Here is a 55999-nt window from a genome sequence, read left to right as displayed (position 1 = left end):
TTCGACAACCGATCATTCAACGAGTGCTGCATGCACAAGCGCCTTCAATTCGGCGCGCGATGGATAGGAGCTGGACGGCGAAAGCTGAGTGAAGAATACGGTCGTCAGATCATTGACTGGATCGAACCAGAAATACGTCGATGCCATACCACCCCAGCCGAAGTCACCAACCGAACCAGGGCATTTGGCAAGTGCCGGGTTTAGAACCACCGCTCCTCCGATACCGAAACCTGTCCCGTCCATGGGTTGTTCCGCGAAGCTTTGCGGCCCCATTGATGCAATGTCGCCTGGTAAGTGATTGCGAAACATAAACTCCATCGTCTTTGGCCCCAGGATTCTGGCGCCATTTCCTGTTCCTTTGCTCCGCAACATTTCGGCGAATTTACTGAAGTCGTCGATCGTACTGATCAGCCCGCCGCCTCCGGAAAAAGTAGTCGCCGCCTCGAATGGAGATTGCCCGGAATTATCCACCAATCGGAGTGTTTCGCCGCCTGATTTTGCGGCGTTCAGCGCCATCGCGTCACCTTCCAATGGGGTGTAGAGTGAGGCAAACCTGTCCCCTGCCCCATTAGGCACTGAGAACGCGGTTTCATTCATACCCAAAGGCTCGAAGAGTTGTTCCGTCAGAAATACGTCGAGCGATTTGCCTGATACCACTTCGATCACGCGTCCAATTACATCTATCCCGACCGAGTATTCCCAGCGCGCACCAGGTTGAAAGGCCAGTGGGAGTTGCGCCAACAGCTTTACCCTTTCTGACAGTGGGCCCTGTTGTGGGGAAAAGATCAGATCAAGTTCGTCCATGGCCTTGGGCAGCAGGCCGGGATTGAACGGGTAACTCATCCCGCTGGTATGGGTTAAAAGCTGATGCAGGCTTTGTGACGGCGCATCCTCAGTCTGATCAAGGCTAGTTGCGTCCGGAATCAGCGCCCTAGTGGACGTAAATTCAGGCAGAAACTCGGAAACTGGAGCGTCGAGATGAAACAATCCCTGTTCAACCAGGGTCATGAGGGCAACTGAGGTCACCGGTTTTGTCATCGAATATATCCGAACCAAACTATCACGTTGGAAGGGAAGGTCGTTCTCGATGCAACGCCGCCCACAAGTATGAAAGAACGCCTCTTTCCCGTGCTGGTGGATTAGAAGCGCGCTACCCGCATATTTGCGCTGGTCCACATACCTGTTCATCCATTTGCGAATATTGGCCAGTGAGGTCGGATCAAATCCCATGAGGCAACTCCGTTTGGGTCAAACCGCTTACGCCTCGCTGCGTAAAGCAGACAAGCCATGTTGGGCAAAGATTGGGACATAGGCACCAAATGCCTGTGCCCGCTTCGGATCAGATGCATTTCCGTCAAGTGCGCGCTTGTAAACACCTTGCAGAATTCCAGCCATTCGAAAGAAATTGAAAGCTAGGTAAAACCCAAAGTTCTCGATCGCTGGAATGCCGCGACGTGCGCAATAGTTTGCGACAAAGGCGCGATCTGTTGGTAAGCCAAGGTTTTCTCGGTCTACGCCCGCCAATCCGCGCCCCTCTTTTCCCGGGGGCAGCTGCCATTGCATGATAACTGCCGCGAGATCCGCATATGGGTGGCCGATGGTCGACAATTCCCAATCCAGAACCCCGATGCAGCCAGTGCCATTCGTTTCAAACATCAGATTGTCGATGCGATAATCCCCGTGCACCAACGTCCTTTGGTTGTCATCCTCTGGAACTTGATGCTCGAGAGCGGCAATCAAATGGTTCATGTCTGGGATAGTTTCGGTCTCAGAAGCACGATATTGCTTGGTCCAGCGGGCAATTTGCCGTTCGAAATAGTTGCCAGGTGGCCCGTAGTCCGAAAGACCAACTGCATCGATATCGACCATGTGTAACTCAGCCAGAACGCGGTTCATTTCATCAATCACGCCCGTGCGCGTGGTGTTGTCTTCACCCTTCATGACCGGATCTACAAACGTACGCCCTTGCAGATATTCCATTACGTAAAAAGCCGACCCTATCACCCGGTCATCTTCGCATAGCAGGTGAACTTTCGGCACAGGCACATTGCTGCCAGCAAGCGCGCTCATGACGCGAAACTCGCGATCCACTGCATGGGCTGATTTCAGCAATACTCCGGGCGGCTTGCGCCTTAAAACATAAGCCTCATTCGGTGTGCTGAGCAAATATGTCGGGTTGGATTGACCTACGGTGAACTTTGTCGCCTTCAATGGGCCGTGAAACCCATCAAGATGTGAGTTAAGATAGGTTTCAACTGCGTTGATATCTAATGTACTATCGGTTTCTTTCATCTACCAAACCTGCGGTCGATCTGGGGCTAAAGAGCATCAGCAAAGATGTTACCGCCTGTCTGGACGTTGATCCCGCCGGATACCGGCAACACCGCACCCGTGATGTAGCTGCCACCGCGGCCACACAGGAACAACATACAGCCCGCGATATCTTCGTCACGACCCACGCGACCCAACGGTACCGCCTTGCCGACGCGTTCGCGCTTACTTTCATCTTCGGTTGCAAAGGCGGTCATGCGCGATACGAACGGCCCAGGCGCCAGAGCATTCACTGTGACACGATACGGCGCAAGTTCCTTGGCCATGATTTTTGACAGGTGAATCACCGCCGCTTTTGACGCGGAATAGCTGTAGGCCCCGTCACCCATCGGGACCTCGCCCATGACCGATCCAATATTAACGACCCGTGCTGGATCATCGTCGCTGGCTGATTTCATTAAAAGCGGCAGTAGTTTTTGGGTCAGATCGAATATACCTGCGACATTGACGGACATCACTTTATCCCACGCCGAGTGGGGAAACTGACCCATCGGTGCGCCCCAGGTAACACCAGCATTATTCATTAATATTTCTAGAGATTGCGTTCGTTTGTTGACCTCACCAACTAATGCATCAATACCCACTTCGCTGCCGATATCGCCTGCGAAACCTTCTGCAGATCCGGCGGTACCTAACGCGTTCAACTCTGCCGCAACCTGTTCACATGCATCACCCTTGCGCGAGGCAATCAGAACATGAGCACCGGCGCGAATAAGCGCCTCGGCTGCCATCCGGCCAATACCCGTGGCTCCACCTGTGACCAGCGCAGTTTTTCCGTTGAGTGAAAACAATGTCTCGGGCGTCATGAAATCTCCTTTCAGGTGATCTGCTCTTTGCGCCTATCGTTTGAAAACCAGAGCGGCGGTCATCTTGACAATACGTTCGTGTAATCCAACGATTTCAATACAAACGAAGCAAGGGGCAAGTGGGGCATATGCAGACATTACTCAGCGTCAAACCGGGCGGGCCAGAAACATTGGAGTTGACCACCCTGCCCGATCCCGTGCCAAAGGCTGGTGAGATATTGGTGCGAATTCACGCGGGCGGAGTGAACTTTCCAGATACGCTGATGATCCGGGACCTTTACCAAATGAAGCCTCCTCGTCCATTTGCCCCAGGTGGCGAGATTGCAGGTGAGATCACCAGCGTCGGCAAGGATGTCGTTGATTTCTTGCCCGGTGATCGTGTTCTGGCGCTGACAGGACATGGAGGGTTCGCCACGCACCTGACGCTCAAACCAGCGACGGCGATCAAAATCCCGGATGACATGCCATATGAAGACGCTGCGTGTTTTATTTTCACGTACGGTACGTCTTACCATGCGCTCAAAGATCGAGCGCAGCTGCTATCGGGGGAAACCGTACTTGTGCTTGGCGCATCGGGTGGCGTTGGCTCCGCCGCGATAGAGCTTGCCAAAGCCATGGGCACGCATGTGATCGCGGCAGTTTCGTCCGAAGAAAAAGCACAGTTTTGCAAAAAAGTCGGTGCAGATAAAACACTGATTTATCCACGTGATCTGGACCGAGCGGCGCAAAAGGCGCTGTCTGCTGAAATCAAATCGCTGGCCGGTGGCGAAGGTGTGGATGTGGTCTATGACGCAGTTGGCGGGGACTACGCCGAACCTGCCTTGCGCAGTTTGGCGTGGGGAGGCCGATATCTGGTCGTCGGTTTTCCAGCAGGCATTCCCAGCATTCCGTTGAACCTGACGCTACTCAAAGGATGTCAAATCGTCGGCGTGTTTTGGGGCGCGTCAGTGTTTCGGGATCCGAAAGTGCATTCTCAGAATGTGGGTGAGCTGTTCAAAATGTATCGAAGCGGTGCCATCTGCCCTCGTATCAGCGCCCGGTTTCCACTTGAACGCGCGGCGGAAGCGATCACCAAGATGGATCAACGCAAAACTCTCGGTAAAGTTGTGGTCACAATGGGAACTAAATGAGCTGATATTCATTCAGAACTTTAGATTCTTACCAATATGCGACACAACCACTCGCGCCAAAGGGGCGATGGTCGCTGGACGCCTCAAATTTTCGGGTTTATGAAAAAGAAGAAGATGGGGACAGTTTGAATATGCAAAAAATATTGGTTCTGAATGGTCCGAACCTGAATCTGCTGGGGACGCGGCAGCCCGAGGTTTATGGATCAACGACCTTGAAGATGATCGAGGACCTGTGCGTCGCTCATGGTCAGGCACTGAATCAGACGATCACGCATATTCAAACCAACCACGAAGGCGCATTGATTGATGCGATTCACGCAGCACGCGGCGAACAGGATGGAATCGTCTTGAACGCGGGTGGATACACCCATACGTCGGTCGCGCTGATGGATGCGATTTCTTCCGCCGAAGTTCCGGTTGTAGAGGTTCATCTGTCAAATATTCACGCACGCGAAGTGTTTCGACACAAATCATACGTTGCCCCAGTTGCCATTGGTCAGATTTGTGGATTCGGCGCACATAGCTATGTGCTTGCGCTGAATGCCCTTGCGGCCCATTTGGCTGAGGGGGGCACCGGATGAACCTCAACGATTATCTGAACTTTCTGAGCTATACCAAGACATTGGAAGAGCTGTGGGATGCCCACTGCCGCCAGATGGCAAAGTTTGGATTTGATCGGTTGCTGTATGGTTACACCCAGTATCGCACGGCGACCTCATTGGGCGACCCCGAGGATTTCGTCATCCTGTCCAACCACTGCAAAGATTACCTTGATGGGTTCCTCCGCTCGGGATTGTATTTTCACGCTCCGATGTTGAAATGGGCCTTGGATCATGAGGGTGCGGCAAGCTGGAGCATGATCAATGACATGATGTCCAGCGGTGTTATGACACCAGAAGAACTCAGGGTTTATGAGTTTAACAAATCTCTGGGTCTTACATCGGGTTATACGGTCAGCTTCAACTCGGTTTCGATGCGAACCAAAGGCGCGATCTCACTTGCGGCCCGAATGCATGATCAGGATGAAGTGGACGAGATCTGGCAGGAACACGGCGAGGATATTTTGCTGATGAACAATGTTGCTCATCTCAAAATTCTGACCTTACCGTACAACGCTCCGAATCGCGCTCTGACTAAGCGTCAACGAGAGGCGCTTCAATGGGTGGGGGATGGAAAGACCACTCAGGACATCGCGTTGCTTATGGGTTTGACGGCCGCGACGGTGGAAAAGCACCTAAGGCTGGCGCGCGAGGCGCTTTCGGTTGAAACCACAGCGCAGGCAGTGCTTAAGGCGACTTTGCATAACCAGATGTTTGTAATGGAAGCCTGACCCTGATTTAACGCTACATTGCGTCAAATTGACCTTGGGTAAGGAATACATGACTTTCCGAATCTCCCCCATAAATTGCAAATTGGTATTGTTCCGTGAGTGGTGGCTTTAGCCAGGGAACGTTTTGATTGGATCTTTGTAATACCAAAGCTCTCTGATCGCTCTGACATCGAGGCGTCTATTCGTCCGCGTCGCTTTGTCGGAATTTTTGAGGGGCCCTTCCATCCCCATCATGCAGGGCCCCTCAATCTCCTCTTTTCCTTGATGTTGTTTACTGCGCATTGAAAAGCTGCCTAGCACAAAAAAACCCGGCTGCATCGCAACCGGGTCTTTTATGGATTGCAGCCCCTCAGTGGGGCTGCATTTTATCTTTAGCCTTGAGCTGCCTTCGCAACTTCGGCTGCGAAGTCTTCTTTTTCGACAACGATGCCTTCGCCTACTTCCATGCGGACAAATCCGGTGATGGTTGCACCCGCTTCTTTAGCCGCAGCTTCGACGGTCAGGTCGGGATTCACAACGAAGTCCTGGTTCAGCAGAGTCGACTCGGCAACGAATTTTTTCATACGACCGACGATCATCTTTTCAATCACCTGCTCCGGCTTGCCGGATTCGCGGGCGATGTCCATCTGGACCTGCTTCTCTTTCTCGACAACTTCCGGGTCCATGTCCGCCTCGGACAGGGCTGCTGGGTTTACAGCTGCAATGTGCATTGCAACCTGCTTACCGAAGGCTTCATCGCCGCCGGACAGGGCAACCAGAACACCGATTTTGCCCATGCCGGTTGTTGCAGCATTGTGGACATAAGACACAACAGTGTCGCCCGACAGTTTGGACATGCGGCGCACCGACATGTTTTCACCAATGGTGGCGATCTTGTCGGTCAGGGTGTCTGCGACAGACTTGCCGCCCAGATCGGCAGCCAGCAGCGCGTCGACGTCATCGACGCCTTCGGCTGCATAGGTGATCTTGCCGACCATCTCCTGAAATTCGCTGTTTTTCGCAACGAAGTCGGTTTCCGAGTTCACTTCGACAGCAACTCCGTTGCCGCCGTTGACGTGAACAGCAACCAGACCTTCGGCTGCGGTACGGCCCGATTTCTTGGCCGCTTTGGCCAGGCCTTTGGTGCGCAGCCAGTCAACGGCTTCGTCCATGTTGCCACCGGTTTCGGTCAGCGCTTTTTTTGCGTCCATCATGCCTGCGCCGGTCGAGTCGCGCAGTTCTTTTACCATTGCTGCTGTGATTGCCATCTTTTGGCTCTCCTCAATTCAAACGGAATTGGGGCAGGTCTACCCTGCCCCATATGTCATTTACGTGACGGGCAGCTTACGCTTCGGCTTTGGCTTCCGGCGCGGCTTCTTCTGCGGGTGCTTCTTCGGCAACGGCTTCTTCAACCGGAGCTTCTTCGAATGCACCCAGATCAACACCTGCAGCACCCATCTGAGCGGTCATACCGTCCAGAGCGGCGCGTGCGGCCAGGTCGCAGTACAGAGCAATCGCGCGCGCTGCGTCGTCGTTGCCGGGGATGATGTAGTCAACACCGTCGGGCGAGCAGTTGGTGTCGACAACAGCCACAACCGGGATACCCAGTTTGTTGGCTTCGGCGATCGCCAGTGCTTCTTTCTTGACGTCGATGACGAACAGCAGATCAGGAACGCCGCCCATCTCGCGGATACCGCCCAGCGATGCCTGCAGTTTGCCCTGGTCACGTTCCATGCCCAGACGCTCTTTCTTGGTCAGGCCTTCGGCACCCGCTTCCATCGCTTCGTCGATCTGGTTCAGACGGTTGATCGACTGGGAAACAGTTTTCCAGTTGGTCAGTGTGCCGCCCAGCCAGCGGTGGTTCATGTAGTACTGAGCCGACTTTTCAGCGGCTTCCGCGATCGGGCCAGCGGCCTGACGCTTGGTACCTACGAACAGAACGCGGCCACCTTTTGCGACGGTGTCACGAACTGCCTGCAGAGCCTGATCCAGCATCGGAACAGTCTGGGTCAGGTCCATGATGTGGATACCATTGCGCGAGCCGTAGATGAACGGGCCCATGCGGGGATTCCAACGCTGTGTCTGGTGACCAAAGTGAACGCCAGCTTCCAACAGCTGACGCATGGAGAACTCGGGAAGAGCCATGCTATTTTCCTTTTCCGGTTTACGCCTCGGCGGGGGTGAAAGAAGCGGATGCTCCAACCGGCGGGCCAGATAAGGATGTCTCCCTCAAATGACCCAAACCCCGCCTGCGGGTTTGAATGGCGCGCGTATATGACAGGATTTGAGACAGTGCAAGGGCCAAATGCCCTTATTTTTCAAGCCGCGCCAAGCTGTGAGCGTGCCGCACGGCCTGTTCGCAATGCGCTGCCAGAGCTTTACGGTTTTCAAAATCGCTGACCTTGGCGGGCTCATGATATATTAATTCCACCCACCCTTGGCTTCGCGCTCCCAACGTCTTGAGCAGATGCGGCCCGAAATCCATTTCGCCCCACCAGCCGTAAAAACGCTCGGGCTGCCCTTTGGGCGCATGAAAAATTACCGAGACGGGTTGGACATACATGAATTCGCGCAACTCATCCGTGAAGAACGCAGCGAAAAGCGTTGTTTTGAATGGCAAAACTCGCAAACCATCTGTCGAAGTGCCCTCTGGGAAGAACAATAGCTTATGCCCGGCCTTAAGGCGCGCTTCGAATATGCGGGTCTGTTCGCGAGCTTTTTGGCGATTTCGCTCAATGAATACCGTACCGGTAGCTTGTGCCAACCATCCGATCCCCGGCCACTTCGCCACCTCGGCTTTCGAGACAAAGTAGACGCGTTTGCGGGCATTCAGCGCAAAAATGTCCAGCCACGACGTGTGATTTGCGACCACGGCGCCACGGTCCCTCATCAACTCACCAGAGCTATGAAATCCTATCCCGAGGATCCTGAACGCGTTGCGGCAGACAAATTGACTGATGAAAGGTGTAACTGGTCGCTGAACGCGACAAAATGGACGTTCGATCAAGCGTATCGACAGCAGAACGATCAGGCCCCCAAAAACTAGCACCGCCAGAGGGACGCCGCGCAAAAACACCAATATCCAGCCAAGAACACCAAGTTCGATCGGATCAGGTTCGTCTTCGCTCTGCCATGAGGGATCGCTCACCTCGTTACGCTCCACTGTAAATGCGTCGCTGACGCGCGTTCATGCGGGTGGTGTCGAGTATCAGGCACACATCGGTTGTATTGAAGGCATGATCGATAAAAGCCCCCTCACCGACGAAACCGCCTAGACGGAGGTAAGCCTTGATCAGGGATGGCACCTGAACCATGGCAGCACGACGATCCAGGGCATCGGCCGGCAGTAGGTCCATGGGCTGAAACACGCCCGGCTGTGCCCGGACCCTTAGGTCTGGTGGGGCTAGATGGTTGTGATGCAGCATCGATAGCGGCTGTGCCAGCTTCTGGACATTGGTGCCATGAAAGCTTGCGACACCGAACAGAACTTCGATTTCGCGCTCCGTGACGTAGGCCGCCAGCCCATTCCACAGGTGATACATCGCGGTGCCACCGCGGTAATCCGGATGCACGCACGAGCGCCCAAGTTCCAACAATTTGCGACCGCTTTGCTTTAAAACGGTGAGGTCATATTCATCCTCGGAATAGAACTGCCCCAATTCGGCCGCTCGCTCACCGGGAAGCAATCGATAGACGCCGATAACCGCGCGCGTTGAATCATCGATGGCCAGCATATGATCGAAATGCGGGTCGAACCGGTCTTTCTCGAGCCCGAACTCGTGGTCCACCATCTCACCACCGCCGCCGAGTTCACGCACAAAGACGTCGTAACGCAGACGCTGGGCTGCGCGTTGTTCAGCCTCGGTTTCAGCAAGTTTTACGGTGAATGAGGGGCCTTTATTCGGCATCAATATTTGGTCCGTTATTTGTGATTGCGCGCTGATAGCGCGATTGCATTACGAAAGGCAACAAGCCCGCGTTTCGCCTGAGTTGTTAACCTTTCCTAAACCAGTTTCACGGATCAAAGACCGGCATCAGGGCTATGCGTGTCCCGTCGATTACCACTTTCCCCTGCTCGCGAAAGTTTACGGTGATCTTGCCCCCGATATTGGACTGCACCTGTCCAACGCCCCAATCGGGGAAATCGGGGTGGCGGACATACATGCCCGGTGCAAGAATGGCATTCAGATCTGTCATATTGGGCTCCGGGTCCTGAGGCAGATGCAGCAGGAGGTACGCATGGGCGCTTCAGACGTCAACCTGGCCGAATTGATCGGCTCTCGGATCTGCCATGATCTGATCAGCCCAATTGGGGCAATCACCAACGGGCTTGAACTGTTGGAGATGGTTGGCGCGGTCCAGGGTCCCGAGATGGAGCTGATTTCCGGCAGCGTCGGAAGCGCGGGCGCGCGCATCCGGTTCTTTCGCGTGGCCTTTGGGGCAGCCAGTGATCAACCGCTGGGAAGAACCGAGGTAATTGAACTGCTAAAGGATCTTGAAAAGGCGAGCCGGGTTCGGATCACATGGAACCTGACTGAACCCGTGCCGCGCAATCAGGTAAAACTCGCCTTCCTCTCCGTGATGTGCTGCGAAAGCGCGATGCCGTTTGGTGGTGAGGTGGAGATCGAAACTCGGGGTGATGCGTGGACTGTGACAGGAACAGCCGACAAACTGAACCTCGACCCCGATTTGTGGAAAGGGGTTTCAACCGGCTGTTTTGCCAGCAAAGTCAGTCCGGCACATGTTCAATTTGCACTGTTGCCCGAAACCGCTGCTGCGATAGGGCGTCGGGTTGCGGTAGAAACGACCACAACCCTGGTGAAACTGCGATTCTAAGCCCTCGTCGTTCCGTTTCCACGAACCAGATATTTAAAGCTGGTCAACTGAGCCGCCCCGACAGGTCCGCGCGCATGCATCTTACCCGTGGCGATGCCGATCTCGGCGCCCATTCCGAACTCGCCACCGTCGGCAAACTGGGTTGAGGCGTTGTGCATCAGAATCGCGCTATCGAGGCGTTCAAAGAAATGCGCTGCAGCAGCAGTGTTCTCGGTCATGATGCAATCTGTATGGCTGGAACCATACGTATTGATATGATCGATCGCAGCATCGATGTCAGCAACAGGCTTGGCTGCGATGATGCTATCCAAAAACTCCTTGCCCCAATCCTCATCAGTTGCGGCAATAGTGCGATCATTGGCCAAGATGCCTTGTGCATGAACCTCGACACCCGCCGCTTGAAGCGCCGCAATGACGTCACGCCCAAGCGTTTCCGCCACGTCCTGATGCACCAACAAACACTCCGCAGCACCACAGATGCCAGTGCGCCGCGTCTTGGCATTCAATACCACATCCAGCGTCTTCTGAGGGTCTGCAGCCTTATCGACATAGATATGAACAATGCCTTCAAGATGGGCAAAGACCGGCACGCGCGCCTCGCGCTGCACAAGACCGACCAAACCTTTGCCGCCGCGCGGGACAATGACGTCAACGTAATCTGTCATCGTTAGCAGCTCTTGCACTGCGGCACGATCACGGGTCGGTATCAGTTGGATTGCATCTTCGGGCAGGTTGGCGGCCTTCAGTCCTTCGACCAAACAGGCATGAATAGCGGTTGACGAATGAAAACTCTCGGACCCGCCGCGCAAGATTACTGCATTGCCCGACTTCAGGCATAGCGCACCCGCATCCGCCGTCACATTGGGGCGGCTTTCATAGATCACTCCGATCACACCCAAAGGCGTGCGTACACGCTGAATGTTCAGACCCGAGGCCATGTCCCATTCGGCCAGAACCTCACCCACCGGATCGGCCTGTTCAGCCACGGTTCGCAAGCCGTCAACCATACCTTGAACGCGCGCCTCATCCAGCATCAGGCGGTCCATCATCGCGGGGCTTAGGCCCTTCTCACGACCAAACTCCAAATCTTTCTTGTTGGCCTCAATGATGTCATTGCGATTGTTCCAAACGGCATCTGCAGCCGCGATCAACGCCGCGTGCTTTTGTTCGGCGCTGGCAAATGTCAGTTCGCGCGAAGCCAATTTCGCGCGTTTGCCGAGGTCTTCCATCAGGCTGGGAATACTGTCGAAGTCTTTCATCTCGTAAGCCTTTCAGGTGGTTCTCTCTATTCTATCAAAGCGCCAGATCATCTCGATGGATTAACACTGCGCGGCCCGGATAGCCTAGTGTGGTTTCGATTTCAGAGGACTTGCGCCCCTTGATCGCGTCGGCCTCTTGCGCGGTATAGCGGCTGAGGCCTTGCGCCAGTGGTCGCGCTGCTGGGTCTAGGATCGTAACTGGGTCACCGCGTCCAAATTCGCCGGTCACTTCAACAATTCCAACAGGAAGAAGGCTTTTACCGTTTGTCAGAGCTGTAACCGCACCATCATCGATCATGATCTCACCACGCGGTTTCATGGCCGAAATCCAGCGTTTCCGGGCAGCATGCGGATCAAGTGTTGCTGTAAACCAAGTGCAATTTGCGCCGTTTTCCAGCGCTTTCAGCGGGTTCAATGTTGACCCTTCAGTTATTGCCATGGTGCAGCCGGCAGCCGTTGCCATCTTGGCGGCGAGAAGCTTGGTTTTCATTCCGCCTTTAGACAGACCCGATCCCGCATCACCGGCCATGGCCTCGATCTCGGGCGTGATCTGGTTGATCACATCGTATCGAGTTGCGGTGGTGTCTTCGATCGGGTTGCCAGTATAGAACCCGTCAACGTCTGACAGCAATATCAATTGATCTGCGCCGACCGTCACGGCGATCTGTGCGGCCAACCGGTCATTGTCGCCATACCGAATTTCATCGGTCGCCACTGTGTCATTTTCGTTAACGATAGGCACAACACCTAACCCAAGTAATGTCTCAAGCGTCGCACGAGAGTTCAGGTATCGCCGCCGATCTGCACTGTCCTCTAGCGTCACCAAAACCTGCGCGGTCTTGATGTCATGTGGCGTTAATACTTCCTCATACGCGCGCGCCAATCGAATTTGACCGACAGCAGCCGCGGCCTGAGATTGCTCTAATGGCAGCGTCTGCATTGGCAATCCGAGAACGCCACGCCCAAGCGCGATCGAGCCCGAAGATACCAGGATGACATCTGTCCCCTGCCCTTTTAGCCACGCCACATCCTGTGCGAGCGATTGCAACCACTCCAATCGCAACTGGCCGGTATTCCGATCCACCAGCAAGGCGGACCCAATCTTGACCACCATGCGGTTTGCGGCGGTCAGGGTTGCCAAGGCTCTGCCTCCTCGGTGGGTTTTTGCCGCAGGCGGTTTTCATCAATCTGTGTCCGCAAAGCACGCAGCACTTCTGTTACACCCAGATGTGCAACACCAGACATCGTCATAACCGGGCCACCCACGGATTGCTCGAGCTCTTCTTTGGTAAGCTCAAGTTCTTCCTCATCCAGAGCGTCAACCTTGTTCAGAACGGTGATACGCGGCTTGTTCGCAAGCTCGCCGCCATAGGCCTCAAGTTCGTGAATGATGGTGCGGTAATCTTCGGCGACGGTTTCGGACGTGCCATCGACCAGATGCAGCAGAACGGCGCAACGTTCGACATGGCCGAGGAAGCGATCCCCAATCCCACGCCCTTCGTGCGCGCCTTCGATCAGGCCGGGGATGTCTGCGACGACGAATTCCACGTTATCTACGCCGACAACGCCCAGATTTGGGTGCAGCGTAGTAAAGGGATAGTCAGCGATTTTGGGCCGAGCGTTTGATGTTGCGGCCAGAAAGGTTGACTTGCCCGCATTGGGCATCCCAAGCAGACCCACATCCGCAATCAGCTTCAGCCGCAACCAAATCGTGCGATCAATCCCCGCCTGCCCCGGATTGGCACGGCGTGGAGCCTGATTGGTGGCTGATTTGAAATGCAGGTTACCGAACCCGCCGTTGCCACCTTTGGCTAACAGGACCCGCTGACCAATTTCCGTCAGGTCGCAGATCACGGTCTCTTCGTCTTCATCGAGAATCTCGGTTCCGACAGGCACACGCAGGATGATGTCATCACCATCCTTGCCAGTACGCTGCTGACCGCGCCCAGGTTGACCGTTCTTGGCAAAGAAGTGCTGCTGGTAACGGAAGTCGATCAGGGTGTTTAGTCCGTCTACGACCTCGGCCCATACCGAACCGCCCTTACCGCCGTCCCCGCCATCGGGTCCGCCGTATTCGATGTACTTTTCGCGTCGGAAGCTGACGCAGCCGCCACCTCCGGCCCCGGACCGGATGTAGACCTTTGCAAGATCGAGAAATTTCATAGCTGTCCCCTACTGCAAAGGCCCCATCGGCCACAAGTCAGAGTTTCTTTGTATACGTCCAGGTGGGCACATTCGCATCGCGCGCCACTGAATAAGTTTCCGCATCGCCAAGATACTGAAACCCGCAATGAGTCAGCACCCGCGCTGAGGCCGGGTTGTCCTGAAACACGCTGGCAAACATTGTTGCATTTTCCAGCGGATTGGCTTTGACCAGCGTTTCAACAGCCAAAGATGCAATGCCTGTGTTCCAATAAACTGGCGCGACCCAATAGCCGATTTCGGATTGATTGCGATCCAGCTTTTCAAGCGAAATCAAGCCAATCAGCTCGGGCCCGCCATCCTTGGTCGCATCCATCGCCCAAACGTCCTCGTCCCGCTCGTCCGACATGGCGCGCGTTACGAACGCCTCGACAGCTCCGGGCGGCAGCGGATGGGCGATCCGCGTGGTCATGCGCGCGACACGTTCATCGCCGGCGTAATGCTCAATTAGTCCCATATCCGACCGGCGCAGGGGGCGCAGGTCGAACCGCTCGGTTTCAATGACCGGCTGATTTATAATTGCCTCAAGTTTCATGAGTGCGTTCCTCCTCCGAACAACACAAAAAGTACGGACGCAACTGTCAAACTGGCTAACGTCCACATCAGATATTTTTCGGCAGGCCGACCTTCAACCGCATGGGCGATCCGATCTCCTGCAAATGTCCAAATCGGGTGCAACACGATCTGGCAGATCAACAAACAGAGAGCGATCGTGAGAGTCGCCTCAAAACTCGGTGTCCCTGCGGCCACAAATCCAGTGAAGCCTGCAATAATCATCGCCCAGGCCTTGGGATTAAGCGGGTGTACAATTAACCCCGCCAGAAATCCGGGCACTTGCTTATCCGTTTGACCGCGAGAAAGCCGCAGATTGGCGATTTTCCACGCAAGCCAGCAAATATAGGCAGCCGAAGCATATTTGAGCGCCTCAAACACCAGCGGCGCCTGATCGGCCACCTGCATCAGTCCGAAACCAACCGGCCAGATGATCAACTGCTTGCCCAGAATGACCCCGCCTACAAACGGCAGCGCCGACCGAAACCCATAGCGCGCACCTGTTCCCAGCAGGACCATGTTGGCTGGTCCCGGTGTGCCAACCTGCGAGGCGGCAAAAATCAGGAAACTGGTGGTTGCGACTGTCATCGGCTCTGGTGATCACGACTGCGTTAAAACGAAAAAGGGACCGGCACTTTGTGCCGGTCCCCCATGAATTTTTCTTAAACCTTCTGGGTTTCGGCTTACTCTGCGGCCTCCGCCACTGGCAGGACCGAAATAAAGGTGCGGTTTTTAAGTCCCTTATGGAACTTCACGGCGCCATCGACAGTTGCAAAGATTGTGTGATCTTTGCCCATGCCTACGCCTTCACCTGGCCAGAACTTGGTACCGCGCTGACGTACGATGATGTTGCCTGCGATGGCTGCCTGGCCACCATACAGTTTCACGCCAAGGCGGCGACCTGCTGAGTCGCGACCGTTACGGGAGGAACCGCCAGCTTTTTTATGTGCCATTCTCTCTCTCCTTAGCCTTGAGCCAGCTCTTTGGCTTGCTCAACCCATTCGGGTTTCACTTTGATGGTGTCGATAGCAGCAATCTGCTCATCCGACAAGGCGGCCAGAGCGGCAAAGCTCTCGATACCGGCCTCAACCAGCTTTTTGGCAGCGGCAGGGCCGACACCGTTCAGCTTGGTCAGATCGTCAGCAGCAGCGGCGGGTGCCTCTGCCTTGGCTTCAGCTTTCTTGGCGGGCTTTGCAGCAGGTGCCGCTTCGCCAGCCGGAGCTGAACCGGTTGCAGCTTTGATGCCCGACTTGTCAGCGCCCGACGACAGGATGTCGGTGATTTTGACCAGTGTCAGCTTCTGACGGTGGCCAACGGTACGCTTTGAGCTGTGCTTACGACGGCGCTTGACGAATTTGATGACCTTGTCACCTTTGATCTGTTCGATCACTTCGGCCTGTACGCCTGCGCCTTCAACGAAAGGCGCACCAACAACAGGAGCGTCACCGCCCAGCATCAGAACATCGTTGAATTGAACTTTTTCACCTGCGTCGGCAGCCAGTTTTTCAACACGGAGCACATCGCCCGCCTGAACCTTGTACTGCTTGCCGCCAGTCTTGAGGACCGCAAACATGCGTCTTTCCTTTGTCTAACCGCGTTCTGTGGTCCCCGGATGGGTGTTTCTGGCTTTCGCCACCTCGAACAGCGCGCCCTTTTCGGGCAGTGTGGATGACCCTTAGCGCGTTGCTATCGGGTCAAAGAATAACGATACCCGGCGCGGAAAACCGGCCGGGATGCGCGCTTATCCAAGCATTGCCTGCCAAAGTCAACCCAAAACCGGGATCAAAGTTCTGAGGCGCTCATTGCCTGCGCAACGGCCTGGCCAAGCTGGTATGAGATGCTGTTGAGCATCTCGTCAAAACTCTTGAACAAAGCCGCGTTTAGGGCGCGTCCGGCATCCGTGCGCGAAAAGGCAATGTTCTCGCGCAATTGCGTTTCACTCAAAGGCCGATAGGCTAAAAGAAGAAATGAGTACATCCATTCCGTCGTTTCTGCCTTGGTTTGCTCATGTTGGGACAGCAGTTCATCCAACACGGTTGCCTCATCCAATGACCCGTTCTGCCCCGAGGCGAGCCCACGGTAGAAACTGAAGTCTGCACTTATGGTTCCCCGGACATTCTGTTCGATTAAGTCGTTAACCTGCACGTACTCGTCCACCAGACGAAAAAACATGTCTTCACGATCAGTCTCAAAATAGGCCGTTCGCGCCATCTGATCGATCGTATCATCCGCCAGAGCCTTCCGTGCTGAATTTTCAAGAGAAACAATGCTCTGCCCAAGATCGCTTTCAAAAAAGATCGAAGACTGTTCCAATTGTGCATTGGTCATTATGCGCCCAACCGATTGCGACAGGCGTTCGTACATGGATGAAGGATCATACAATTCAGCAACCTGAGCCTGAAAATACGACCCTCCCGCTCCGCCTAGCATCGACTCGTCAATCGAGAGCCCTTGGGCCAAGCCCTCTTCGCTTAGTATTTCCAGGAAATCCGACAAATGCATGGCCTGCATCAATCGTTCAGCCTGCTGATTGGCTGCCAAGGGCACTGCCCATACGACCAACAAGATCGCAGCGGCGAGAACGCGCATCAAATATCCTGAGCCGGACGAAGCTCGGCCATGCGGGCCGCCAAGACCTCGAATCGCATTGCCATGATCTCGTATTGGATCGCGTTCAACAGCTCATACACCTCTTGCATCAAAGGCTGTTCCAGGGCCTCGACATAAGCATCGACATCATCATCTGAGAATTCTTGATAGGTGTAGGCCGCGCCGGCCAAAGCGGACAGTTGCAGCGACCGACGCATATCGCCTTCGTTGCGGCGCATCATTTCACGCAGCTCATCCCCATTGAGTTGCAAGTCGATAATGCCAGACGCACTGGCCGCCATCAAAAACCGAACCTGAATCTCCTGCAGTGCACGTAAGGAAGTGCCGCTTGCATCTACCGCTCGGTTCATTCGTTTCAGGCTTTCGACGCGGGAAGATCCATTTTTGATGAGCTCGGACACAATTTCCTGCCCAGCAAGCTGCTTGGCATCGTCATCTTCATCCGAATGAGCTGCGTTTTCGGCAACGACTAGTCTTTGCCCCAGCGCGGATGCATAAAATGTCACAGCATGGTCCAACGCCTCGTCGCTGAGCGTCTGCTCGAGGATTGAAACAGCGGTATCGTACATGAGTTCTGTATCGAATACTTCTTCAGTCAGGCGCGTCCAATCTGAACCGAAACCGTCGGGGTCAATTCCCAGCATTTGCGGGGCCGAAGCAGACGCATGCGCGATACTTTCCAACGCAACGTCAAACCCAGTTGTGGTCAGAAATGCCTCAATCTGGTCTCGGCTGGCGGCATGCGACTGCATCGTCATGGCACCTAGCGAAAGAAGCAGAATTATAACACTGATGGTAAACTGGCGTAGATGGTAGGTCATACCCATCAGCCTAGGAGTTTTCTTGTCTCTGGCAATGGAAAATCCCAGGATCACTAAATTCCGGAATTTTCCACTTGCGCCCCTGCCCGTTCACCACTAAATCCCCCCTTCACAGACCCCCGCGGAGAGGTGCCGGAGTGGTCGAACGGGGCGGTCTCGAAAACCGTTGTGGGTGCAAGCCCACCCAGGGTTCGAATCCCTGTCTCTCCGCCACTTTACTAAGACTAGTACATGCCATTGAAAGCGGCGCGAAGCGTCACTCGCTATTGGTGTACTATCCGTTAGACAACAGCCGGGTCAGTATCCAGATATCTCAAAATAGTTTTAGAGTTTAAGCAAACATGTATGCTTAAGTTCGGGCGCCTCTTCCAAAAGCTCTCATGCGGTTCTAACCGGATGAGGTGGGAGGCTTCTGCTCCACCGGCATCGAGTGTGCCAAAGTGCAGTTATCATCGAATGCAAGGAAACAAGGAAAGGAGCCAGCCAATAACATTACAGACCGTAGGCCTGGATTTGGCCAAGGATGTTTTTATGTGCATGGCATTTCGGAGAGCGGCCGCATCATCTTCAACAAGGCCATCAAACGCGCGAAACTGCTTAGCTTCTTTGAGATGCTTCCACTGTGCAGGGTTGGCATGGAAGCCTGCGGCTCGTCCTATCACTGAGGCCGTCAGCTGCGCAAATTGGGGCACGAGGTGCGGCTTATGCCCGCCGGATACGTCAAACCCTACGTGAAACGCGGCAAGAGCGACGTTGTTGATGCCGAGGCGATCTGAGAAGCAGTCCGTCGACCAACCATGCGCTTTGTCGAGATCAAGACGGAAGAGCAGCAAGCCATTCTCTCAATCCACCGGACTCGAGATCTGGCCGTTCGGCAGTGCACGCAATTGGACAACAAGATCCGCAGCTTGTTGCGTGAGTTTGGACATATCCTGCTAATCGGAAATGAAGCGGTCACCGCATTTGCAAAGCGTCACTTGGCAGGAGATCACCCGGACATGTCAGAGATCGCCAACGGCATGCTCGGCATACAGTGCTATCAGTTCCTCGGCCTGAACGAACGCATCCACGGCTATTCTAAGATGATCGGACACATGCCCTGATAAATGCAGACGCGCGCTGTGATGGCGAAACGTTCGCCAGAGAAGGTCGATCTGTGGACAGCGAAGATCATCGCAGACAATCCGTTCCGACTGGCAACAACTGCCATGGCCAACAAGGCCGCGCGGGCCATCTGGACGATGCTCACGAAGAAACAGAAATACCGGCAGCCTGCGTTCTAACCGCGCCGATTGCCCACGAGATGCAAGACGTTGAGGTGATGATGCGGAACTAAGCCAACCAAGAGCAAGGACACTCCGGGAACGGCAGCGACACTAAGAGGTCGATAAGGTGACATCCAACAGCCAGCTGAGATGCTGTGGTGGTATTCTGCTTTCTAGACATTCGCCGCCAGTGCAGAACACCCCCCACAGTGAATTCAACCAGCGAATAATTTCCCGAACCGGAAACACCCGCAAGTACCGAGATATTATTGCTTAGATACTGATGTCTACGCCTTCAAAGGTGTTCTGGCGCACCGCACGGATGTACTTCATCTTAAATCGCCTCGTCCATTCCAGCTGCTTGAATCAGAATCCAGTCAACGCCGCGCAGAAAGTCGTCGATTGTGAGCGGATTGTTTTCTCCGCTGGAGGCAGAGAGCACAAAGCCATGCGCATAGTCGATCAGAAGGTGAACAAGGACATCTCCGCCATCGCTGTTCTTCAGTTGGTCTGTGCAGGCCTTCAATTCCGCCGCAACACGGACAAGGTCCTCGCTCATGAGTGTCACGTCATTGAGGATCGCACGCAGAAGATTGGCGTTCTTCAACGCATACCGGTAGTGGGCCGCCAGTATGCTACGCGCCCGTTTGACCGGAGGACCGTCCTCAATGCCACCCAGGACTCCCTCGAATGCAAGCTCAACCAGATCGCTCAAAAGCTGCTTCTTGCTACCTGCGTGATACGTGACTGCCATCGGGGTCCTGCCTCCTTGGAGATCCTGAACGCCCACACAGATATCGACTTGGCAGAGTTGGACTATTTCGAACACGCACTGGCGAAGCTTTTTGGCTATCCGTGCCGCATCTCACGCACAGGTTATTCCGGCGAACGCGGTTACGAGATTTTTGCAGATGGGGCAGTGATTACGGATATCTGGGACAAGCTCGCGCAACAGGGAGTCATGCCCTGTTCCTTTACCGCTTTGGACAAGGTGCGTATCGAAGCCGGGCTGCTGTTTTACGGCTATGACATGACCGAAGAACACACCCCATGGGAAATTGGCTTAGGCTTTACCGTAAGCACAACCAAGGCCGACTATCGCGGAAAGGCGGCCGTCTTGGCGGCAAAGGGGGCCGAAAAAATAAACAATGTTTGCCTGGAAATCGACCACACCAACATGGTTGATGGCGGTGAAACGCTTTTGTGGGATGGCAAAACCGTCGGCGTGATCAACAGCCCCTGCTACTCACACCAGCTGGAGAAATCCCTAGCCCTTGCGCATGTTGTTCCAGAACTGGTCGTTGGAAAGACGCTCTCCATCGCAGGCGAGGGCCTGAACACAAAAGCAAAGATCGCAAACTACCCCATCTACGATCCAACGAAGCTACGAACGCACGAATAAGGAGATCGTTGCGGGTTTCTGTAAAACTGTGGGCGGCCCAAAGCGGACTTCAACGTTCCAAATATGATGCCGCGGTGCAGTCGGCCAAAGCCGTATTTGGTGTGACGCGTAGCATTTCAGCACCTCGATTGATGTTAACCCAACTAAAAAAGGCCCTAAGCCATTCTGACGGTGCAGCTGCGCAGCATATGAAGTGCGAACCTTGGATTTTCAAACACCCAGCGTCAAAGATGTTCATATCTTCACGTCGTTAGCCTTCTCGGCAACGATCTCGAGTATTCTGTTTCGCTGAATCTTTCCCGACGGCCCTTTTGGAAGCTCCGGCAAGATATGAACTTCGTCGGGGGACTTAAAACGACCCAATTGAGCTTCACAAAGTTTCGAAAGGCCCAGCGACGTCACCTGGGACCCTTCACGAATTTTGACCGCTGCCTCGACGGTTTCGCCATAGCTTTTGCAGGGACGCGCAAATGCAGCGGCTTCAACAACATCGGGATGCGAATAAAGTGCTTCGTCAATCTCACGGGGCGCAATGTTTTCGCCGCCTTTTATTATCAGCTCCTTCAATCGGCCGGTGACAAAAACATAACCGTCCTTGTCCATGCGGGCGAGATCACCGGTTCGCAACCATCCGTCAGACGTAAACGTGCCCGTGGTAGCGTCTTGGTTGTTGAGGTACTCCAGCATTACATTTGGTCCGCGGATAACCAGTTCGCCTTCTGCTCCGTGTGGAACAGGTCGCAGGTCGGCATCAACTATTGCCGCTTCGTTCCCGTATGGGATGCCGGGAGAGCCGATCTTGCGAACGGCTGGAGGCAATGGGTTGGACAGAATTTGCGCTGCTGTTTCCGTGAGACCCATAGTTTCCACGATGGGGATTTCGAACCGGTCTTCAAAGGCCCGCTGCACGTCCGGTGCCAACGCTGACGACGCAGAACGACCGAAACGCACGCGTTGGCGAGTAGGCGTATCTGGTTTTGTATCCGAATGCAGCAAGTGAGAAATGATGGTTGGTACAACCGAAAACCAAGTCGCTTCAGCCTTACCCAAATTGTCCCAGAACCGGCTGGCCGAAAATCGTTCGCACATAGCCAAAGACCCGCCTGAGACAAGCGTTCCCATAACTGTAACGCACAGCCCGTTGATATGATAAATCGGTAAAACGCCAAACCCGCGATCGGCCTCGGATAACTCATGAGCGACCATAGTCGTCCAGCCGCCTGCCAGCAGGCTGGAATGTGTGTGAACCACGCCCTTTGGACGCCCCGTCGTTCCCGAGGTGTACATTAACAGCGCATGGCTATCGGCTGAGATACTGTGCAGGTTGCAGCCAGTATCGACAGCATCAGCAGCTTGTAACGAGATGATCCTGGAAGGATCGGCTGTCCGCTCAAACAATGCTGTTTGATCTGGATGCACGAAACCATAGCTCGCACCACTGTGCTCCAAGGCATAGGCTACAGCGCTATCGCCAGCGACAAGGTTAATCATTGTAGCCCGGAACCCACCGTAGAGAACGCCGAAAAGAACCTCCAATGCTTCACGGCAATTGGGATAGAGGATCGCAACACTCTCGCCTTTTGCCACACCCAATTCGGTTAACATGACCGCGATGCGGTGGGCCGTTTCGCGCAACTCACTCCAACTCAGCTCCGGTGCTCCATCCGGGAAAACAAAACCGGTTCCTCCCTGGCTTGCCCTGTAGTCTAACCAGTCACGAACAGTTCCCTTGGGCGGATCCATCATTGTCCGGCCTCCGACCAGTAGTCACCGAAGATCTCTTCCAGTTCGGGTTCACGCGGGGATGATTCCCGAACAATCTTGGTAGTCTGGACGAAATGCCGCCAATGCAGGTTGGTATCGATGGAGTTACCGCCCCAGCTACCGCAGCCCATCGAAAGGGAAAAAGGCATTCCATTGGTGAAACTGCCGCCGGTGGCAAAGGTATGCGGCTGATTTACGATGACCCGACAGGTTGGCAAATCTTGACCCAGCCCAATCGCACGCTTGTCGTCGCCAGTATGTATGCCAACCGAATGCCCGGCCCCCTGATGTGCCAAAATGCGAGACGCTATGGCTTTGGCCGCCTCAAAATCTGCCGCACGATAGAGAGCCAGGACCCGACTGAGCTTTTCGCCTGACAAAGGATGATCCGGGCCGATTCCGTCAGTCTCCACCGCCAGATATCTAGTTCCCTCAGGTACTTTGCCCGCCATCCCCAAGGCTTCGAGCATTTTTTCGGAGTCCTGGGCTATGACTGAACGGTTGAGATGGCCATCAGGCCAAAGTCGCGCCACGATATCACTTGCCTCAGAGGACGGCACCAAAGCGCCGCCCTCGGCAGCCATTGCGGTTACGAACGCGTCATAGACTGCGTCCACTACGACCAGCGCGTTCTCAGAAGAACAAGACGTCGCGTTGTCGAAACATTTTGATGCCGTGATTTTAGCTGCCGCTGTCTGCAAATCAGCGGTCTCGTCCACAATTACAATCACATTGCCAGCGCCAACCGCAACGGCTGGCGTGCCACAGGATTGCGCACGTTGGACATTGTTCTGGCTGCCAGTGCAAATCACGCGATCAACAGTTTCCATCAACCGTTGTGTCTTGGCCTTGGATCCGGGCGCGGGGATCATCTGAACCAAATTGCGGTCCAGCCCCAGCTTGTCGAATTCGGAATGGATGTAATCAACCAACATTTCGCAGGACGCCACGCCTTTGGGCGACGGAGCCACCACGATAGAATTACCGCCTTTGAGCGCATTGATGATGTTGTTCGCGGGCGTTGCGGCAGGGTTGGTCGAGGGTACAACCGCGCCGATCACGCCGATTGGGCGCGCAATTTCGGTAATACCTGTTTTCGGGTCGTCACTGATGATGCCGTGGGTTTTCACGTCGGCAATGTCGCGCAGCAGGCCGAGTGTCTTCCGGTGGTTCTTGGTGATTTTGTCCGGCACGTTGCCCAGACCGGTGGTTTCAACCGCAGTTTCCGCCAGTGTCCGATTGCGCGTTGGTTCCATGATGGCCCATCCCGCTGCCAGTGCCGCTTTGTCGTAAAGCAACTGACTTCCACCAGCTTCGAAATCCCTCTGCGCCTTGCGCGCCTGAGCAACGATACGATCTACTTCGGCTATTTCCGGCGAAATCCCGTCCTGAGCGTTCATTTTGGTCCTCGATATGTTGTTCGGGGCGGAACAGCTCCGCCCCGCTGCGTCCGTCCGGATTAGAGGCCGGCCAGCAACTCGTTCAGTGTCTGCTGACGCTGCGCCCACATCTCGATCACTTCGTCACGTGTCATGATGTGCATAGGTGAACCGCCGGCCTCCATCTTTTTGGCAACGCGGGAATTGGCGAACATCTCGGGCACTGTTGCCGAGAGTTTCTCGATAACCTCGGGTGGAGTGCCTTTGGGCACCATCACGCCTCGGAAATTGACCGACGAGTTGTCGACGTCCAACCCCTGTTCCATCATTGTCGGCACGTCGGGCAGGAATGCGTTACGCTCAAGATCGGCGACACCCAGTATTTTGACGTTGCCCGCTTCTTGCGCTCGGAACGCATCTGACAGGTTGTTGATACCTCCCATGACTTCACCTGCGATCACGGCTTTCATGGCTGCGGCCCCGCCGCCTTTGGTCGGGATGTAGGCCATCTTGGTTCCAGCGGCCTTGTCGATCTGCAAAGCTGCAATGTGGTGACCCACAAATAGGCCCGCGCCGGAAACGGTCAGTTTGCCGGGGTTTTCCTTGGCAAAGGTGACAACATCCTCCATCGAGTTGAACTCACTGTCGGCCCCAACGACGAATACAGCCGGATCAGCGCCCCAATTCGCGATGGGTTCAAAGCTGTCGGTCGAATATTCCACCCCACCTTTGATCGACTGAGCGATAAAATGTGGAACGTTATAGGCCGCGAGTGTGTAGCCATCCGGGTCAGCCTGCGTGGCAAACCAATTCCAACCCACACGACCACCTGCCCCGGGTTTGTTGATAATCGCAATGGGCATTCCCAGCGCGTCTTCATTACCGGATGTCATGGTGACAATGCGCGCCTGAAAGTCGGTCGCGCCTCCCGCGCCGTAGCTGACCATCATCATGATCGGCCGTTCGGGGTAATCCTCTGCCACTGCGGCTCCTGTTAGGCTCATGAAGGCCAATGCGGCCCCTGCTATCATTCGTTTCATTTGCGTTTCCTCCCTAATTTAGTTCTCCGCGCCCTGCGCGGTTAGAACAGAATTTCCTTTGGTGTGTAGACGTTCAGAAGCATGGCGAAGAGCCCGTACATCACCGCCAAAAAGACTGCCGTGATGACGCCGCGCTTAACCCAGGATTTGGTTTTGGAATGCGGGGCTGGATCATAAATCGACAGCAGAACGAAAAATGCGATGGCCGTCGCTGTGTAGAAGCCCAGCGACTTGGCCGCCCAGAACACGTAGATCAGTGTAATGATCAAACCCGGCAGCATGTTCAGGAACATCGTGCGTGTTACGCCATTTCCGACCTTGGACAAGCCCATTACCGCTTTGCCAAATGTCCATCCGGCCAGCACCACGAAAACTGATGCGATTAGACGCGGGAACAGGAATGCCTCAGCCGGTTGCTGGGTATAGCTGACCCAGGTCACCCATAGACCCACGGCAAAGACCAGACCCGACCCGAATACGTGTTGCGAGCGGTTCATGCCTGCGCCTCCTCTTTCGTGGTGTAGCGACGGTGGAGCAGTTCCATCCAGACCGAGTAAGCGATTGAGGCCAGCACCACTGTAATCAACAACAGGTTCAGTCCACCGGTCAGGAAATACGAGGCCTTGCCGACAGTTGCGTCAGCGATCATCCCGCCTTGAATGAAGTTGGCTTCGGCGATTGGCCCAAGGATTAACCCCAACACCAGTGGTGCGGCTGAAAAACCAAAGCGCTCCAGGAAGAACATGCCGATACCAAGACAGGCCATGACATAAACATCGCCCATCGAACCCTGCACCGAATAGGCCCCGAAGACCGACAGTGCCAGAACGATAGCTGCCATAACCGACTGCGGGACTTGGGCTACACGCGCTGCGAGACCGGCGACATAGAGGCCAAAGATGCACATCAGAACCTGTCCAATCAGCATCGAGTTGATGAATGTCCATGCCACATCTGGATGGTTGTCGAAGAGGTCGGAACCTGGGAAAATCCCATGGATCAGCAATCCGCCCAGCAGAACGGCAGCCGTTGGGCTACCTGGGATCGACAGGGTCAGCAGCGGCACCAGAGACGGACCCACCATCGCGTTATTGGCAGACTCTGCGGCGATTACGCCTTCGGAATGTCCTGTGCCGAACTTGTCTTTTTCAGACGAGAACTTTTTGGTCTGGTCATAAGCGACGAGCCCGGCGATCTGCCCTCCGACGCCGGGGATCAGGCCGATGATCGAACCGGTCAGCGTTCCGATGCTCAACGCGCGTGTGCGGCTAAAGAGTTCGCGGAAGGCTTCGAGGATAGAATGCCGTTGCACCTCAATGACTTCGGCACCGGTGTGGTGGCGACCCTTTGCGAACATTGTCAGCACCTGCGGTATCGCAAACAGGCCAATCAGCGCGGCGATGATATTGATCCCGCCGCCCAAAGCAGGGTGAAAGATGAAGCGCTGCGCGCCCATGATGTCATCAAACCCGATTGTGGCCAGCCACAACCCGATACAGCCGGACAACAGACCCTTGACCACCGAGGCGGAATCCAGCGTCCCGATCACAGTCACCCCCAGAATGGCAAGCCAGAACAGGTGCGACGGGCCAAAGGCAAGCGCCCATTGCGCCAGAACCGGGGTCAGGAAGATCAGCAGCAGCACACCAAAGATGCCCCCGACGGCCGAGGCCAGAAAGGACAGCTGCAAGGCGCGTGCCCCTTGACCCTGTTTCGCCATTGTGTGGCCATCCAGAGTGGTCGCAATATTGGCAGGTGCGCCGGGAATCTTCAGCAGGATCGCACTGACCGCCCCTCCGGCAACGGTCGACGTATAGGCAGCTCCCAGCAGGATCAGCCCCTGCGCCGCCTCAAGCTGGAAGGTGAACGGGATCAGCAGGGCAACCGCCATTGTCGGAGACAGACCCGGCGTCGCACCCAGAATCAAGCCGCCAATCGTGCCGCCCAAAAGCAGCATAAACGACAGCGGCGTGAATACGTCTCCGAAGTAATAAATGAAGTCCATTCAGGGCCTCCCAACCCATCGGTTCATGTTTTTACTTTTGTTGACAAATCAGGGTAGGCGATGAAAATAGTATTGCAAATGTTTTCATAAATTCGACCAAACGGGAGAATATTATGTCTAATTTACAAAATGGTAAGGTAGATATTGTAGCGGTCGCAAAGGCCGCAAAAGTGTCACCGTCAACAGTGTCCCGCACGTTCAATCACCCGAATTTGGTCAGCCCTGCGACTCGGAAAAAGATCAATCGGGCGGTGCAAAGGTTGGGGTATATCCGAAACCGTGCCGCGCAGACGATGCATGGCAAACGTTCCGGCACCATCGGCCTGGTGGTCCCTACGATCAACCACGCCATTTTTTCCGAAGTCATTCAGGCCTTCTCGGACTCAATCGACAAAGGCGGCTTCAGCCTTTTGCTGGCGTCGCATGGATATGACCTCGATCGGGAATACGCGATGGTCCGCAAGTTTCTTGAACATCGTGTCGACGGAGTAGCGCTGGTTGGATTGGAACATTCCGACGCTACCGCCCGACTGATCGAACAGCAGAAAATACCCGCGCTCGCTATTTGGAATTTTTCACAAGATTCCATCCTTCCGTGTGTCGGGGCCGACAATCGGCTGGCCGGGCGTCTTGCGACTGAACATCTACTGGCCTTGGGGCACCGTGACATTGGGCTGATCTTTCCTCAAATCAATGGTAATGACCGTGCACAACATCGGATATCTGCCGTGCATGCTGCGCTTAACGAAATGGGTATTTCCGTTCCGAGTGAGCATGAGTCCGAAGCCCCGTATAGTGTGTCGCAAGCCAAGCAAGCAGCCCTGACCCTCTTGACAAAGCACTCTCGTCCTACGGCGCTGCTTTGCGGAAATGACGTCATTGCACAGGGCGCTTTGTTTGCGGCCCAGAGCCTGGGGGTGAAGGTTCCAGACGATCTCTCGATCATCGGCATCGGAGACTTCAAAGGATCAGCGGATGTTGAGCCGGGCCTCACAACCATTCGTATCCCGGCAGAAAATATCGGCAAACTCGCTGGCGAGAGGTTCACCGACTACATTACGTCAGAACATCCAGAACCTTTTAAAATCTGTTGCGAACTCGAGTGTGTCGTTAGAGGAACGACAAGCCCGGTGTCAGTATATTAACCTACTTGGACAGATTATTTCGCCAACTGAAATTGTTAGGCTCAGGAGCCATTGAAATCCGTTTGGCTGCGTGATTCACGGGTCGAAAAACGAGCGGTGAACAAATCTGATCTATTCTGGTTGAGCGACGCGCAGATGGAGCGGCTTGCACCTTTCTTTCCGAAGTCCCATGGCAAGCCCCGGGTTGACGATAAGCGTGTGCTGAGCGGGATTATATTCATCAATCGCAATAGGTTAAGATGGAGTGACGCACCCAAAGAATACGGGCCGTACAAGACATTGTACAATCGTTGGAAGCGATGGAGCGATAAGGGTATCTTTGCTGAAATGTTGATTGGTTTGGCCGCAGATCACGGTGAAAAGAATACAGTCATGATCGATGCAACCTACCTCAAAGCCCATCGCGCGGCGTCGAGCCTTGCGGTGAAAAAGGGGGACGTAGCCGTCTGGTCGGGTGGACAAAGGGCGGGATGAACACCTAGCTTCACGCGATCTGTGACAGCACTGGATGACCGTCGAACTTCTTCATAACCGCCGGTCAGGTCAGTTCATTACATCGGCGCTCGAACTCTCGTTTCCAGAATACCAAAGGTCGATTGGCTGCTGGGTGATCGAGGCTATGACGCTGATTGGTTTAGGGAAGCATTGAAAGACAAAGGGATACGCGCCTGTACCCCCGGTCGAAAGCAACGCGAGACGGCAGTTCGATACGACAAGCGACGATACAAACGACGTAACCGGATCGAGATCTTGTTCGGCAGGCTGAAGGACTGGCGTCGAGTTGCAACAGGATGCGACAGATGCCCGAAGGTCTTCCTGTCCGCAATCGCGCTCGCCGCACTCGTTATCTAATGGCCGTGAGTCCTGAGCCTAGTTGGCCGCTTGAGTTTCCACCACAAACTTCCGAAACATGTTTTTATCTGATCAATCGACTAAATACGGCATGATGTTGCCACCGCATACCATGCCTATCAGCACAGTGTAGCTCAAACCCGGAATGTGCTGCAGATTCACGGGTTTTCCCCTTGGCGCTAGGGTAAATTCATCCCATGTCGGCGACACATTATTTGAAGGAGACCCCCTATGTCGCGTCTATTGTTAATTGTTGCCATCGCCGTCATTGGCGGAGGGGCATACTATTTCGCCACAAAACCTGAACCAACACCGGCCGAACAGCTTCAATCGGCTGCCGAGGACGCATCCGACGCTGTTGGCGAGGCAGCCACAGCCATTCAAGAGGCTGCGAGCGATGCGGTTGAAGCGGCGACCGAGCAAGCGTCTGAGGCCGCATCTTCGGTTGCAGATCAGGCAAGTGAAGCGGCGTCATCTGTCGCAGAACAAGCCAGCGATGCAGCTTCCGACGCCGGAGAGCAAGTTGCTGCGCTCACGGCGCAGGGGCAAGAGCTGTTTAATTCCTGGGTTCAAGAGGGAATGCTGACTGCACAGAATTTTGACTATGACGCCATGGTCACATCGATCCAGGACAGCACTCTAACTGAGGATATTAAATCCAAAGCTCTTACGATTCTCGACGATATTAAAGCATCGCCCGAGCTGATCGTCGCCAAGATACAAGACCTGCGCAACTTGCTGACGCAGTAGCGCGGCACTTTGAACCAGCCCGGTTGGGGCTGGTTCAGCTAAGCTTGGGCACTTTGATTTCCCTAGTGTTGCGATCGTGCAAAGTAATACAACAAACCCACGAATGCTTGGTTCTGCAACACTGGGAAATACAATTTTAGATGTTTGTCAAAGTGTTACGTTGAAGTAGTTTCCACATTGTGTTGAACTTCCTTTCCAAAAGGATTGCAAAATGACCGCTCTGCCCGACTCCATGATTGCCATTGTTCAAACACATGACGGCTATTCGGGTACTGCCACCGGACCCACTTTGGAAAAGGCATCGGATTGGTTGGCCGAAGCTGATCTGCCCTTGCCCGTTCCCGGGCCGGGTCAGGTGTTGATCAGATTGCGAACTGCCTCGGTTAACCCATCTGATATCCATTTTATCAAAGGCGAATACGGTCAGCCTCGGGTCAAAGGTGCTGCTGCGGGTTTCGAAGGATGTGGAGACGTTGTAGCCACAGGAGCCGGCGCCGAGGCCCTGCAGGATCAGCGGGTGGCGTTTGTTGCAGCAGGCTCAGGTGCATGGGCCGAATATGTCGTTACACAAGCTCAGATGTGCATCCCTTTGCGGCCCGATATCTCAGACGAAGACGGTGCTGCGCAGATTGTTAACCCTCTGACAGCTATGGCGATGGTGGATATCGCGAAGAATGCAGGTGAGGCCTTTGTAGTTTCCGCAGCAACCAGCCAACTCGGAAAATTGATGTGCAGCCTTGGGCGGGACCTTGGGTTGAAACCAATCGCGTTGGTGCGACGAGCTGAGACGATTGACCCGCTAAAGGCCCTCGGCGCTGCAGAGGTGGTGGTGACTGGTGGCGCTGATGCAGCCACGCAGTTCGCGACTATCAGCAAAACCCTAAAACCTCGTGTGTTCCTTGATGCCGTTGCGGACCAACTGTCCGAGCAAGTGTTTTGTGCCATGCCCAATGGCGCGCGCTGGGTGTGTTACGGCAAGCTCAGCTCTGAATTGCCAAAGCTGACCCAGATGGGACAGTTGATCTTTATGAGCAAACGGATCGAAGGGTTTTGGCTGACCCGCTGGATGATGGACACTCCCCCGGCTGATCAAATGCGCGTTGTTGGCGAAGTACAGGCGCGATTTGCGGACGGACGCTGGCACACAGATGTTTCCGCAAGGCTTTCGTTGCGTGAAGTGCTGCCAAATCTGGCAGACGCTCTAAAAAAGAGTGACGGCAAGGTAATTATCACGCCATAGTAGAACAAAGCGCCGGACATAACCGGCTGAGGGAGGGTGAGATTGGATAACGCACAGCTGCTGATCAGCGGGCTGGCGAATGGCTGCGTTTACGGCCTGATCGCTCTGGGCTTTGTTCTGATTTACAAAGCGACCGAGGCGGTGAATTTCGCGCAGGGCGATTTCATGATGCTGGGTGCGTTTGTCACTATCGGCCTTACGAATACTGAATATATGGGTCTGCCCTTCTGGCTAGCGCTGCCAATCTCATTGATGATTATGGGGGCGTTGGGATATTTGATTGATCGGCTGATCATCCGTCGCCTGTTTGGTGAAAGTCAGACCGCGGTCGTGATCCTGACCATCGCTTTGGGCTTTGTGATCCGGTTTGCCGCCGGTCTGATCTGGGGGCACGAGCCACAAACGCTGCAGAATCCTCTGGCCGGGAAGGAAATCCGGTTTGGTGGACTGGTTCTAGGCATGGAAGATGTAGCCGTTATCGTCGTCACTATCCTACTCACCTGGGGCCTTTATGTGTTTTTCAGCAAGACCAAGTTGGGGCTTGCCATGCAGGGTGCGTCTCAGAACCAGTTGGCAGCCTATTATATGGGTATCCCGGTCAAGCGCGTTCAGGGGTTTATCTGGGCCTTGGCAGGTGTCGTTGCCGGAATCGCCGGAATATTGTTCGCCGCCAAAGGCTCGGTTGATCCCACGACCGGATTGCTGGGAATCAAAGCCTTTGCGGCCGCAGTTATCGGAGGGTTCGGCAGCCTTCCGGGTGCATTGGCCGGAGGGCTGATTGTCGGAGTGATCGAACCCTTTGCCAGCCGCTATGTCGCCGCCGGATACAGCCAGATCGCACCATATGCGCTCTTGCTGGCGGTACTGATCTTTCGACCGCACGGGCTGTTCAGCCAGGTGCGGGTCAAGAAGGTCTGAGCACCATGCGGATCGTGTTCAAAACCGACTATATGCAAGACATCCGCCCCTGGAAGGATGGCTATCAACTCAGCCTCTATCTTATCCTTTTGGCGATCGTTACCGCTGCGCCCTGGTGGCTGGATGATTTCTATCTGGGTGAGCTGACCAATGTGCTGATCTGGGCAATAGCCGGGCTCGGCCTGATGATCCTGACAGGTCATACTGGACAAGCCAGCCTCGGCCACGCCGCCTTTCTGGCCGTCGGATGCTATGCAAATGTTGTGCTCATAGAAGCGGGCGTACCTTTTCTACTGGCTTTCCCTGTGGCGGGCCTGTTGACCGGTATCGTTGGTGCAACGGTTGCCATCCCTGCCCTGCGCCTGCACGGCATCTATCTTGCGATTTTTACTTTGGCCCTGTCTGTGCTCATGGACGACATCATCGTTCTGGCCGAACCCATCACCGGAGGTGTCGCGGGTAAATATCTGGGTGGTGTCGAGATCTTTGGACATCTGGTCGATCGTTGGGCTACCCCGGCCCCGTTCTTCTGGCTGGTGCTGGCCGTCGCCGTTGTCGTGACACTGGGCTATATCAACCTATTGCGCGCGCCCTTGGGCCGCAGCTTCATCGCCGTACGAGATTCTGAGGTCTCAGCGCAGGCGATGGGCGTGGATATCGCGCGCACCAAGACGATCTCATTTGCCCTCTCCTGTGCAGTCACTGGGTTGGCAGGCGCACTGATGGGAATGTTTGCGGGAGCGTTCAACAACGAGACTTTCAGCGTCGTTATTTCGATCCAATTGCTGATGATGATCGTGATCGGCGGATTGGGTTCTATCCATGGCGCGTTTCTGGGTGCAATCGTGATCGGTTTCCTGCCGCAGTTCCTGTCGATCTCGAAGGAATATGCAGCGGCCATATTTGGCGGAAACACCGTTGCCATTCCGGGTTTGGAGTTTGGCATCTTCGGCATGATCCTGATCGCCTTCATCCTGTTCGAACCAATGGGCCTCTATGGCCGATGGTTGAAAATCCGCACTTGGTTCGAGCTGTTCCCCTTCTACCGCAAGGACATGTTCAAACGGCAAAAATCGTATCTCAAGACGGAGCGTCTGAGATGAGCTTGCTGGAGTTTGAAAGCGTCACCCTGAAATTCGGCGGTCTGACCGCAGTCGATAATCTGTCATTTGGTGTTCAGGAGGGCGAGGTTTTTGCCATCGTTGGTCCGAACGGGGCTGGCAAATCTACAGTCTTCAATCTGATCTCACGATTTTACGATCCTTATGCGGGGGCGATCCGGTTCGATGGGCACGACTTGCTGCGCGTGAAACCTTCGGCCGTAGCGGCCTATGGTGTGGCACGTACATTCCAGAACATTGAACTGTTCGAACACGCGACCGTTCTACAGAACCTTCTGGTCGGGCGCCACCGGCACCGCAAAACCAATCTGTTCTCGGAAATTCTGTTTACGCCCGCTGCGCGCAAGCAAGAGATTGAAAACCGTGAAATGGTAGAAGAGATCATCGACTTCCTCGACCTTCAGGCTTTCCGCGACAAGATGATCTCGGGCCTACCCTACGGTGTACGCAAGGTGGTCGAGGTCGCACGCGCGCTGGCCACCGATCCAAAACTCCTGCTACTGGACGAACCCGCCTCGGGCCTGTCGGTTGAAGAGACCTCCGATATGCGCTGGTGGATCGATGATATCCGACGGCAGATGGGGATCACCGTGCTGATGGTGGAACATGACATGGGACTGGTCTCGGGCGTTTCCGACCGGGTGCTGGCGATGGCTGACGGAGCGAAACTTGCGCTAGGAACCCCTGCTGAGGTTCAATCGCATCCAGCCGTGGTCGAGGCTTATCTGGGGAAAGCCTCATGAATGAGCCAATTCTCAGAATCCGCAATATCGAAAGCTTCTATGGCCCGATCATGGCCATTCGCGGTGTATCGCTGGACGTGCATCCAGGGCAGATCGTCTCGATCCTTGGCGCGAATGGTGCAGGCAAGACGACACTAATGAAAACCGTCTCGGGCGTGATGGACCCCGAAAAAGGCAGGATCACATTTGACGGCCAGCAAATACAAGGCTCCGAACCTCACAAGGTTGTTCAAAAAGGCATCGTACATGTGCCTGAAGGACGTGAGGTTTTTCCGCTTCTGACCGTCGATGAGAACCTGAGCCTTGGCGCGTATACCCTGTCAGACAAAGGTCAGATCGATCACGATCGCGATCTGGTCTTTTCCTACTTTCCCGTTCTGAAAGAACGCCGGGGTCAAGAGGCCGGCACCTTGTCTGGCGGGCAACAGCAGATGCTGGCAATCGGGCGCGGTTTGATGGCCAACCCCCGTATCATGCTGCTGGACGAGCCCTCGCTGGGCCTGTCACCGTTGTTGGTGCAAGAGATTTTTGGCATCCTCAAGCGCCTCAATGACGAGCAGAAAATGACGATGATGCTGGTTGAACAGAACGCCAATGCCGCCTTGGAACTTGCCCATCATGGCTATGTTATGGAGATCGGGCGGATCGTCATGGATGGTGCCGCCGATGTATTGCTGCAATCCGAAGACATCCAGAACTTCTATTTGGGCGTTCAGGAAGAAGGCGCGCGGGAGAACCGCCGTTGGAAACGCAAGAAGACGTGGAGGTGAGCCGGATGGACGCGAACCCCCTGCCCCCTCAGATCACGATCAACGGCGTGCAGTTCAACGCGACGCCCGGGCAGCGCCCGCTGTGGGTCGATGGTTGCGTGACGATTTGCGAGCTGTTCCAAAAACGTTGTGCCGAGTCGGGATCACGCACAGCGCATCGTGAAAAGGATTTCGGCATCTGGAAATCCTATTCATGGGCCGACTACTGGCAGCACGCCAGATGGATCGGGCTGGCCCTGCGCAAGTTGGGCCTGCAACGTGGCGAAGTTGTGTCAATCCTGTCCGAAGACCGTAAGGAATGGGCATGGTTCGATATGGGCATCCAATGCGTCGGAGGGATCGCCTCTGGCGTCTACACCACGGATTCAGCTGCTCAGCTGAAATATCTGATCAACGACAGTGGCAGCCGGTTTCTGATCGTTGAAGACGAAGAGCAGTTGGACAAGTTCCTCGAGGTAGAAGAGCAACTTCCAGATTTGCTCAAGGTCATTATCCTTGAAGACGAAGGCCTGCACGATCTCGACCATCCGCGTTGCATGATGATTGGGGACTTGTACTCTCTGGGGCGGCAGGCTGAGGCCGAAGAACCTGGCGCATTCGAGGCTGAGATCGCTGCGGCCTCGCCACAAGACACTGCCTTGCTCATCTATACATCGGGCACCACCGGCAATCCTAAGGGCGCCATGCTAAGCCATGAAAACATCATGGCGGCGATCGAAGCTGGCGCCCATTCCCTGCCGTCTCAGTCGACCGACGAACAACTGTGTTTTCTGCCGCTCTGTCATATCCTCGAGCGCGATGTGTCGATCTATTACCCACTGGCGATGAAAAGCACAGTGAATTTCGCCGAAAGCCCCGAAACGGTATTCGCCAACCTGCAAGAAGTCTCTCCCGCCACCTTTACCGCCGTTCCACGAGTGTGGGAGAAAATCTACTCGCAGGTCATGTTCATGGCAAAAGAAGCCACGCCGACCGGGCGTTTCGCCTTTGTGCAGGCGCTCAAGGCGGGCACGGCGCGGGCTGATTACATCCTTACGGGCAAGCCCGTGCCCTCGCCGGTCGCAATGCGGTTCTGGTTCTGGGATCGGCTAGTACTGCGCAACCTGCGCCGGATGCTGGGCCTAGACCGGCTTCGTCGGGGTGGTTCTGGTGCAGCGCCGATCTCTCCTGATCTGCTTAGATGGTATTGGGCCATCGGCGTACCAATTGTCGAAGGGTTCGGGATGACCGAGACTGCCGGCATAGCGGCGTTGAACACGCTTGGGGTCAACAAGATCGGCACCATTGGAATGCCAGTGCCCGGCAACGACATGCGTATTTCGGATGAAGGGGAAATTCAGGTTAAAGGTCTGAACATTTTTCAGGGCTACTGGCGCAACAATGCCAAAACGGCTGAAAGCTTCACTTGCGACGGCTGGCTGCGCACCGGGGATATGGGGCATATCGACGAGGATGGCTTTGTCACCATCACAGGTCGCCTCAAGGACATCATCATCACTGCGGGCGGCAAGAACATCACGCCCGCCGAGATCGAGAGTGGATTGAAGTTCAGCCAGTACATCTCGGACGCGGTAATCATCGGGGACAGGCGTAAGTATTTAACTGCGCTAATCATGATCGATCAGGAGAATGTCGAGAAATTCGCGCAAGAGCGTAAGATCCCCTTCTCGAATTTTGCATCCCTCTGTGCGGCATCGGAAGTCACCGAACTAATTGGTGCAGAGATCAAAGCCGTAAACAAAGAGTTTGCACGGGTCGAACAGATCAAGGATTTTCGTTTGATCGATGTGTTGCTGACCGCAGAGGATGATGAGCTGACTGCGACGATGAAACTCAAGCGTGGTCTTGTGGAAAAGAAACACGCACATCTCATTGAAGATATGTACAATTAGTTAAGGGACGACCCAACAGGGAGGAGAAATATGAAACAACTGATTAAAGGGTTTGCTGCAGCCACGGCATTAACTGCATGCGCCACAATAGGCTGGGCGCAAACCCAAGGTGTGAGCGATGATGAGATCGTCATCGGCTCTGTTAACGACCTCAGTGGCATCTTCGCTGCCGTGGGAGTACCGGCCACGAAGGGCGCGAATGTGGTCTTTGATCGGGTCAACGCTGAGGGCGGCGTTCACGGGCGTCAGATTCGCTTTGTGGTCGAGGATAATGGCTACCAGATGCCACGCGCGATGCAGGGTTATAACAAGCTTCTGAACCGCGATAAGGTGTTTGCCATGCTGCAATCGCTGGGTACGCCGATGAACGTCGCCGGGTTCAAGCTGCTGGACCCGAAAGGTATTCCCAACGTCGCTCCTCTGACCGCCGCGCGGCAGATGCTGCAAGAGCCGATGAAGAACAAGTTCACGTCGTTCTCGACCTATTACGACCAGGCGCGGATTGGAGTGAAATATCTAAACGGTGAATTCGGATCGCAAACCGTCTGCACAATGTATCTACCCACCGATTTCGGCGAGGAAATCCTGGAAGGCAGCAAAGCTGGGGCTGAAGAAGCTGGCATCACTTTCGGCGCAGAGACCACCCATAAGCCGGACGAGACGGACTTCGTGGGGTCCTTGAGCAAGCTCAAGGAAGAAGGTTGCGATATCGTCACCATGGCCCTCGGCGTACGTCAGGCAATCACCGTTGTTGGAACGGCCAAGAAAATGGGTCTGACCGACATGAAGTTCCTCGGCACCTCGGCCAGCTTCTTGACCGTGGTGGCACAGGTACCCGGAGGCGTCACGGATGGTTTCTATGCAGCCGCGTCCTGGTTGGACCTCTGGGCGCGCGCGGAAGAACCTGCCCCGGCAGCGTTTATCGCAGAATACAAAGAGGCAACAGGCGAGGATCCGGTCGGTTTCTCAATGCTTGGCTATTCAGCAGCCGAGATGATGGTCAAAGCGCTTGAGGCCGCAGGGCCTGATCTGACCCACGAAAGTTTCATCGCCGCAATGGAATCGCTGGATTACATGGATGAGCTGGTCGGCAACCAGATCACCTATGGGCCGGATGACCATCAGGGTGCTGATACTGTCTTTGTCAGCGTCGTCGAAAATGGTGCGTGGAAACTGGTTTACGAAGAATAAACCCACCAAAAAAAAGGGCTCGCAGTTGCGAGCCCTTTCCAATTCGGTATCCGTAGCGATTAACGCTTCGAGAACTGGAACGAACGACGCGCTTTGCGCTTACCGTATTTCTTACGTTCCACAACGCGGCTGTCGCGGGTCAGGAAGCCAGCAGCTTTCAGAGCGCCACGCAGGTTCGGATCGTACAGTTGCAGCGCTTTCGAGATGCCGTGCTTGACCGCACCGGCCTGCCCCGTCAGGCCACCGCCTTTGACGGTTGCAACAACATCGAACTCACCTTCAACACCAGCAACCTGGAACGGCTGGCGCAGGATCAGCTGCAGAACGGGACGCGCAAAATACTTGTCCTGATCCTTGCCGTTCACGGTGACCTTGCCGGAACCCGGCTTGATCCAAACGCGGGCAACGGCGTCTTTACGCTTGCCGGTGGCATAGGAGCGGCCCAGTTCGTCACGTACGGGTTCACGCACGATGACTTCTTCGGCCACGGTTTCAACGCCTGCGACGGCGCTCAGCTCTTCGAGAGTATTGATCTGATCAGCCATCGGTCATTAGCTCCGGGTGTTTTTCTTGTTCATGGATGCAACATCCAGAACTTCGGGCGCTTGCGCCTCATGAGGATGCTCGGCACCGGCGTAAACGCGCAGATTGGTCATCTGCTGGCGTGCCAGACGGTTGCCCGGCAGCATGCGCTTGACCGCTTGGGTCACGACGCGCTCGGGGTGTGCACCTTCGAGGATCTGCTGCTTGGTGCGCGACTTGATGCCGCCCGGGTGGCCAGTGTGCCAGTAGAAGTTCTCTTCGCGCTTCTTGCCGGTCATCTGGATTTTGTCAGCGTTGATCACGATGACGTTGTCGCCCATGTCCATGTTCGGGGTGAACGACGCTTTGTGCTTGCCACGCAGGCGCATGGCGACGATCGAGGCAAGACGGCCCAGAACAACGCCTTCTGCGTCGATCAGGATCCATTTCTTGTCGATGTCTGCAGGTGTTGCAGAAAAGGTTTTCATGGCAGGATAGTCCTGTTTGATGTGAAAGACCGCCCCGTGGCGGAGCGGCCCGAATTCGATGGATGGGGTTTAGACCTACTCGTGATGCAGGTCAATACACGCAAGGTAGAATAAATTATGCGATAACAGATGTTTACAAAATAGGTATTATTTTACCCCAATGATTTATCCGCCAACCTATCTAAATCTATTAGGCGCGCAACTGTAACCCACTCATTAAAACCAACCTGTCCCCGGAGGCTACCATGCAAGAACTAAACAATGTAATTGCCGCTTATGGTGCGGCCTGGCAGGAAACGAACCCGAATAGACGACTGGAACTGCTTGATCAATGTTTTGCTGGCAATGGCCGCTATGTCGATCCTACCGCTGCGGTAACTGGAAGAGATAAGTTATCCGCACATATCGGAGAAGTCCTGAAAGATACGCAAGGCCGCGTTGAACTGACAAGCGCCCCCACCTCGCATCATGACGTCGTCCACTTCACTTGGCATATGGTTTCACCCGATGGTTCGATCATGGTTGCGGGGCATGATTTCATCCGCCTCGATGCCGACGGCAAGATCGGGCATCTGGCCGGTTTTTTTGGCGACCCTGCCCCGTTGAACTAAGGCTTAGACGCTTATTTGTTCGGGTGGGTTATCCAACAACGCGCGCAGACGCAGCATTGCATCTTCAAATTTAGCTAACGAGACATGCCCGTTCACTGCAATTCGGACAGCATTCGGTGCCCTGCCGTCCCTAAGCGCGAATTCGTCGGCGGATCGCAATTGAATACCTTCACGTTCAGCTGCGCGACTGAATGCAGCAGAGCGCCAACCCGAAGGCAGATGTAGCCACACAAAGGGAATCTCTGAATCCCAATTGAGGTCAAAGCCGCCCAAGGCGTTTACTGCGACCCGCACATATTCTCCCATCTTGGAGCGAACATCTCGTGCCAGTTGCCTCGCCTCTGGGTGCCCCAACAATAGCCGCGTCAATTCGGCTAAGGGTTGGGCCAACCCAAAGTACCCGTACTCGGCAGATCGGCGCAAATCTACGCTTCGCTCCCGTGGGGCAATCGCGAATCCAACGCGCAGTGCCGGCGTCAGCGTTTTGGAAATTGAAGAGACATGCCAGCCCCGCTCAGGTGCCAACGCACGATAGCTAGGCGCGCGTGCCTCACCCATGCGATAGCAATCATCTTCGATGATTTGCAATTCATACTTACGCGCGATCTCAACAACTTCTTTGCGTCGCTCCAGCGGAGAATGCCCGCCCGTGGGGTTCTGCACCTCGGGTGAGACGCAAATCGCCTGCGCCTTGGTTTGCCTGAGGATGTGATCCAGCGCTTCGGGGCTTATTCCCCATTTGTCCATTTTTACCCCGACAATCTCGGCGCGCATCAATTCACCGGCACGCCGGAAACCGGCATACGATAGATCCTCGACCAGTACGACGGGTCTGGGATCCCTCAGAACGGTTTGAAAAACAACACAAATACCACTTTGTCCGCCATGCGTCAGTACAATGTCATCAGCATTCAATGAGCCAAGTGGAAGATCCGATAACCAGTCAGCCACAACTTGGCGCACCGGTAGATAAGCATCGCGGGTCGGATAGTTCATGAACATCCGCGGATCGCCTTTCGCAACCTTTTCAAGGCATTCGCGGATTAAGGTCACCTGCCCTACATCTGGCAGGCGTGGGCTGAACAGGCTAACGTTGGACTCATATTTATCGTCCCTCAGGTGCAACTGCCGCGACCAGACATCATCCAAAATGGGCGATCGCGGTGGGGCGACAAATGTACCACGCCCGACCTCGGCTTGTAGCAAACCTTCATCGGTCAGGATCGTATAGGCACGCGCGACAGTGCCTGGTGTGATCTTTAATCGATACGCCAGTTCCCGCACCGGAGGCAGCTTCTTTCCAACCTCCAGTGTCTTGTTATCTATCGCTTTTCGGATCGTGTCGGCAACCAGAGTGTATTTCGGACCTTTGGATTTCGGTAACGCCTCTGGCCAAATTGTATCCATTACAATTCTTCCTTTGATTTCGATACAATGTTGAATGTATCAACGCACTGTACCGAACATCTTAGCTTTGTGTCAATACAATTAGAAAGGATACCCAAGATGACACGCGCAATGCACAACCCCGCCCTCTTGCTGCTGAACGACAGCCCTCGGCTGCCGCTGATCGCCGCGCTGGCCGTGCGGTTTGCGGCGATTGTCACACAGTGGGAGCAACGCCGCCGAAGCCGCGTCAATTTAGGCAAGCTGGATGACAGGCTGCTTCGCGATGTAGGACTGACCCGCCATCGCGCTGATGAAGAAGTAAGCCGCTACTTCTGGATGAAATAATTATCCCCAGTCCCATCTAAGGGACCTCTTCCTGGCCGGGGTTTGTCCCCGGCCCTTTTTTATCCAAACGCGGCGGCGGCTGAACCTTCTGGAGGAATGGAATACGTCATACTCGCCCGTGCGACCGGTTTGTCCGAGCCGTCCGAGTACATCAGCACATCCCCTACTGCCAATGTTCGACCTAATTTCAGCAACTTGCATTCGGCAATTAAGTCGGTGCCACCTTCCGGCTTGCGAAGGAAATCCAGCGAACTGTTTGTAGTTACCGCCAGCGATTGCCGACCCTTTCGCGCCAAAACCATCGCATAAACGCTAACATCTGCCAGCCCGAACATGGACGGCCCGGATACGGTGCCGCCAGGGCGCAGATGTCGGTCCTCGACCCTTAGTCGCATCGTGATTGACGTCTCGGTCAGTTCTTCCACAACAAAATCGCTGTGGACCTGTGGAAATACTTCTTCCAGATACTCTGTCAAATCTTGTTTGCTCAGTGCTAACGACATGCTTCCCCTCATGGCTCTGCCCGCCTAGAGTTGGCCCGAACGCCAGCGGGAGGGCAAGATGGCAATTCTGGAACGTAACGACACAGGAGCTATTGCGCGGCTCAAGATGAATGCGCCTGAGCGTTTGAATGCACTGAGTGACGAAATGCTCGCCGCGTTGCAGGCCGAGCTCGATGCACTGCGTGATGATAATTCGATTCGTGTCGTTATTCTTTCAGGGGCGGGAAAAGCGTTTTGTGCCGGGCACGATCTGAAACAGATGACGCAAGGACGACAGGCCAGCGACCGAGGGCTTTCCTACTTTCAGGATCTGTTCGACCGCTGCGCAAAGATGATGCTGTCTATCCAGTCCCTGCCCCAGCCTGTTATTGCCCAGACGCACGGAATCGCTACGGCGGCAGGCTGTCAGTTGGTAGCAACCTGTGACATGGCAATTGCGGCCGAGGGTACACGGTTTGGCGTAAATGGCGTTAATATCGGCCTGTTTTGCTCGACCCCGATGGTGGCACTCAGCCGGAATATTCCGCGTAAACAGGCGTTTGAGATGCTGACGACCGGTGATTTTATTTCAGCCGAGCGCGCAGCCGAGCTTGGTCTGGTCAACCGGGTTGTCCCTGAAAACCTGCTGGCGGAAGAAACTGATACGCTTGCTGAGAAGTTGGCGGCAAAGCTTAGCAGTGCGGTGAAAATCGGTAAAACAGCTTTTTATCAACAAGTTAACATGCCCGTTGACCAGGCCTACGCGTATACTGCCGAAGTAATGGCACAGAATATGATGGACCGGAATACCGAGGAAGGCATAAGCGCATTTATAGAGAAACGTCCGCCCAATTGGCATCAGTGACGCTGTTATTTCATACATTTTTCAGCACTGTTCGCATTTTTTCACTTTTCAAAAGGGCGACACTGTGGCAATGCTGGGACAAGGCCAAGGCCTGAATATGCTTTTGGGTCGCCGTGGGCGGAAGGTCCCTCCAGCTGGTTTCTCTCACCGGCGCAGACATTCCCGCAGCGGCGACCCCAAAAACTTCTCCGTTTAAAGTTGCTGATATCTGCGCATTGCGTATGACGTTGCAGTGCCCTATTTGGCAGCGCATGACAGATAAGTTGCACATCGTGGGCGGCGGCATGGCCGGGTCCGAGGCCGCCTGGCAGGCGGCGGAAATGGGCGTGGATGTTGTGATCCACGAAATGCGACCCAAAGTAGGCACCTTTGCGCACCAGACCGGCAATCTGGCCGAGATGGTATGTTCGAACTCTTTCCGCTCGGATGATGATGAACAGAACGCTGTCGGATTGCTGCATTGGGAAATGCGCGCAGCAAACGGGTTGATTATGACCACGGCTGATAGCCACCGCCTACCAGCAGGTGGTGCCCTGGCGGTTGACCGTGATCCTTTTGCTGAATCTGTGACCGCCAAGTTGAAGGCACATTCACACGTATCAGTCACTGACGAGGAGGTCATCAGCCTGCCCAGTGAGGGCCACTGGATATTCGCCACAGGCCCGCTGACCTCACCCGGTTTGAGTGAGGCCATACGGTCAGAGACAGGTGCCGAAGCACTAGCCTTTTTCGACGCCATAGCGCCTATCGTCTACGCTGACAGCATTGATATGAGCAAAGCATGGATGCAGTCGCGTTATGACAAGGGCGAGACCGAAGAAGAACGGACGGCCTATCTCAATTGTCCGATGGATCGTGAACAGTACGAAGCCTTCATTGATGCGCTGCTGGCGGCTGACAAGACCGAGTTCCACGAGGGCGAAACCGCTGGTTATTTCGACGGCTGCCTGCCGATCGAAGTAATGGCCGAGCGCGGCCGTGAAACCTTGCGTCACGGTCCGATGAAACCCGTTGGTCTGACCAATCCGCACCAACCGGATGTAAAGCCACACGCTGTTGTTCAATTGCGGCGTGACAATGCATTGGGCACCTTATTCAACATCGTTGGTTTTCAGACCAAGATGAAATACGGCGCACAAACGGATGTTTTTCGTAAAATCCCAGGGCTGGAAAACGCCAGCTTTGCGCGGTTGGGTGGCATTCATCGTAATACCTTCATCAATTCCCCGACATTGCTAGATGCGCAGATGCGGCTGAAATCCCGGCCCAATATTCGATTTGCGGGCCAGATCACCGGGGTTGAAGGCTATGTTGAAAGTGCCGCGATGGGCTTGCTGGCTGGTCGTCTTGGTGCCGCCGAGATTTTGGGCAAGACCTTGCCCGAAGTGCCTCATGACAGCGCGATGGGCGCGTTGATCCACCATATTACCGGCGGTGCTGAGGCCAAAACGTTCCAGCCCATGAACGTGAATTTCGGATTGTTCCGCCCTGTCGATGGTCTGAAAGGTGGTCGTCGGGGCCGTAAAGATCGCTACAAGGCGTATACAGACCGGGCAAAAGCTGTCTGGAGAGACTGGTTAAACCAGTGTTGACTGGACGGCACGCCTACCCTGCGCCTAACATGTGAGGTATGAGCGACAAGTTTTTGAAAAACACATACAATCTGAACTCTGCCCAGGAAACGCAGGAACACTATCAGAATTGGGCGGCTTCGTATGATGATGAAGTCGATGAGCATGGCTACGTCACCCCGGATCGTGTTGCCGCAGCATTGTGGTCATTTATCTCAGATGCCGAGGTGCCGGTTCTGGACTATGGCTGTGGCACAGGGCTTTCAGGTGTTGCGCTGAGCAAGGCCGGTTTCCACGTGATCGACGGCATGGACCCATCGCCGAATATGCTGAAAGGGGCAGCGGCCAAGGGTGTCTATCGCAATCTGATAGGCTTTGACGTCACCAACCCCGAACCGATTGAGGCGGGTGCTTACTCTGCCATCACATCTATAGGGGTTATTGGAGCCGGCGCGGCTCCGCCTGAAACCTTTGATCTTCTTATGAATGCGTTACCACGCGGTGGGTATCTGGCCTTTTCTTTCAATGACCATACCTTGGCCGATCACGCCTATACCGCGCGTCTCAACGATTGGCTGGACATGGGGCACGCACGGTTGTTATTTCGTGAATATGGCCCTCACCTCCCCGGAATGGACATGAAATCTAACGTCTACGTTGTTGAAAAAGCGTGAGATTCATAACGCGCTTTGCGCCTTCTCCGACAGGTCTATTGCATCTGGGCCATGCATATTCTGCACTTCTGGCCCATGATCAAGCGCAGGCTGCAGGTGGAGAATTCCACTTGCGGATCGAAGATGTAGATCAGTCGCGTTCTCGCCTTCATTGGGAAAACCAAATCTATGACGATCTGCACTGGCTTGGCCTGACATGGCCTCAGCCGGTGATGCGCCAATCAGATCGAATTCAAAAATATCGACGCGCGCTCGAAACCTTGATCGATCTGAAGTTGGTCTACCCTTGCCAATGTAAGCGTGCCGATATCGAGGCCGCGGCTGGGGCCCCACAGGAAGGAGCGCCCCAGTTTGGACCAGATGGGCGCATCTATCCGGGTACATGCCGTCAGCGGCTCCTGCAGGATTCGGCCTCCGAGGATGTTCTTCGCCTCAATATGGAAAAAGCACTAGAGGCGTCAGAGCTTCGCACTTTTCGTGAAACCGGAGCGAAACATGCGGGAACACACTCACTTTGTGCCGATACGCTTCTCAACGCAGTCGGCGATATCATCCTCGTTCGGCGCAATATGGGCAGTTCTTATCATTTGTCCGTAGTCGTTGACGACGCAGATCAGGACATAACGCATGTGGTCCGAGGTGAAGATCTGTTCGACGCTACGCAGATACACGTCTTGCTACAGGGCTTGCTTGGGCTGCCAACGCCGGTATATCACCACCACCGTCTAATCCGAGATGAAGCGGGCAAACGGCTTGCAAAACGCGATGATGCGCGCGCGATTTCTCTATATCGCGATCAAGGTATTACACCGGCCGAAATCAGAACGATGGTCGGGCTTTAATTTTAGAATCAACCCGATCGCCAAACGCTTCATTCCATCGGTGACATAAGCTCGACTTCGGTGCCATCGCGAACCGCTGTATAGAAGCAACTCCGCCGATTTGTGTGACAGGCCGGACCGGTTTGTTTCACTACGATCAGAAGGCAATCCCGGTCACAATCGACGCGAAAATCCACCAACTCCTGCGCATGGCCCGAACTTTCGCCTTTGACCCAGAACGCCTGTCGCGATCGCGACCAATAGGTGACACGCCCAGTATCCAGCGTACGCTCGATGGACTGGGCGTTCATCCATGCCATCATAAGAACCTCACCGGTTTCTTCATCCTGCGCAATCGCAGGGATCAAACCAGCCTCGTTGAATTTCAGTGTCGACGGGTTGAACAAGACTGTGTCAGCCATCGCAAAAACCTTTTGCATCCCAGAATCTCGCCATTATGTATGGGGAATAGAAAACGAGGGAAAGCCATGAGCGGCGAAACCGATCTAATCAAGCTCTATTCCGGACGCATTCTGGCGCTGGCGGCGGATATTCCGCATCTGGACCGCTTGGAAAATCCCGATGCAACAGTGAAAAAACGTGCACCTTTATGCGGCTCGACAGTAACTGTTGACGTCAATGTCGAGGATGGGCGGATTACCAACTTCGGGCAGGATGTTAAGGCTTGTGCTTTGGGCCAGGCTTCGGCTTCGGTTGTCGGCAGCGCGGTGATCGGTGCGACACGGGCTCAGGTAGAAACCGCGCGCGATCAGCTTTCGGCAATGTTGAAGAAAGACGGCCCGGCCCCCGACGCTCCATTTGACGGGCTCGAGGTTTTAATGCCCGCACGGGACTATAAGAATCGACATGCTTCGATCCTGTTGGCACTGGACGCAACCGCGGAAGCGATGGAGCAGGTAGAACAAGCCAACTGCGCCTGATCGTGGCTTTTCCAATCAAAGCCGTATAGTGTGCCCCTAATTGATTTGGGGGTTAACGTGAACAACTTGCTGGAACATTTCGTGACGCTTTGGGTTGTAATCGACCCGATCGGCACGATCCCCGTCTTTATCGCCGTCACTGCCGGTATAGCCGCTGGGGCCCGTCGCAAGACCGCCCTATTGGCGGCATTGGTGAGCGCGGGAATACTAATGTTCTTTCTCATCTTCGGACAACTTGTGATCGAGGCATTGGACATCGGCCTGAACTCGTTTCAGGTTGCCGGTGGGATAATCCTGTTTCTCTTCGCGTTGACCATGATCTTTGGCGAAAGCAAGCAAGAGGTTGAACAACGTCAGGCCGAAGAGGACCTGGACGATAAAATGCATAAGACCAATCCAGCCATTTTCCCGCTGGCCGTACCATCCCTCGCCTCCCCTGGCGCGATGCTCGCTATCGTTGTTTTAACCGACAACAACCGATACAGCGTCGCTGATCAAAGTATCACTGCATTGGTTATGCTAGCCGTGATCGCCATCGCGTTTGTGCTGATGCTATTGGCAGAACCGATCATCCGGTTAATCGGACATTCTGGTGCAGCCATCATCAGCCGCGTAATGGGGATGATACTGGCCTCAGTCGCGGTCAATTCTGTCCTGTCGGCGACGATTGAGATTATCAAAACTGGTCAGCTTTGAAAAAAGAACCGCCGCACCTTCCGGGCGGAAAGGGCGGCGGCAAGTCATGCGTTTCTCATGTAGGGTCCGGATTACCGCACGGGGCCGAGGCTGGCCCCTTCAAGGGAAATGGGACAGGCAGGTCACCCTTGATCATGACGGGGAAACAAGCGCGGTATGATCGGCACGAGATCGCAGGCAGAAAGGCTTAGAACCCGCTTGGCAGGTGAAGGGCAACCACCAGCATCACAACCAGAGAAACCGCGCCTGCCGCATCCTGTAAGATCGTGGATTGCGAACGGGTAAAGGCAGTCTTGATCTGGCTCAGCATGGTCTCACCTCCGGTCAGGTTTAATCATTTGTTGACCTTTTGTTCTCATATTTTGACGAGTCGGTAAAGAACTTTTTGAGAACATTTGTGAACTTTATGGGATTTACAATCTAACCCACTGATATCAAACGGATTGCCCTGTCCTGTTTCATGAGCCACAGAAGAACACGCGCAGCCTGGCCTCGGTCTGATGTCAACTTGGGATCTGAAGAGAGCAACGCGCGCGCATCTGATTGCGCCACAGCCATCAATCCGGCCTGGCGTTCGAGATCGGCAATCCTGAACTTGGGCAAGCCAGATTGCGCTGTACCGATCAAGTCACCCGCGCCGCGCATCTGCAAATCGGTCTCAGCAATGCGGAACCCGTCCTCGGTTTCACGCAGAACTTCCAGACGCTTGCGGCCACCTTCGCTAAGTGGCGGTTGATACATCAGCAAACAGGTCGAAGCATCCTCTCCGCGTCCAACCCGCCCCCGCAACTGGTGCAATTGCGCCAATCCGAAAATCTCTGCCCGTTCAATCACCATGATTGTGGCATTGGGAACATTGACCCCAACTTCAATCACCGTGGTCGCGACAAGAACCTTGGTTTGGCCAGTCTGAAACGCCGCCATTGCAGCATCTTTTTCAGCGGGTGGCATTTGGCCATGCACGAGGCCGACAACTATTTCACCCAAAATCGCACGCAGCCGCTTGAAACGCTCCTCGGCGGCGGTCAGGTCTGAGACTTCGGATTCATCGACTAGTGGACATACCCAATAGCATTGTTTGCCCGCATCAATCGCGCCGCGCAGGTGGGCCACAACCTCTTCCATTCGCTGCGTGCTGACGATCGCGGTCTTGATTGGCTTTCGGCCAGGTGGCTTTTCATCAAGAACCGAGACATCCATGTCACCATACTGCGCCAACGCCAAACTGCGCGGGATGGGCGTAGCGGTCATCACCAGAACATCCGCGCGTTGACCTTTTTCGGACAATTCCATCCGCTGGCGGACACCAAAACGGTGTTGTTCATCGACGATGGCCAGCCTTAGGGCTTTAAACTCGACATCGTCCTGAAATACCGCATGGGTGCCGACCAGTATTTGAATGTCACCTTGTTTCAGTGCGGCCAACTTCGCCCGACGTTCGGCCCCTTTGTCGCGCCCGGTCAGGATTTCCAGCACAACTCCGGCCTCTTCGGCTAAGGGTCGCAGTCCTTCAAGATGTTGTCGGGCAAGGATCTCGGTGGGAGCCATCATCACCCCCTGCCCGCCTGCTTCGACCGCGATCAAAAGCGCCATGAACGCCACAAGCGTCTTTCCCGCGCCGACATCGCCTTGCAGCAATCGATTCATGCGGGAACCCGAGGCCATATCCGCCGAAATTTCTTCGACCGCACGGGATTGAGCATCGGTTGGTCGATACGGCAAGCTTACAAGCACCATGGATTGTAGCGCCCCTGTCCCAAGGCTGACGATGCCACGCGCCTTCCGCTCACGCTGTCGTGCCAGAGCCAAAGTCAGCTGATGGGCGAGCAATTCATCATAGGCCAGACGCTCCCTTGCGGGTGCAAAAGGGGCTACGTCATCCGCTCCATGCGGATGATGAGCAGCACGAATTGCAGCCGACCAGTCAGGCCAGTTTTGCTGAGCCACCTGAGCTGGGTCTGCCCATTCAGCCAGAGCAGGCACCCGCTTGAGTGCACTTTGCGCCGCCTTGTACGCTGTTTTCTGCGTAACGCCCTGGGTCAGATGATAAACCGGTTCAAACTCTGGTAATTCACCTGCGTTTTCTGGCGCAACCATGTGATCGGGGTGTACCATCTGGGCCATTCCATCAAACAGTTCCAGCTTTCCCGAAACCACGCGGCGCGCACCCTGCGGCAACAGTTTCTTCAGATAATCCCCGCGCGCGTGAAAGAACACTAGTTGAAAATCCGCTTGGCTGTCCTCGACATGAATGCGGTATGCACCACCTTTGTTACGCGGAGGCCGGTGGGTTCCGATCGTGACCTCTACCGTCAATGTGGTCGGAAGATCGGCCCCTTGTATGGTATCGCGTCGGCGCCGGTCGATCACCGCATAAGGCAATGAAAACAAGACATCTCGCGGCGACTCGATGTCTAATTGGCCGAAAAGTTGCGCTGTTTTCGGTCCCACACCATCCAGCGTTTCAAGCCCTGCGAACAGCGGAAAGAGTTGCTCTGGCCTGCCGCTCATAGATCGCCGATCAGTTGAAGCCAGCCGTCTTCATCCAAGGTTTCGATACCCAAATCGGCCGCTTTCTTTGCCTTCGACCCAGCACCCGGACCCGCCACCAACAAATCGGTTTTTTGGCTGACTGAACCCGACACCTTGGCACCCAACGCCTCGGCGCGCGCCTTGGCCTCGGCGCGCGTCATCTTTTCAAGCGTTCCTGTAAAGACGACCGTTTTTCCTGCAACCGGGCTGTCCGATGCAGGCGCATCCGGCGGAACAATGGTTAAGTGATTGCGCAGTTCATCAATCGCCTTGCGTTCGTCCAGGTTGGCAAAGGCGTCAGACAACGACAGCCCCAGCGTGGTTCCAATGCCGTCAATAGCAATCAAATCCGTCCAAGCGCTGGCAGCGTCCACTGGTACATTTAGGCTTGCAACCATTGCATCCCGCGCCTCTTTGACTCTAGCGCGCCGACCTTCTTCTATAGCTGTGATCCTCTCTGCATCTTCCGCTTCGTCAGCGGCACGCTGCGCAAGTGCTGCGGGTCGCGCCGTATCGATTGACGCGGTCATTTGATCCCAATCACGATAGAACAGGGCCAAATCCCGGGCGCCGACTTCGCCCACATGGCGAATTCCGAGTGCAAACAACAATCGAGCGAAGGGAATGGTTCGTTTGTCATCAATCGCGGCGAACAGATTGCTGGCCGAGGTCTCTCCCCAACCGTCGCGGTTTTTCAAACGGGCAAGATTTTCAGCGTCTCGTTCTTTCAAGGTGAAGATATCGGCAGGTGTGTTGATAGGCAGAACGGGGTCGTTGTGGAACATCTCGATCTGTTTGGCACCGAGCCCTTCGATATCGAAGGCTTTGCGCGACACGAAATGTTTAAGTTTCTCCACCGCCTGCGCGGGGCAAATTAAACCCCCGGTGCATCGGCGTACTGCATCACCTTCTTCGCGGATCGCCTCACTGTCACATTCCGGGCATGTCGTTGGAAAGGAATAAGGTTTCGCATCATCCGGCCGTTTTGACAGATCAACATCCGAAATCTTTGGGATCACATCCCCTGCCCGATAAACCTGCACCCAATCGCCGATGCGTATGTCTTTGCCATCGCGGATAACCCCGCCTTTGGCGTCCCGCCCCGCGATATAGTCCTCATTGTGCAGCGTCGCGTTCGACACAACGACCCCACCGACAGTCACAGGATGCAAACGTGCAACCGGGCTAAGCGCTCCGGTCCGACCCACCTGAATGTCGATCGCTTCAAGCCGGGTCCAGGCCAGTTCGGCCGGAAATTTATGCGCGATCGCCCAGCGGGGCGTTGTCGAGCGGAATCCCAACCGGGATTGCAGACTCAGATCATCAACTTTGTAGACCACCCCGTCGATGTCATATCCCAAAATCGCACGTTGTTCTTCGATCGCGCGGTAATGATCCAGCATCTGACCTGTCGTGGAACAGAGACGCGTAAGCGCGTTGATTTGGAAGCCCAATGCTTTGAGTCGTTCGATTGCCGCCATTTGCGTTTCAGCCAGAGGTTTCGACAGTTCGCCCCAGGCATAGGCAAAAAACTTTAGTGGACGTGACCGAGTTATTTCCGAGTCCAGTTGGCGCAGCGAACCAGCTGCTGCGTTACGCGGATTTGCGAAAGTCTTTCCACCTGTTTCAATTTGCCGGGCGTTCAGCGCTTCGAAATCATGATGAGACATGTAAACCTCGCCGCGAACCTCGAATATATCTGGAGCACCTTCAATTCGAGGCGGTATATCCGACACCGTGCGCGCATTGGCGGTCACGTTTTCCCCGGTCTCACCATCCCCTCGGGTCGCCGCCTGAATCAGCTCGCCGTGTTCATACCTCAAGGATAACGAGAGGCCATCGATCTTTGGCTCGGCTGTATATTCAAGCGGTGCGTCTTCCCCTAACCCGAGATACTTGCGGATTGAGCGGTCAAAATCGGCAACATCCTCATCGTCAAAGGCATTGCCAAGTGACATCATCCGCACTGCATGCGTGACTTTGGAAAACCCATCTGAAACTTGCGCCCCTACTTGATCCGTAGGGCTGTCTGAACGTTTTAGTTCCGGAAAGCGTGCCTCAATATCTGCATTACGACGTTTGAGGGCATCATAATCGGCGTCTGAAATTTCCGGAGCATCTTCAGTGTGATAAAGCTGGTTAGCCCTCTGCAACTCCTTGGCAAGCCGAGCCAGTTCTGCACGTGCTTCGTCTTCCGTCAATTCTGCGATTGCAGTGGTATCGCTCATGGCCCCGCCCTGTCACGTCATATTAGAATCCAGTGATAGGACGAGGCCATGATCAGGTCCAGTGTTGTGCTGAGACGCGAGTGAAATTACCGTCCTGGACCATCGACGGTAGCGGTCAGATCAAATCAGGCGCCAACGGCAAGGCGGGCTTCACCCATATTGCTGGATTGTGGATCACGCAGAACATAACCGCGACCCCAGACTGTTTCGACATAATTCTCACCACCAGTGGCATTGCTGAGCTTCTTTCGTAACTTGCAGATGAACACATCGATAATTTTCAATTCTGGCTCATCCATGCCACCGTAGAGATGATTTAGGAACATCTCTTTGGTCAGAGTTGTACCTTTACGCAGGCTTAGAAGCTCAAGCATCTGATATTCTTTGCCCGTCAGGTGCACGGTCTTTCCTTCGACCTCAACGGTCTTGGCATCCAGATTGACGGCCACCTGCCCTGTGTGGATCACGGACTGGGAATGCCCCTTGGAACGCCGGATGATCGCGTGAATACGTGCCACCAGTTCTTCGCGATGGAAGGGTTTGGTCAGGTAATCGTCTGCACCAAACCCGAAGCCTTTGATCTTGCTTTCGGTGTCGTCCGCGCCCGACAGGATCAGGATCGGTGTTTCCACGCGTGCGATCCGCAATTGTCGCAGCACTTCGTGGCCGTTCATATCAGGCAAATTCAGGTCAAGCAGAATGAGGTCATAATCATACAGCTTGGCCAGATCGATTCCTTCTTCGCCAAGGTCCGTCGCATATACGTTGAGATTTGCGTGCGTCAGCATCAATTCAATGCTCTTGGACGTGGTTGGATCATCCTCGACAAGAAGTATGCGCATTTTTCACTGCTCCAATTAGGTCAAATTCTTCAACTGATCTGAGCCTGAATAAGAATGGTTAATCTGACGTTACCGTTGAATCATTTATTCATCTTCACCCTTAGGTTGTCGATATTTTTTTAATGCAGTCACCTTCAGCGCATCGATTCCGTGCTCAGCTACGGCTGACACCCAGGAATTGAATTCCTCATCGCTGATGCCATAGCGTTTCTTTGCTTCAGACAGGGAAATCAGCCCGTAAAGCACTCCACGCACGACAATTACTTTGCGCGAAGCCACCCATCGCCGCGTGTCTGCCGGGGGTAGATCGGCGCGTGTTAGCACGCTTCCATCCGGCAAGGTGACCGATCTTGGACCTTCAACTTTGTGCAAATACATCTGTTCCACCTTCTTCTGCTGCGACAAAGCTGCATCCAACCTACTTAAAACGGTGTGAAACCGCCCCTTGAGAGTGTGTAGAATTTTCCTATATTCTGCCGGTCTTTCTTAACCCGGACTGGAACCGCCAATGGCCCTCGATACCGAGACCCCGCTAAACTCGCTTGGCTTTGCCAAACCGCCCTCGGAAACGCGGGTGGTTGTGGCTATGTCTGGCGGCGTGGACAGCTCTGTTGTCGCGGCCTATCTGGCTGATCAGGGCTATGACGTTGTAGGGGTTACGCTGCAGCTTTACGACCACGGCGCGGCGCTTGCCAAGAAAGGCGCGTGTTGTGCTGGGATCGATATCCACGACGCGCGCCGCGTGGCCGAAGAGCGCGGCTTCCCTCATTATGTTCTGGATTATGAGAACATCTTCAAAGATGCTGTAATCGACGAATTCGCTGACAGCTATCTGGCAGGAGCGACTCCGGTGCCCTGCATCCGCTGCAATGAGCGGGTGAAGTTCAAGGACCTGCTGGAAACCGCCAAGGACCTAGAGGCCGACTGTATGGCCACCGGTCATTATATCCAGCGCAAGATGGGAACCAATGGGGCCGAGTTGCATAGTGCTGAGGATGCCAACCGCGATCAGTCCTATTTCCTTTTCTCGACAACGCCCGAGCAGTTGGATTTCCTGCGCTTTCCTTTGGGGCATTTGCCCTCCAAGGACGCCACACGCGAGATGGCCGCGCAATACGGGTTGGCTGTTGCGGACAAGCCTGACAGCCAGGACATCTGCTTTGTACCGAACGGCAACTACGCCAGCGTAATCGAAAAGTTGCGCCCAGGTGCTGCAGAGCCGGGTGAAATCGTACATGCCGATGGCCGTGTTCTGGCACAGCATGATGGAGTGATTCACTATACAATCGGTCAGCGCCGCGGGCTTGGCATCGGTGGCCTAAGCGAGCCGTTGTATGTGGTAAAGCTGGACGTCGACAAAAAGCAGGTTGTCGTCGGCCCCAAAGAGATGTTGGCTACACGGACAGTTCCGGTGCGTGAAATCAATTGGCTTGGAGACGAACCCTTTACGTCGCGAGACGAATGGCATGTGTCGGTCAAGGTCCGCTCGACCCGCCCGCCGCGTGAGGCGATCATTCGGCCTCTGTCCGACACGACGGCCGAGGTTGAGCTGTTTACGCCCGAAGAAGGTATCTCTCCGGGTCAGGCGTGTGTGTTTTACGAAACTGGTGGAAGCCGCATCTTTGGCGGCGGCTGGATCTGGCGCGGTTATTAAATCGCGTCGGTCCAGGAATTGCTGAGGATATAGATACCGGCACAGATCATTACGTAAGGAACCAGTTTCTCAAGTCGCCGCGCAAACCCGCCGGTCATGATCGGAGATCGCGCGCCTAGCAGACCAAGCATGGTTAGCGTCAGGGCCGCAGCAACCGCACCTGTAACACCTGCGATGCGGTAGCTTGGGGCCGAGTCTGCCAAAAGCGGTGCGAGCACAGCGAATGTATCCATTGAGAGGCTTATGAACAGCAACATCGTTACAACGGTTGAGGCACCTGAGGATACTTGCGGAGCCTCCTCGATCTCTGATCCCCGAAACTGCCGGATAACCCCAATCACGCCGAGGCCAAGCGGGATCACACCCAGATAGCCGGCCCAGTGTGGCACCACGTCATCGACACCCAAAGCCAGCAACAAGGCGGCGGCGATGATTAATATCTGCGCAAGCAGGAACCCCGCAACGGTCCGTCGCGGACCGGAAACCATCATCAGCGCAACAAGCGCTGCGAGGTTGTCGAGGTTGGTCAGAACCTGTGCCATGTAGGCAGAGGCGGCAAAGATCACGTGATCCAGCATCACGTGTTCATTCTGTCCAAAACGGCTTTTGCCGCGCGCAGACCCGGCGCCTCTCCACCCCGCCCAAGGCGCTCCATCGTTATCGCCATAGCCTCATGTTGGGCGTCCGGCGTAGCTGCAACCTCTTCCAGTGCTGCCGCGATCTTTAGCGGCTGGCAGTCGTCCAACAGACATTCAGGTACAGCACGCGTGTCCGAGACCAGATTGACAAGCGTCACCGTATCGAGCTTGACCATGCGCTTCGCGATCAATGTGGTCAGCCAATTCAGATTATATGCGATCACCATCGGCGTTGCCTGTGCAGCCAGCTCCAATGACACGGTGCCTGATGCCGCCAATGCCAGATCGGCTGACGCAAAGGCCGCCCTCTTCTGCGCCTGTGCTTCGTCCGACGGCAACTTTCGTGGATCGACAACAATCGGATTTCCCGGCCAATCCCAAACTTGTTCGGCAACCACATCAACCATATGCGCGACAGTAGGCACGACGACACGGGTACTGGGTGGATCTGCCAGGAATTCTTGCAGAGCAGCGCCAAATATCGGGGCTAACCGTTCGACCTCTCCCCGCCGAGAACCAGGTAATGCGAGCACAATAGGAGCGTCGCCCAGGTCATGATCCACACGGAATTTCTTGATATCTTGTTCAGACGCAATCGGCTCGTTGACGACGGGGTGACCGACAAAATCACACTCCATCCCTGCCCGCTCCATATAGGGCGGTTCAAACGGCAGCAGCGCCAGAACATGGTCGATCACCTTCGCCATTTTGTCGGCGCGCCCGGGCCTCCAGGCCCAAACGCTGGGTGCAACGTAGTGGACGGTTCGAATACTGCTGGACGCCTTCACCAGTTTAGCGACTCGCAGCGAGAAATCCGGACTGTCGATGGTGATCAACACATCCGGCTGCGTGTCCAGAACCGCCTGAGCGGTCTCGGCGATCCGGCGCTTCAAGTGAAAGAACTTGGGAAGAACCTCGACCAACCCCATGACGCTGAGTTCGGACATGGGAAAGCGGCTATTCAGTCCCTGCGCCTGCATCAGTGGACCACCGACCCCATCAAACCGCACCTCCGGCGAAAGGGTTATAAGTCCCTCCATCAAAGCGGCGCCCAATCGGTCGCCCGACGGTTCACCGGCGACCAGGAATACGCGCATCAGACGGTGCGCTCGCGAACGTAAAGAAATAGACCGAGGCGATTGCACTCTTCAATCACTCGGTCCCGTTGCAGGACAATGACACCGCCCTTTTCGATGACAATACCTGACAAGCCCGCCGCAACCGCGCCCGATACGGTGTCGGGTCCGATAGCAGGCATATCCGCGCGCCGGTCCTGATCGGGTTTGAGGCCTTTGTACAGAATACCTCCACCCGCGTCAGGGCGTTGGGTCAGCGACTGCAACATCCAAGCAGTACCGTAGATGCCC

At 54.9% G+C, this 55999-nt stretch carries 60 protein-coding genes, 1 tRNA gene and 2 pseudogenes (1 of these 63 only partly in view); 27 read left to right on the top strand and 36 right to left on the bottom strand.

Going from position 1 to position 55999, the window contains the following annotated elements; translation table 11 throughout:
- Positions 1-12: 12 nt before the first annotated feature.
- Genes G7G_RS0107320 through G7G_RS0107310 form a run of 3 tightly spaced genes read right to left on the bottom strand, consistent with a single transcriptional unit; the run spans position 13 to position 3137 of the window.
- The gene (locus tag G7G_RS0107320; RefSeq protein WP_010440134.1) at positions 13-1230 is read right to left on the bottom strand and encodes a serine hydrolase domain-containing protein; all 1218 of its coding nucleotides are present in this window, start codon (positions 1228-1230) and stop codon (positions 13-15) included.
- A gap of 27 nt (positions 1231-1257) precedes the next feature.
- Positions 1258-2292, bottom strand: a complete 1035-nt coding sequence (locus tag G7G_RS0107315; protein ID WP_010440132.1) for a phosphotransferase family protein — start codon at positions 2290-2292, stop codon at positions 1258-1260.
- Between the two features lie 26 nt (positions 2293-2318).
- Positions 2319-3137 (bottom strand): SDR family NAD(P)-dependent oxidoreductase, encoded by an 819-nt coding sequence (locus G7G_RS0107310; protein WP_010440131.1) that lies wholly within the window; start codon positions 3135-3137, stop codon positions 2319-2321.
- Positions 3138-3265: 128 nt separating this feature from the next.
- Here G7G_RS0107310 and G7G_RS0107305 point away from each other — a divergent pair, with 128 nt between their 5' ends.
- From G7G_RS0107305 to G7G_RS0107295, 3 genes are all read left to right on the top strand, one after another.
- The gene (locus G7G_RS0107305) at positions 3266-4267 is read left to right on the top strand and encodes an NADPH:quinone oxidoreductase family protein (protein ID WP_010440130.1); all 1002 of its coding nucleotides are present in this window, start codon (positions 3266-3268) and stop codon (positions 4265-4267) included.
- A 131-nt stretch (positions 4268-4398) separates the two neighbouring features.
- Positions 4399-4848: a type II 3-dehydroquinate dehydratase gene (gene aroQ / locus G7G_RS0107300; protein ID WP_010440129.1), complete on the top strand. Its 450-nt coding sequence runs from the start codon at positions 4399-4401 to the stop codon at positions 4846-4848.
- Positions 4845-5597, top strand: coding sequence for an autoinducer binding domain-containing protein (locus G7G_RS0107295; RefSeq protein WP_010440127.1), 753 nt, complete (start codon positions 4845-4847; stop codon positions 5595-5597). Before aroQ ends, G7G_RS0107295 begins: the two co-directional genes overlap by 4 nt.
- A gap of 371 nt (positions 5598-5968) precedes the next feature.
- Here the strand turns inward: G7G_RS0107295 and tsf are convergent, their stop codons facing one another.
- The 5 genes from tsf to G7G_RS0107265 all read right to left on the bottom strand — a co-directional run bounded on the left by tsf (position 5969) and on the right by G7G_RS0107265 (position 9773).
- Complete coding sequence (gene tsf, locus G7G_RS0107285; RefSeq protein ID WP_010440121.1) at positions 5969-6844, bottom strand: translation elongation factor Ts; 876 nt, start codon at positions 6842-6844, stop codon at positions 5969-5971.
- A gap of 76 nt (positions 6845-6920) precedes the next feature.
- The gene (gene rpsB, locus G7G_RS0107280) at positions 6921-7721 is read right to left on the bottom strand and encodes a 30S ribosomal protein S2 (protein ID WP_010440118.1); all 801 of its coding nucleotides are present in this window, start codon (positions 7719-7721) and stop codon (positions 6921-6923) included.
- Between the two features lie 166 nt (positions 7722-7887).
- On the bottom strand, positions 7888-8724 hold the full coding sequence (gene olsA / locus G7G_RS0107275; protein ID WP_010440115.1) for a lyso-ornithine lipid O-acyltransferase: 837 nt from the start codon (positions 8722-8724) through the stop codon (positions 7888-7890).
- A gap of 4 nt (positions 8725-8728) precedes the next feature.
- On the bottom strand, positions 8729-9484 hold the full coding sequence (olsB, locus tag G7G_RS0107270; RefSeq protein ID WP_010440112.1) for an L-ornithine N(alpha)-acyltransferase: 756 nt from the start codon (positions 9482-9484) through the stop codon (positions 8729-8731).
- A 106-nt stretch (positions 9485-9590) separates the two neighbouring features.
- Entirely contained in the window at positions 9591-9773 is a 183-nt protein-coding gene (locus G7G_RS0107265) for a DUF3553 domain-containing protein (RefSeq protein ID WP_010440107.1), read from the bottom strand.
- Between the two features lie 42 nt (positions 9774-9815).
- On the opposite strand from G7G_RS0107265, the gene G7G_RS0107260 reads away from it, so the two are divergent.
- Complete coding sequence (locus G7G_RS0107260) at positions 9816-10412, top strand: histidine phosphotransferase family protein (RefSeq protein WP_029621802.1); 597 nt, start codon at positions 9816-9818, stop codon at positions 10410-10412.
- On the opposite strand, the gene G7G_RS0107255 is transcribed toward G7G_RS0107260, so the two are convergent.
- The 9 genes from G7G_RS0107255 to G7G_RS0107215 form a co-directional block, all read right to left on the bottom strand.
- A complete protein-coding gene (locus G7G_RS0107255) occupies positions 10409-11671 on the bottom strand; it encodes a glutamate-5-semialdehyde dehydrogenase (protein ID WP_010440103.1) in 1263 nt (420 codons plus the stop codon). The genes G7G_RS0107260 and G7G_RS0107255 overlap by 4 nt on opposite strands.
- Before the next feature lie 34 nt (positions 11672-11705).
- Positions 11706-12812 (bottom strand): glutamate 5-kinase, encoded by a 1107-nt coding sequence (proB, locus tag G7G_RS0107250; RefSeq protein WP_010440100.1) that lies wholly within the window; start codon positions 12810-12812, stop codon positions 11706-11708.
- Positions 12800-13834, bottom strand: coding sequence for a GTPase ObgE (gene obgE, locus G7G_RS0107245; protein WP_010440099.1), 1035 nt, complete (start codon positions 13832-13834; stop codon positions 12800-12802). The genes proB and obgE overlap by 13 nt, the downstream gene beginning before the upstream one ends.
- A 37-nt stretch (positions 13835-13871) precedes the next feature.
- Complete coding sequence (locus G7G_RS0107240; RefSeq protein WP_010440096.1) at positions 13872-14408, bottom strand: GNAT family N-acetyltransferase; 537 nt, start codon at positions 14406-14408, stop codon at positions 13872-13874.
- Positions 14405-15013, bottom strand: a complete 609-nt coding sequence (locus G7G_RS0107235; RefSeq protein ID WP_010440095.1) for a LysE family translocator — start codon at positions 15011-15013, stop codon at positions 14405-14407. Before G7G_RS0107235 ends, G7G_RS0107240 begins: the two co-directional genes overlap by 4 nt.
- 95 nt (positions 15014-15108) lie before the next feature.
- Entirely contained in the window at positions 15109-15378 is a 270-nt protein-coding gene (gene rpmA, locus G7G_RS0107230; RefSeq protein ID WP_010440093.1) for a 50S ribosomal protein L27, read from the bottom strand.
- Between the two features lie 11 nt (positions 15379-15389).
- The gene (locus G7G_RS0107225) at positions 15390-15998 is read right to left on the bottom strand and encodes a 50S ribosomal protein L21 (protein ID WP_010440087.1); all 609 of its coding nucleotides are present in this window, start codon (positions 15996-15998) and stop codon (positions 15390-15392) included.
- Between the two features lie 209 nt (positions 15999-16207).
- Positions 16208-17014, bottom strand: coding sequence for a DUF2059 domain-containing protein (locus G7G_RS0107220; RefSeq protein ID WP_010440084.1), 807 nt, complete (start codon positions 17012-17014; stop codon positions 16208-16210).
- Positions 17014-17856 carry a DUF2059 domain-containing protein gene (locus tag G7G_RS0107215; RefSeq protein WP_029621801.1) on the bottom strand — a complete coding sequence of 281 codons (843 nt, stop codon included), beginning with the start codon at positions 17854-17856 and terminating at the stop codon, positions 17014-17016. The genes G7G_RS0107220 and G7G_RS0107215 overlap by 1 nt, the downstream gene beginning before the upstream one ends.
- Before the next feature lie 123 nt (positions 17857-17979).
- Between G7G_RS0107215 and G7G_RS0107210 the strand changes: the two genes are divergently transcribed.
- From G7G_RS0107210 to G7G_RS24650, 3 genes are all read left to right on the top strand, one after another.
- Positions 17980-18069, top strand: a tRNA-Ser gene (locus tag G7G_RS0107210).
- A 584-nt stretch (positions 18070-18653) separates the two neighbouring features.
- Positions 18654-18959 carry a hypothetical protein gene (locus G7G_RS24960; protein ID WP_010440081.1) on the top strand — a complete coding sequence of 102 codons (306 nt, stop codon included), beginning with the start codon at positions 18654-18656 and terminating at the stop codon, positions 18957-18959.
- 3 nt (positions 18960-18962) lie between these two features.
- On the top strand, positions 18963-19139 hold the full coding sequence (locus tag G7G_RS24650) for a hypothetical protein (protein WP_010440080.1): 177 nt from the start codon (positions 18963-18965) through the stop codon (positions 19137-19139).
- A gap of 316 nt (positions 19140-19455) precedes the next feature.
- Here G7G_RS24650 and G7G_RS24645 read toward each other — a convergent pair whose 3' ends face one another.
- The gene (locus tag G7G_RS24645) at positions 19456-19875 is read right to left on the bottom strand and encodes a hypothetical protein (protein WP_010440079.1); all 420 of its coding nucleotides are present in this window, start codon (positions 19873-19875) and stop codon (positions 19456-19458) included.
- A 15-nt stretch (positions 19876-19890) separates the two neighbouring features.
- On the opposite strand from G7G_RS24645, the gene G7G_RS24640 reads away from it, so the two are divergent.
- A complete protein-coding gene (locus tag G7G_RS24640) occupies positions 19891-20523 on the top strand; it encodes a glycine cleavage T C-terminal barrel domain-containing protein (protein WP_010440071.1) in 633 nt (210 codons plus the stop codon).
- Between the two features lie 234 nt (positions 20524-20757).
- Here G7G_RS24640 and G7G_RS0107185 read toward each other — a convergent pair whose 3' ends face one another.
- The 5 genes from G7G_RS0107185 to G7G_RS0107165 are packed head-to-tail and all read right to left on the bottom strand — an operon-like array spanning position 20758 to position 26711.
- Positions 20758-22269, bottom strand: a complete 1512-nt coding sequence (locus tag G7G_RS0107185; RefSeq protein ID WP_010440068.1) for a class I adenylate-forming enzyme family protein — start codon at positions 22267-22269, stop codon at positions 20758-20760.
- Positions 22266-23687, bottom strand: coding sequence for an acylating sulfoacetaldehyde dehydrogenase (gene sauS / locus G7G_RS0107180; protein WP_010440065.1), 1422 nt, complete (start codon positions 23685-23687; stop codon positions 22266-22268). The genes G7G_RS0107185 and sauS overlap by 4 nt, the downstream gene beginning before the upstream one ends.
- 59 nt (positions 23688-23746) lie before the next feature.
- Positions 23747-24706 (bottom strand): Bug family tripartite tricarboxylate transporter substrate binding protein, encoded by a 960-nt coding sequence (locus G7G_RS0107175; protein ID WP_010440064.1) that lies wholly within the window; start codon positions 24704-24706, stop codon positions 23747-23749.
- 41 nt (positions 24707-24747) lie between these two features.
- Positions 24748-25203: a tripartite tricarboxylate transporter TctB family protein gene (locus G7G_RS0107170; protein ID WP_010440061.1), complete on the bottom strand. Its 456-nt coding sequence runs from the start codon at positions 25201-25203 to the stop codon at positions 24748-24750.
- Entirely contained in the window at positions 25200-26711 is a 1512-nt protein-coding gene (locus tag G7G_RS0107165; RefSeq protein ID WP_010440058.1) for a tripartite tricarboxylate transporter permease, read from the bottom strand. The genes G7G_RS0107170 and G7G_RS0107165 overlap by 4 nt, the downstream gene beginning before the upstream one ends.
- 113 nt (positions 26712-26824) lie before the next feature.
- On the opposite strand from G7G_RS0107165, the gene G7G_RS0107160 reads away from it, so the two are divergent.
- The 10 genes and pseudogenes from G7G_RS0107160 to G7G_RS0107115 all read left to right on the top strand — a co-directional run bounded on the left by G7G_RS0107160 (position 26825) and on the right by G7G_RS0107115 (position 37333).
- Positions 26825-27856 (top strand): LacI family DNA-binding transcriptional regulator, encoded by a 1032-nt coding sequence (locus G7G_RS0107160; protein WP_010440054.1) that lies wholly within the window; start codon positions 26825-26827, stop codon positions 27854-27856.
- A gap of 96 nt (positions 27857-27952) precedes the next feature.
- Positions 27953-28708, top strand: a pseudogene (locus G7G_RS23900) (IS5 family transposase).
- A 231-nt stretch (positions 28709-28939) separates the two neighbouring features.
- On the top strand, positions 28940-29458 hold the full coding sequence (locus G7G_RS0107150; protein WP_010440046.1) for a hypothetical protein: 519 nt from the start codon (positions 28940-28942) through the stop codon (positions 29456-29458).
- Positions 29459-29669: 211 nt separating this feature from the next.
- Positions 29670-30698: an alcohol dehydrogenase catalytic domain-containing protein gene (locus G7G_RS0107145; RefSeq protein WP_010440045.1), complete on the top strand. Its 1029-nt coding sequence runs from the start codon at positions 29670-29672 to the stop codon at positions 30696-30698.
- 42 nt (positions 30699-30740) lie between these two features.
- On the top strand, positions 30741-31616 hold the full coding sequence (locus G7G_RS0107140) for a branched-chain amino acid ABC transporter permease (RefSeq protein ID WP_010440044.1): 876 nt from the start codon (positions 30741-30743) through the stop codon (positions 31614-31616).
- A gap of 5 nt (positions 31617-31621) precedes the next feature.
- Complete coding sequence (locus G7G_RS0107135) at positions 31622-32719, top strand: branched-chain amino acid ABC transporter permease (RefSeq protein ID WP_010440042.1); 1098 nt, start codon at positions 31622-31624, stop codon at positions 32717-32719.
- A complete protein-coding gene (locus tag G7G_RS0107130; RefSeq protein WP_010440040.1) occupies positions 32716-33480 on the top strand; it encodes an ABC transporter ATP-binding protein in 765 nt (254 codons plus the stop codon). The genes G7G_RS0107135 and G7G_RS0107130 overlap by 4 nt, the downstream gene beginning before the upstream one ends.
- The gene (locus tag G7G_RS0107125) at positions 33477-34250 is read left to right on the top strand and encodes an ABC transporter ATP-binding protein (RefSeq protein ID WP_010440038.1); all 774 of its coding nucleotides are present in this window, start codon (positions 33477-33479) and stop codon (positions 34248-34250) included. The genes G7G_RS0107130 and G7G_RS0107125 overlap by 4 nt, the downstream gene beginning before the upstream one ends.
- 5 nt (positions 34251-34255) lie before the next feature.
- Positions 34256-36142: an AMP-dependent synthetase/ligase gene (locus G7G_RS0107120; RefSeq protein ID WP_010440035.1), complete on the top strand. Its 1887-nt coding sequence runs from the start codon at positions 34256-34258 to the stop codon at positions 36140-36142.
- Between the two features lie 30 nt (positions 36143-36172).
- Complete coding sequence (locus G7G_RS0107115) at positions 36173-37333, top strand: ABC transporter substrate-binding protein (RefSeq protein ID WP_010440033.1); 1161 nt, start codon at positions 36173-36175, stop codon at positions 37331-37333.
- Between the two features lie 59 nt (positions 37334-37392).
- Here G7G_RS0107115 and rpsI read toward each other — a convergent pair whose 3' ends face one another.
- Positions 37393-37878: a 30S ribosomal protein S9 gene (rpsI, locus tag G7G_RS0107110; protein WP_010440030.1), complete on the bottom strand. Its 486-nt coding sequence runs from the start codon at positions 37876-37878 to the stop codon at positions 37393-37395.
- A gap of 6 nt (positions 37879-37884) precedes the next feature.
- Positions 37885-38343: a 50S ribosomal protein L13 gene (gene rplM, locus G7G_RS0107105; RefSeq protein WP_010440027.1), complete on the bottom strand. Its 459-nt coding sequence runs from the start codon at positions 38341-38343 to the stop codon at positions 37885-37887.
- A gap of 245 nt (positions 38344-38588) precedes the next feature.
- On the opposite strand from rplM, the gene G7G_RS0107100 reads away from it, so the two are divergent.
- Positions 38589-38954: a nuclear transport factor 2 family protein gene (locus tag G7G_RS0107100; protein ID WP_010440025.1), complete on the top strand. Its 366-nt coding sequence runs from the start codon at positions 38589-38591 to the stop codon at positions 38952-38954.
- A gap of 3 nt (positions 38955-38957) precedes the next feature.
- On the opposite strand, the gene G7G_RS0107095 is transcribed toward G7G_RS0107100, so the two are convergent.
- The gene (locus G7G_RS0107095) at positions 38958-40361 is read right to left on the bottom strand and encodes an aminotransferase-like domain-containing protein (protein WP_010440021.1); all 1404 of its coding nucleotides are present in this window, start codon (positions 40359-40361) and stop codon (positions 38958-38960) included.
- Between the two features lie 99 nt (positions 40362-40460).
- Here G7G_RS0107095 and G7G_RS0107090 point away from each other — a divergent pair, with 99 nt between their 5' ends.
- Positions 40461-40688: a DUF1127 domain-containing protein gene (locus G7G_RS0107090; protein ID WP_010440019.1), complete on the top strand. Its 228-nt coding sequence runs from the start codon at positions 40461-40463 to the stop codon at positions 40686-40688.
- 59 nt (positions 40689-40747) lie between these two features.
- On the opposite strand, the gene G7G_RS0107085 is transcribed toward G7G_RS0107090, so the two are convergent.
- Positions 40748-41191 carry a PaaI family thioesterase gene (locus tag G7G_RS0107085; RefSeq protein ID WP_010440015.1) on the bottom strand — a complete coding sequence of 148 codons (444 nt, stop codon included), beginning with the start codon at positions 41189-41191 and terminating at the stop codon, positions 40748-40750.
- 49 nt (positions 41192-41240) lie between these two features.
- Here G7G_RS0107085 and G7G_RS0107080 point away from each other — a divergent pair.
- The 4 genes and pseudogenes from G7G_RS0107080 to gluQRS all read left to right on the top strand — a co-directional run.
- A pseudogene (locus G7G_RS0107080) lies at positions 41241-42035 on the top strand (enoyl-CoA hydratase); the annotation flags it as partial.
- A gap of 251 nt (positions 42036-42286) precedes the next feature.
- Positions 42287-43627: a methylenetetrahydrofolate--tRNA-(uracil(54)-C(5))-methyltransferase (FADH(2)-oxidizing) TrmFO gene (gene trmFO / locus G7G_RS0107075; RefSeq protein ID WP_010440011.1), complete on the top strand. Its 1341-nt coding sequence runs from the start codon at positions 42287-42289 to the stop codon at positions 43625-43627.
- Between the two features lie 38 nt (positions 43628-43665).
- A complete protein-coding gene (locus G7G_RS0107070; RefSeq protein WP_010440009.1) occupies positions 43666-44280 on the top strand; it encodes a class I SAM-dependent DNA methyltransferase in 615 nt (204 codons plus the stop codon).
- Positions 44277-45122: a tRNA glutamyl-Q(34) synthetase GluQRS gene (gluQRS, locus tag G7G_RS0107065; RefSeq protein ID WP_010440007.1), complete on the top strand. Its 846-nt coding sequence runs from the start codon at positions 44277-44279 to the stop codon at positions 45120-45122. The genes G7G_RS0107070 and gluQRS overlap by 4 nt, the downstream gene beginning before the upstream one ends.
- Before the next feature lie 29 nt (positions 45123-45151).
- Here gluQRS and hisI read toward each other — a convergent pair whose 3' ends face one another.
- Positions 45152-45541, bottom strand: a complete 390-nt coding sequence (gene hisI / locus G7G_RS0107060; protein WP_010440005.1) for a phosphoribosyl-AMP cyclohydrolase — start codon at positions 45539-45541, stop codon at positions 45152-45154.
- A gap of 48 nt (positions 45542-45589) precedes the next feature.
- Between hisI and G7G_RS0107055 the strand changes: the two genes are divergently transcribed.
- Both G7G_RS0107055 and G7G_RS0107050 read left to right on the top strand, forming a co-directional pair.
- Complete coding sequence (locus tag G7G_RS0107055) at positions 45590-46042, top strand: iron-sulfur cluster assembly scaffold protein (RefSeq protein WP_010440004.1); 453 nt, start codon at positions 45590-45592, stop codon at positions 46040-46042.
- Between the two features lie 57 nt (positions 46043-46099).
- The gene (locus G7G_RS0107050) at positions 46100-46738 is read left to right on the top strand and encodes a MarC family protein (protein WP_010440003.1); all 639 of its coding nucleotides are present in this window, start codon (positions 46100-46102) and stop codon (positions 46736-46738) included.
- A 187-nt stretch (positions 46739-46925) separates the two neighbouring features.
- On the opposite strand, the gene G7G_RS24830 is transcribed toward G7G_RS0107050, so the two are convergent.
- The 5 genes from G7G_RS24830 to sciP all read right to left on the bottom strand — a co-directional run bounded on the left by G7G_RS24830 (position 46926) and on the right by sciP (position 52718).
- Positions 46926-47048 (bottom strand): hypothetical protein, encoded by a 123-nt coding sequence (locus G7G_RS24830; RefSeq protein WP_010440002.1) that lies wholly within the window; start codon positions 47046-47048, stop codon positions 46926-46928.
- Positions 47049-47158: 110 nt separating this feature from the next.
- On the bottom strand, positions 47159-49249 hold the full coding sequence (gene recG / locus G7G_RS0107040) for an ATP-dependent DNA helicase RecG (protein ID WP_010439999.1): 2091 nt from the start codon (positions 49247-49249) through the stop codon (positions 47159-47161).
- Entirely contained in the window at positions 49246-51498 is a 2253-nt protein-coding gene (gene ligA, locus G7G_RS0107035; protein WP_010439998.1) for an NAD-dependent DNA ligase LigA, read from the bottom strand. The genes recG and ligA overlap by 4 nt, the downstream gene beginning before the upstream one ends.
- A gap of 125 nt (positions 51499-51623) precedes the next feature.
- Positions 51624-52340: a response regulator transcription factor CtrA gene (ctrA, locus tag G7G_RS0107030; RefSeq protein WP_010439997.1), complete on the bottom strand. Its 717-nt coding sequence runs from the start codon at positions 52338-52340 to the stop codon at positions 51624-51626.
- Between the two features lie 84 nt (positions 52341-52424).
- Positions 52425-52718 carry a CtrA inhibitor SciP gene (gene sciP, locus G7G_RS0107025; protein WP_010439996.1) on the bottom strand — a complete coding sequence of 98 codons (294 nt, stop codon included), beginning with the start codon at positions 52716-52718 and terminating at the stop codon, positions 52425-52427.
- 130 nt (positions 52719-52848) lie between these two features.
- Here sciP and mnmA point away from each other — a divergent pair, with 130 nt between their 5' ends.
- Positions 52849-53994 carry a tRNA 2-thiouridine(34) synthase MnmA gene (gene mnmA, locus G7G_RS0107020; protein ID WP_010439994.1) on the top strand — a complete coding sequence of 382 codons (1146 nt, stop codon included), beginning with the start codon at positions 52849-52851 and terminating at the stop codon, positions 53992-53994.
- Here mnmA and G7G_RS0107015 read toward each other — a convergent pair.
- The 3 genes in view from G7G_RS0107015 to G7G_RS0107005 are tightly spaced (each overlapping or abutting the next) and all read right to left on the bottom strand, a layout consistent with a single transcriptional unit that may run on beyond the window.
- The gene (locus G7G_RS0107015; RefSeq protein ID WP_010439987.1) at positions 53991-54572 is read right to left on the bottom strand and encodes a cadmium resistance transporter; all 582 of its coding nucleotides are present in this window, start codon (positions 54570-54572) and stop codon (positions 53991-53993) included. The two genes, mnmA and G7G_RS0107015, sit on opposite strands and share 4 nt — an antisense overlap.
- Positions 54572-55729 carry a lipid-A-disaccharide synthase gene (gene lpxB, locus G7G_RS0107010; protein ID WP_010439985.1) on the bottom strand — a complete coding sequence of 386 codons (1158 nt, stop codon included), beginning with the start codon at positions 55727-55729 and terminating at the stop codon, positions 54572-54574. Before lpxB ends, G7G_RS0107015 begins: the two co-directional genes overlap by 1 nt.
- Positions 55729-55999, bottom strand: the 3' portion of a protein-coding gene (locus G7G_RS0107005; RefSeq protein WP_010439982.1) for an LpxI family protein. It continues 524 nt past the right edge of the window; 271 of the gene's 795 nt are visible here — the last part of the coding sequence; its start codon lies off the right edge, out of view; it ends in the stop codon at positions 55729-55731. Before G7G_RS0107005 ends, lpxB begins: the two co-directional genes overlap by 1 nt.

This window comes from Ruegeria conchae, from assembly GCF_000192475.1.
Lineage (GTDB): Bacteria > Pseudomonadota > Alphaproteobacteria > Rhodobacterales > Rhodobacteraceae > Ruegeria > Ruegeria conchae.
The sequence above is the reverse complement of the archived record's forward strand: the minus strand, read 5'-3'. Positions and strand labels throughout refer to the sequence as shown.

Bases quoted from the DNA above. Each gene is read 5' to 3' on its own strand.
- G7G_RS0107320 (WP_010440134.1), bottom strand. From the start codon at position 1,230: ATGGGATTTGATCCGACCTCACTGGCCAATATTCGCAAATGGATGAAC.
- G7G_RS0107315 (WP_010440132.1), bottom strand. From the start codon at position 2,292: ATGAAAGAAACCGATAGTACATTAGATATCAACGCAGTTGAAACCTAT.
- G7G_RS0107310 (WP_010440131.1), bottom strand. From the start codon at position 3,137: ATGACGCCCGAGACATTGTTTTCACTCAACGGAAAAACTGCGCTGGTC.
- G7G_RS0107305 (WP_010440130.1), top strand. From the start codon at position 3,266: ATGCAGACATTACTCAGCGTCAAACCGGGCGGGCCAGAAACATTGGAG.
- aroQ (WP_010440129.1), top strand. From the start codon at position 4,399: ATGCAAAAAATATTGGTTCTGAATGGTCCGAACCTGAATCTGCTGGGG.
- G7G_RS0107295 (WP_010440127.1), top strand. From the start codon at position 4,845: ATGAACCTCAACGATTATCTGAACTTTCTGAGCTATACCAAGACATTG.
- tsf (WP_010440121.1), bottom strand. From the start codon at position 6,844: ATGGCAATCACAGCAGCAATGGTAAAAGAACTGCGCGACTCGACCGGC.
- rpsB (WP_010440118.1), bottom strand. From the start codon at position 7,721: ATGGCTCTTCCCGAGTTCTCCATGCGTCAGCTGTTGGAAGCTGGCGTT.
- olsB (WP_010440112.1), bottom strand. From the start codon at position 9,484: ATGCCGAATAAAGGCCCCTCATTCACCGTAAAACTTGCTGAAACCGAG.
- G7G_RS0107265 (WP_010440107.1), bottom strand. From the start codon at position 9,773: ATGACAGATCTGAATGCCATTCTTGCACCGGGCATGTATGTCCGCCAC.
- G7G_RS0107260 (WP_029621802.1), top strand. From the start codon at position 9,816: ATGGGCGCTTCAGACGTCAACCTGGCCGAATTGATCGGCTCTCGGATC.
- G7G_RS0107255 (WP_010440103.1), bottom strand. From the start codon at position 11,671: ATGAAAGACTTCGACAGTATTCCCAGCCTGATGGAAGACCTCGGCAAA.
- obgE (WP_010440099.1), bottom strand. From the start codon at position 13,834: ATGAAATTTCTCGATCTTGCAAAGGTCTACATCCGGTCCGGGGCCGGA.
- G7G_RS0107240 (WP_010440096.1), bottom strand. From the start codon at position 14,408: ATGAAACTTGAGGCAATTATAAATCAGCCGGTCATTGAAACCGAGCGG.
- G7G_RS0107235 (WP_010440095.1), bottom strand. From the start codon at position 15,013: ATGACAGTCGCAACCACCAGTTTCCTGATTTTTGCCGCCTCGCAGGTT.
- rpmA (WP_010440093.1), bottom strand. From the start codon at position 15,378: ATGGCACATAAAAAAGCTGGCGGTTCCTCCCGTAACGGTCGCGACTCA.
- G7G_RS0107225 (WP_010440087.1), bottom strand. From the start codon at position 15,998: ATGTTTGCGGTCCTCAAGACTGGCGGCAAGCAGTACAAGGTTCAGGCG.
- G7G_RS0107220 (WP_010440084.1), bottom strand. From the start codon at position 17,014: ATGCGCGTTCTCGCCGCTGCGATCTTGTTGGTCGTATGGGCAGTGCCC.
- G7G_RS0107215 (WP_029621801.1), bottom strand. From the start codon at position 17,856: ATGACCTACCATCTACGCCAGTTTACCATCAGTGTTATAATTCTGCTT.
- G7G_RS24960 (WP_010440081.1), top strand. From the start codon at position 18,654: ATGCGCTTTGTCGAGATCAAGACGGAAGAGCAGCAAGCCATTCTCTCA.
- G7G_RS24650 (WP_010440080.1), top strand. From the start codon at position 18,963: ATGCAGACGCGCGCTGTGATGGCGAAACGTTCGCCAGAGAAGGTCGAT.
- G7G_RS24645 (WP_010440079.1), bottom strand. From the start codon at position 19,875: ATGGCAGTCACGTATCACGCAGGTAGCAAGAAGCAGCTTTTGAGCGAT.
- G7G_RS0107185 (WP_010440068.1), bottom strand. From the start codon at position 22,269: ATGATGGATCCGCCCAAGGGAACTGTTCGTGACTGGTTAGACTACAGG.
- sauS (WP_010440065.1), bottom strand. From the start codon at position 23,687: ATGAACGCTCAGGACGGGATTTCGCCGGAAATAGCCGAAGTAGATCGT.
- G7G_RS0107175 (WP_010440064.1), bottom strand. From the start codon at position 24,706: ATGAAACGAATGATAGCAGGGGCCGCATTGGCCTTCATGAGCCTAACA.
- G7G_RS0107170 (WP_010440061.1), bottom strand. From the start codon at position 25,203: ATGAACCGCTCGCAACACGTATTCGGGTCGGGTCTGGTCTTTGCCGTG.
- G7G_RS0107165 (WP_010440058.1), bottom strand. From the start codon at position 26,711: ATGGACTTCATTTATTACTTCGGAGACGTATTCACGCCGCTGTCGTTT.
- G7G_RS0107160 (WP_010440054.1), top strand. From the start codon at position 26,825: ATGTCTAATTTACAAAATGGTAAGGTAGATATTGTAGCGGTCGCAAAG.
- G7G_RS0107150 (WP_010440046.1), top strand. From the start codon at position 28,940: ATGTCGCGTCTATTGTTAATTGTTGCCATCGCCGTCATTGGCGGAGGG.
- G7G_RS0107145 (WP_010440045.1), top strand. From the start codon at position 29,670: ATGACCGCTCTGCCCGACTCCATGATTGCCATTGTTCAAACACATGAC.
- G7G_RS0107135 (WP_010440042.1), top strand. From the start codon at position 31,622: ATGCGGATCGTGTTCAAAACCGACTATATGCAAGACATCCGCCCCTGG.
- G7G_RS0107130 (WP_010440040.1), top strand. From the start codon at position 32,716: ATGAGCTTGCTGGAGTTTGAAAGCGTCACCCTGAAATTCGGCGGTCTG.
- G7G_RS0107125 (WP_010440038.1), top strand. From the start codon at position 33,477: ATGAATGAGCCAATTCTCAGAATCCGCAATATCGAAAGCTTCTATGGC.
- G7G_RS0107120 (WP_010440035.1), top strand. From the start codon at position 34,256: ATGGACGCGAACCCCCTGCCCCCTCAGATCACGATCAACGGCGTGCAG.
- G7G_RS0107115 (WP_010440033.1), top strand. From the start codon at position 36,173: ATGAAACAACTGATTAAAGGGTTTGCTGCAGCCACGGCATTAACTGCA.
- rpsI (WP_010440030.1), bottom strand. From the start codon at position 37,878: ATGGCTGATCAGATCAATACTCTCGAAGAGCTGAGCGCCGTCGCAGGC.
- rplM (WP_010440027.1), bottom strand. From the start codon at position 38,343: ATGAAAACCTTTTCTGCAACACCTGCAGACATCGACAAGAAATGGATC.
- G7G_RS0107100 (WP_010440025.1), top strand. From the start codon at position 38,589: ATGCAAGAACTAAACAATGTAATTGCCGCTTATGGTGCGGCCTGGCAG.
- G7G_RS0107095 (WP_010440021.1), bottom strand. From the start codon at position 40,361: ATGGATACAATTTGGCCAGAGGCGTTACCGAAATCCAAAGGTCCGAAA.
- G7G_RS0107090 (WP_010440019.1), top strand. From the start codon at position 40,461: ATGACACGCGCAATGCACAACCCCGCCCTCTTGCTGCTGAACGACAGC.
- G7G_RS0107085 (WP_010440015.1), bottom strand. From the start codon at position 41,191: ATGTCGTTAGCACTGAGCAAACAAGATTTGACAGAGTATCTGGAAGAA.
- trmFO (WP_010440011.1), top strand. From the start codon at position 42,287: ATGACAGATAAGTTGCACATCGTGGGCGGCGGCATGGCCGGGTCCGAG.
- G7G_RS0107070 (WP_010440009.1), top strand. From the start codon at position 43,666: ATGAGCGACAAGTTTTTGAAAAACACATACAATCTGAACTCTGCCCAG.
- hisI (WP_010440005.1), bottom strand. From the start codon at position 45,541: ATGCAAAAGGTTTTTGCGATGGCTGACACAGTCTTGTTCAACCCGTCG.
- G7G_RS0107055 (WP_010440004.1), top strand. From the start codon at position 45,590: ATGAGCGGCGAAACCGATCTAATCAAGCTCTATTCCGGACGCATTCTG.
- G7G_RS24830 (WP_010440002.1), bottom strand. From the start codon at position 47,048: ATGCTGAGCCAGATCAAGACTGCCTTTACCCGTTCGCAATCCACGATC.
- recG (WP_010439999.1), bottom strand. From the start codon at position 49,249: ATGAGCGGCAGGCCAGAGCAACTCTTTCCGCTGTTCGCAGGGCTTGAA.
- ligA (WP_010439998.1), bottom strand. From the start codon at position 51,498: ATGAGCGATACCACTGCAATCGCAGAATTGACGGAAGACGAAGCACGT.
- ctrA (WP_010439997.1), bottom strand. From the start codon at position 52,340: ATGCGCATACTTCTTGTCGAGGATGATCCAACCACGTCCAAGAGCATT.
- sciP (WP_010439996.1), bottom strand. From the start codon at position 52,718: ATGTATTTGCACAAAGTTGAAGGTCCAAGATCGGTCACCTTGCCGGAT.
- mnmA (WP_010439994.1), top strand. From the start codon at position 52,849: ATGGCCCTCGATACCGAGACCCCGCTAAACTCGCTTGGCTTTGCCAAA.
- G7G_RS0107015 (WP_010439987.1), bottom strand. From the start codon at position 54,572: ATGCTGGATCACGTGATCTTTGCCGCCTCTGCCTACATGGCACAGGTT.
- lpxB (WP_010439985.1), bottom strand. From the start codon at position 55,729: ATGCGCGTATTCCTGGTCGCCGGTGAACCGTCGGGCGACCGATTGGGC.